36 protein-coding genes and 1 tRNA gene (1 of these 37 running past the window's edge) are annotated in these 41408 nt (G+C 41.2%); 14 read left to right on the top strand and 23 right to left on the bottom strand.

Annotation, left to right across the window (positions count from 1 at the left end):
• Positions 1-456: 456 nt before the first annotated feature.
• Positions 457-708 (top strand): recombinase family protein, encoded by a 252-nt coding sequence (locus tag ACK8HY_RS21625; RefSeq protein ID WP_416134778.1) that lies wholly within the window; start codon positions 457-459, stop codon positions 706-708.
• Between the two features lie 542 nt (positions 709-1250).
• On the opposite strand, the gene ACK8HY_RS21620 is transcribed toward ACK8HY_RS21625, so the two are convergent.
• Both ACK8HY_RS21620 and ACK8HY_RS21615 read right to left on the bottom strand, forming a co-directional pair.
• A tRNA-Lys gene (locus ACK8HY_RS21620) sits at positions 1251-1323 on the bottom strand.
• A 131-nt stretch (positions 1324-1454) separates the two neighbouring features.
• Positions 1455-3374: an ABC-F family ATP-binding cassette domain-containing protein gene (locus ACK8HY_RS21615; RefSeq protein ID WP_416134777.1), complete on the bottom strand. Its 1920-nt coding sequence runs from the start codon at positions 3372-3374 to the stop codon at positions 1455-1457.
• 60 nt (positions 3375-3434) lie between these two features.
• Here ACK8HY_RS21615 and ACK8HY_RS21610 point away from each other — a divergent pair, with 60 nt between their 5' ends.
• Complete coding sequence (locus tag ACK8HY_RS21610; RefSeq protein ID WP_416134776.1) at positions 3435-4469, top strand: quinone-dependent dihydroorotate dehydrogenase; 1035 nt, start codon at positions 3435-3437, stop codon at positions 4467-4469.
• Positions 4470-4476: 7 nt separating this feature from the next.
• A complete protein-coding gene (locus ACK8HY_RS21605; RefSeq protein WP_416134775.1) occupies positions 4477-5256 on the top strand; it encodes a TIGR02757 family protein in 780 nt (259 codons plus the stop codon).
• A 411-nt stretch (positions 5257-5667) separates the two neighbouring features.
• Here the strand turns inward: ACK8HY_RS21605 and gap are convergent, their stop codons facing one another.
• From gap to ACK8HY_RS21580, 5 genes are all read right to left on the bottom strand, one after another.
• Positions 5668-6675 carry a type I glyceraldehyde-3-phosphate dehydrogenase gene (gap, locus tag ACK8HY_RS21600; protein WP_416134774.1) on the bottom strand — a complete coding sequence of 336 codons (1008 nt, stop codon included), beginning with the start codon at positions 6673-6675 and terminating at the stop codon, positions 5668-5670.
• Positions 6676-6681: 6 nt separating this feature from the next.
• On the bottom strand, positions 6682-7302 hold the full coding sequence (locus ACK8HY_RS21595; protein WP_416134773.1) for a TlpA family protein disulfide reductase: 621 nt from the start codon (positions 7300-7302) through the stop codon (positions 6682-6684).
• Positions 7303-7531: 229 nt separating this feature from the next.
• A complete protein-coding gene (locus ACK8HY_RS21590; protein WP_416134772.1) occupies positions 7532-8626 on the bottom strand; it encodes an AI-2E family transporter in 1095 nt (364 codons plus the stop codon).
• Between the two features lie 500 nt (positions 8627-9126).
• Positions 9127-12165: an AAA family ATPase gene (locus ACK8HY_RS21585; protein WP_416134771.1), complete on the bottom strand. Its 3039-nt coding sequence runs from the start codon at positions 12163-12165 to the stop codon at positions 9127-9129.
• A gap of 4 nt (positions 12166-12169) precedes the next feature.
• The gene (locus ACK8HY_RS21580) at positions 12170-13375 is read right to left on the bottom strand and encodes a metallophosphoesterase family protein (protein ID WP_077434276.1); all 1206 of its coding nucleotides are present in this window, start codon (positions 13373-13375) and stop codon (positions 12170-12172) included.
• 221 nt (positions 13376-13596) lie between these two features.
• Between ACK8HY_RS21580 and ACK8HY_RS21575 the strand changes: the two genes are divergently transcribed.
• Positions 13597-14295, top strand: a complete 699-nt coding sequence (locus tag ACK8HY_RS21575; protein WP_077434274.1) for a prolyl oligopeptidase family serine peptidase — start codon at positions 13597-13599, stop codon at positions 14293-14295.
• 88 nt (positions 14296-14383) lie between these two features.
• On the opposite strand, the gene ACK8HY_RS21570 is transcribed toward ACK8HY_RS21575, so the two are convergent.
• Together ACK8HY_RS21570 and ACK8HY_RS21565 are read right to left on the bottom strand one after the other, a co-directional pair.
• Positions 14384-15145, bottom strand: coding sequence for a murein L,D-transpeptidase catalytic domain family protein (locus ACK8HY_RS21570; RefSeq protein ID WP_254846188.1), 762 nt, complete (start codon positions 15143-15145; stop codon positions 14384-14386).
• A gap of 82 nt (positions 15146-15227) precedes the next feature.
• Positions 15228-16247 carry a L,D-transpeptidase gene (locus ACK8HY_RS21565; RefSeq protein ID WP_077434272.1) on the bottom strand — a complete coding sequence of 340 codons (1020 nt, stop codon included), beginning with the start codon at positions 16245-16247 and terminating at the stop codon, positions 15228-15230.
• 102 nt (positions 16248-16349) lie between these two features.
• Here ACK8HY_RS21565 and ACK8HY_RS21560 point away from each other — a divergent pair, with 102 nt between their 5' ends.
• Together ACK8HY_RS21560 and ACK8HY_RS21555 are read left to right on the top strand one after the other, a co-directional pair.
• Positions 16350-16757: an NUDIX hydrolase gene (locus ACK8HY_RS21560; RefSeq protein WP_077434270.1), complete on the top strand. Its 408-nt coding sequence runs from the start codon at positions 16350-16352 to the stop codon at positions 16755-16757.
• A gap of 77 nt (positions 16758-16834) precedes the next feature.
• Positions 16835-18211: an OmpA family protein gene (locus ACK8HY_RS21555; RefSeq protein WP_077434268.1), complete on the top strand. Its 1377-nt coding sequence runs from the start codon at positions 16835-16837 to the stop codon at positions 18209-18211.
• Between the two features lie 205 nt (positions 18212-18416).
• On the opposite strand, the gene ACK8HY_RS21550 is transcribed toward ACK8HY_RS21555, so the two are convergent.
• Complete coding sequence (locus ACK8HY_RS21550; protein WP_077434266.1) at positions 18417-19469, bottom strand: outer membrane beta-barrel protein; 1053 nt, start codon at positions 19467-19469, stop codon at positions 18417-18419.
• Between the two features lie 249 nt (positions 19470-19718).
• Between ACK8HY_RS21550 and ACK8HY_RS21545 the strand changes: the two genes are divergently transcribed.
• Positions 19719-21023: an ammonium transporter gene (locus ACK8HY_RS21545; RefSeq protein ID WP_416134770.1), complete on the top strand. Its 1305-nt coding sequence runs from the start codon at positions 19719-19721 to the stop codon at positions 21021-21023.
• Between the two features lie 114 nt (positions 21024-21137).
• Complete coding sequence (locus ACK8HY_RS21540) at positions 21138-21443, top strand: hypothetical protein (RefSeq protein ID WP_077434262.1); 306 nt, start codon at positions 21138-21140, stop codon at positions 21441-21443.
• Here ACK8HY_RS21540 and ACK8HY_RS21535 read toward each other — a convergent pair.
• A complete protein-coding gene (locus ACK8HY_RS21535; RefSeq protein ID WP_175991976.1) occupies positions 21440-21976 on the bottom strand; it encodes a lipocalin family protein in 537 nt (178 codons plus the stop codon). The two genes, ACK8HY_RS21540 and ACK8HY_RS21535, sit on opposite strands and share 4 nt — an antisense overlap.
• A 100-nt stretch (positions 21977-22076) precedes the next feature.
• Between ACK8HY_RS21535 and ACK8HY_RS21530 the strand changes: the two genes are divergently transcribed.
• Together ACK8HY_RS21530 and ACK8HY_RS21525 are read left to right on the top strand one after the other, a co-directional pair.
• The gene (locus ACK8HY_RS21530; RefSeq protein ID WP_077434260.1) at positions 22077-22538 is read left to right on the top strand and encodes a DUF4268 domain-containing protein; all 462 of its coding nucleotides are present in this window, start codon (positions 22077-22079) and stop codon (positions 22536-22538) included.
• A gap of 22 nt (positions 22539-22560) precedes the next feature.
• Positions 22561-23355 (top strand): S1/P1 nuclease, encoded by a 795-nt coding sequence (locus ACK8HY_RS21525; protein ID WP_175991975.1) that lies wholly within the window; start codon positions 22561-22563, stop codon positions 23353-23355.
• A gap of 174 nt (positions 23356-23529) precedes the next feature.
• Here ACK8HY_RS21525 and ACK8HY_RS21520 read toward each other — a convergent pair whose 3' ends face one another.
• Positions 23530-24468, bottom strand: coding sequence for a multidrug resistance efflux transporter family protein (locus tag ACK8HY_RS21520; protein WP_077434258.1), 939 nt, complete (start codon positions 24466-24468; stop codon positions 23530-23532).
• A gap of 161 nt (positions 24469-24629) precedes the next feature.
• Here ACK8HY_RS21520 and fabV point away from each other — a divergent pair, with 161 nt between their 5' ends.
• Entirely contained in the window at positions 24630-25832 is a 1203-nt protein-coding gene (gene fabV, locus ACK8HY_RS21515) for an enoyl-ACP reductase FabV (protein WP_077434256.1), read from the top strand.
• A 130-nt stretch (positions 25833-25962) separates the two neighbouring features.
• Here the strand turns inward: fabV and ACK8HY_RS21510 are convergent, their stop codons facing one another.
• Positions 25963-27147 carry an MFS transporter gene (locus ACK8HY_RS21510; protein WP_077434254.1) on the bottom strand — a complete coding sequence of 395 codons (1185 nt, stop codon included), beginning with the start codon at positions 27145-27147 and terminating at the stop codon, positions 25963-25965.
• Between the two features lie 53 nt (positions 27148-27200).
• Complete coding sequence (locus tag ACK8HY_RS21505; RefSeq protein WP_077434252.1) at positions 27201-27449, bottom strand: hypothetical protein; 249 nt, start codon at positions 27447-27449, stop codon at positions 27201-27203.
• Positions 27450-27651: 202 nt separating this feature from the next.
• Here ACK8HY_RS21505 and ACK8HY_RS21500 point away from each other — a divergent pair, with 202 nt between their 5' ends.
• A complete protein-coding gene (locus tag ACK8HY_RS21500) occupies positions 27652-28062 on the top strand; it encodes an OsmC family protein (RefSeq protein ID WP_077434250.1) in 411 nt (136 codons plus the stop codon).
• 228 nt (positions 28063-28290) lie between these two features.
• Positions 28291-28725, top strand: a complete 435-nt coding sequence (locus ACK8HY_RS21495) for an FKBP-type peptidyl-prolyl cis-trans isomerase (RefSeq protein ID WP_416134769.1) — start codon at positions 28291-28293, stop codon at positions 28723-28725.
• Between the two features lie 838 nt (positions 28726-29563).
• On the opposite strand, the gene ACK8HY_RS21490 is transcribed toward ACK8HY_RS21495, so the two are convergent.
• From ACK8HY_RS21490 to ACK8HY_RS21475, 4 genes are all read right to left on the bottom strand, one after another.
• Positions 29564-30736, bottom strand: a complete 1173-nt coding sequence (locus tag ACK8HY_RS21490) for a tetratricopeptide repeat protein (protein ID WP_077434244.1) — start codon at positions 30734-30736, stop codon at positions 29564-29566.
• 2 nt (positions 30737-30738) lie between these two features.
• Positions 30739-31839: a tetratricopeptide repeat protein gene (locus ACK8HY_RS21485; RefSeq protein ID WP_416134768.1), complete on the bottom strand. Its 1101-nt coding sequence runs from the start codon at positions 31837-31839 to the stop codon at positions 30739-30741.
• Positions 31840-31844: 5 nt separating this feature from the next.
• Complete coding sequence (gene gyrA / locus ACK8HY_RS21480; RefSeq protein ID WP_416134767.1) at positions 31845-34415, bottom strand: DNA gyrase subunit A; 2571 nt, start codon at positions 34413-34415, stop codon at positions 31845-31847.
• Positions 34416-34578: 163 nt separating this feature from the next.
• Positions 34579-36678 carry a heavy metal translocating P-type ATPase gene (locus ACK8HY_RS21475; RefSeq protein ID WP_416134766.1) on the bottom strand — a complete coding sequence of 700 codons (2100 nt, stop codon included), beginning with the start codon at positions 36676-36678 and terminating at the stop codon, positions 34579-34581.
• Between the two features lie 177 nt (positions 36679-36855).
• Here ACK8HY_RS21475 and ACK8HY_RS21470 point away from each other — a divergent pair, with 177 nt between their 5' ends.
• Entirely contained in the window at positions 36856-37704 is an 849-nt protein-coding gene (locus ACK8HY_RS21470) for a mechanosensitive ion channel family protein (RefSeq protein WP_077435848.1), read from the top strand.
• Here the strand turns inward: ACK8HY_RS21470 and coaA are convergent.
• From coaA to ACK8HY_RS21445, 5 genes are all read right to left on the bottom strand, one after another.
• On the bottom strand, positions 37701-38660 hold the full coding sequence (gene coaA, locus ACK8HY_RS21465) for a type I pantothenate kinase (protein ID WP_077434236.1): 960 nt from the start codon (positions 38658-38660) through the stop codon (positions 37701-37703). The genes ACK8HY_RS21470 and coaA overlap by 4 nt on opposite strands.
• 194 nt (positions 38661-38854) lie before the next feature.
• Entirely contained in the window at positions 38855-39256 is a 402-nt protein-coding gene (locus ACK8HY_RS21460; protein WP_416134765.1) for an OsmC family protein, read from the bottom strand.
• A gap of 47 nt (positions 39257-39303) precedes the next feature.
• Entirely contained in the window at positions 39304-39684 is a 381-nt protein-coding gene (locus ACK8HY_RS21455) for a methylglyoxal synthase (RefSeq protein ID WP_416134764.1), read from the bottom strand.
• 172 nt (positions 39685-39856) lie between these two features.
• On the bottom strand, positions 39857-41089 hold the full coding sequence (locus ACK8HY_RS21450) for a nucleoside recognition domain-containing protein (protein ID WP_077434230.1): 1233 nt from the start codon (positions 41087-41089) through the stop codon (positions 39857-39859).
• A 31-nt stretch (positions 41090-41120) separates the two neighbouring features.
• Positions 41121-41408, bottom strand: the end of a protein-coding gene (locus tag ACK8HY_RS21445) for a patatin-like phospholipase family protein (RefSeq protein ID WP_077434228.1). 768 nt of this gene lie beyond the right edge of the window; only the last 288 of its 1056 coding nucleotides appear in the window; its start codon lies beyond the right edge, outside the window; it ends in the stop codon at positions 41121-41123.

Here is a 41408-nt window from a genome sequence, read left to right as displayed (position 1 = left end):
ATCAATTAGTAACGTAAATTAGAAAAGTCCAATCTCAGCTGTCGGAAAAATGGGCTACTTACATATTCTTATTATGTATCTTCTCTTTTTGAAGTTCTTCAAGAAAAGACCTGAATAATCATGTATGGAATATTAGTAGTAAAATAGTAATTATGGCTGTAGGCAATTGAACAATCCCTCGATCTAAGTATTCCAGAAAATAAAGTGCTACTTGCTATTTATCTGTCCACACCAGAGATGGAGAACTATAGAAGAGCCATAAATGTTACCAACGGTATGAGGCGTGCAATCTGCGAGGGTAGGATGATGGGAATTGCTCCATATGGTTACATCAATAAGTGTACAGAAGATGGACGAAAATATGTATCCGTCAAGGAACCTGAAACGTCAAACGTAATTTGGGCATTTAATTAGGTAGCTAAGGGACATCTGCCAACGGAAGTAGTCAGAAAGGAAATGAATAAACGTGAGGACAAAGATACTTCCAGTAATGCGTTTATAGTAGCCATGAGAAATGTTGTTTATTGTGGAAAAGTTCTGTTACGAGCCTTTAAACATGAGAAGGAGGAAATTGTCAAGGGAAAACATGTACCGTTGATCACAGAGGAACTTTTTATGAAAGTGCAACACGTATTAAAAAAGAAAGGTACAAAAGATCTTAGGTTGCCGGGCGGAAGAATAATTTTGAGGATGATCGGGCTGCTGTGATCAAAAGAAGGAATGAGCTTAATGAAAGATCACTAAAGCAAGAGATATGTGCCTTTCGGACTGGATTGATGAAGATGATTTCAGGGATATAAAGAAGAGCTGGACGATCAGGATTATAAACTTAGCGTTTTAACGGCTGTAGAAAAAAAGATGGTATAGAGCAGAAAATCTCTAAAGCTCTAAATGCAGTTAACAATATTTCAGAACGCTATAAAAATGCAAGTACCGTGGACAAAAGAACTCTAGTGAGTTTGATTTACCCTGAAAAGATAATATTCGATGGGGAAAATTTTCAAAAACCCAAAATTAACTCTTTTGTGGATAGTATATTATTGATTAGGAAGGGATTAGTAAGACAAAAAAGGGGGCAAAATTCAAAAAATTTTAATCCCCGTCGTGTGATTCCGCTGGTATTGGCTCAGCCTCACAGTTCCCGTTCATATCCTTGAGCCTCCATAGGATCGAACCCGGCCATCCCTTCGTTCGAATCCTGAATACCGTTAAAACAAAAAAAGCCAATCTTGCGATTAGCTTTTCTCTTGTGATCCCGCTGGGATTCGAACCCAGGACCCATACATTAAAAGTGTATTGCTCTACCAGCTGAGCTACGGAATCGTACTTCTTTTTTGAACTAGTGTTCCTTGTTTGAAGTGATGCAAAAGTAGGGCTTTAATCCTATTCCTGCAAATTTTTTTGGCTTAAAATAGCGGGTTCTTGCTTAAAAAGCTGATTTTAAGCGGAAAAAATTAACTGTTTTCCAATTCCATAATTTCCTCAGCCAATTGCTCCCATTGTTCTTGAAATTGGGTTAATTGAGCCTTTGCTGAATTGTAAGCACGCGTAGTTTCCTGTAACTTAGTCGCATCCGAATATACCGCTTCATCAGCCAGTTTCAGTTCAAGGTCCTTCACCAATATTTCCTGTTCTTCGATCTTCTTCTCCAATGTCGAAAGCTCTTTGTTCTTTTTGCTCAATAATCGTGTCCGATCTTCGGAAGGAACCTGTTTTTCTTTTTTGACCTTAGGCTCTTCTTTAACCTTTTTTTCAGGTTTGACCTCCGTTTTTACAAAACGTTTAGCAGCCCATTCTTCATATTCCTGATAAGTGCCCGGGTATTCTTTGATCTCCTTGTCTTCGATATACCAAATTTTGTTGGCGACGTGATCCAAGAAATAGCGGTCGTGGGAAACAACGATAAAAGTTCCTTCAAATTGTTGCAGCGCCTGGATCAGGATGTTGACCGATTGCATGTCCAAGTGGTTGGTGGGTTCATCGAGTGCCAGAAAGTTGGCATCTGCTGTCAATGCTTTGGCTAAGGCTACACGGGATTTCTCTCCACCGGATAACACCTTGATTTTTTTGAAGGCATCGTCGCCCGTAAATAGGAAACAACCCAATATCGAACGTAATTCAGTCTCTGTATGTTTTGGTGCAAAGGCCTGCAGTTCGGCTAATATGGAGTTTTCGAGATGGAGTGCCTCCAACTGATGCTGCGCAAAGAAGGTTTGGGACACATTGTGACCATGTTCCGATTTTCCTTCGAATTGATCATCTGAGCCGGCTACAATACGGAGTAGGGTGGACTTACCCTTTCCGTTCGCACCGATCAAAGCAATTTTATCACCTTTTTCAATAATCGCGGAGGTATTTTTTAATATCTCAAGGTTCGGGTAAGATTTAGAGATATTATCTAAGGTGACCACATGACGCCCGGAAGGTTTTGAAAACTTAAAGCTGAAGTTGACCGTGGGATTATCGTCATCCACGTCTTCAATTTTCTCCATGCGATCTAGGGCTTTAATCCGCGACTGCGCCATTTTCGCTTTGGAAGCTTTCGCACGGAAACGCTCGATAAGCCGTTCCTCCTGTTTGATCTTAGCCTGCTGATTTTTGAACTGGTTGGCCTGTAACTCGTTTCTTAATTCCTTTTCTTCCAGATAAAAGCTGTAGTTACCTGCATAAAGTGTTAATTTCCCCTTACGCGATTCCACGGTCTTTTTGATGATCCGGTCCAGAAAATATCTATCATGTGATACAATAACTATTGCTCCGTCAAATGCCTGCAAATAATTCTCAAGCCATTTGATAGAAGGTAAGTCCATATGGTTGGTTGGCTCATCCAGTAATAGAATATCTGGTGTCTGCAACAAGATTTTAGCAAGCATCACGCGCATACGCCAGCCCCCCGAGAATGTGGCCAATGGTCTTTTTTGTTCTTCTTCGGAAAAACCTAGACCAGCGAGGATCTCGTGTGCTTTGAATTCAAGATTATAACCATCCAGCGCTTCAAATTCCAATTGTTTATCGCTTAGTTTATTGAGAATATCGTCCGAATAATCTGTTTCTAATTTCGCAAGTAAGTCTTCGATTTCGGCATGTAGTTGATTTTGGCGTTCGAACGCTTCCATAGCGACGTATAGAATACTTTTGTCCGAATGGTAGGATAATAAGTCCTGGTTTAAGTAACCTATCTTAAGATCCTTTGCCATGGAAATTGTTCCCGAAGTTGGGGCATATTGACCAACGATCAAACGCAATAAGGTTGATTTTCCGGCTCCATTGGCGCCAATTAATCCTACTTTATCACCTGGTTTGATGTGCCAGTTTGCCTCATCGTACAACGCTCGGGATCCTATTTCAAATGTTAAATTATTTATTGATATCATTTCAAATGCAAAAGTACAAAAGTAATGAATATTTCTTCTTGTTTGACTAACTTTGCGATTATGTATAAATTAGTCAAACCTATATTCTTTACAATGAATCCGGAGATGGCTCACCATAAAGTGACCAGCGGATTGAATGTCTTCTCAAAAATCTGGGGTGCCAAGCAATTATTGAACGCTATTTTTACGGTAGAAGATCCTCGCTTGGAACGTGAGGTCTTTGGGCTTAAATTTAAAAACCCCGTAGGCCTGGCGGCAGGCTTCGATAAAAATGCCGAATATATAGCGGACATGACTAATTTAGGTTTCGGTTTTATTGAAATCGGAACAGTTACACCAAAGCCTCAGCCCGGAAATGATAAACCACGGATGTTTCGTCTGGTACCGGATGAAGCCCTGATCAACCGTATGGGGTTTAATAATCAGGGTGCCGATGTCGCTGCTAATCGCCTGAAGAACCTAAAAGACCGAAAAGGACTTCTAATCGGCGGTAATATTGGAAAGAACAAGCTTACTCCGAATGAAGAAGCGGTAAATGACTATATCTACTGTTTCAATGCCCTTTTTGAGTATGTGGATTACTTTGTTGTCAACGTCAGTTCGCCGAATACGCCAGGCTTAAGGGATCTGCAGGAAAAAGAACCGCTAAAAAAGATATTGAACACACTTCAGGAGCTGAATAAAACGAAGTCAGCCCCCAAACCTATCTTGCTTAAAATCGCACCTGATCTCACCGATAGCCAACTGGATGATATTGTAGAAATCGTGATGGAGACACAAATTGCTGGGGTCATCGCAACCAACACGACGATTTCGAGGGAAGGGTTAAAGAGTCAACTGGAATTGATCCAGGAAGCAGGAGGGGTGAGTGGACGACCATTGACCAAGCGTTCGACGGAGGTAATCCGTTACCTAAGCGAGAAATCAAACAAAGCATTTCCGATCATTGGTGTCGGCGGTATCCATTCCGCGAAAGATGCGATTGAGAAATTGGATGCTGGGGCTAGCCTTATTCAGGTCTATACCGGATTTATATACGAGGGACCAGGGTTGGTATCAAATATCTGTAAAGGGATATTACAGACAGGACGGTAGTAAAGCCATGGCGGTAGATTTTAATTTGAAAGATTTTTTGGATAAAAAGGTTGATGAATATAATCAACCTAATTTTATCCCCCATGATCCCATATCCATTCCACATCAATTTTCAAGTAAGAATGATATCGAGATTACGGGGTTCCTGGCGTCTATAATGGCTTGGGGACAACGTAAAACCATCATCAATAAGTGTAATGAACTGATCGAGAGAATGGACGGCGCGCCTTATGATTATATCATGAACCATACCGATCAGGACCTCAAGAGCCTGCTTGGTTTTAAGCACCGTACATTCAATGATACGGACATTCTTTATTTCGTTGCTTTTTTCCGGTACCACTATAGCCACTTTATGTCTTTAGAAGATGCATTTTTGGTAGGGCAGGAGACCGTAAAAGAAGTGGATTTGGAGCAGGCGCTGAATGCATTTAAAACTTATTTCTTTTCGCTGCCGGACTATCCGCACCGGACGCGTAAACATATCAGTAGCCCAGCCCAAAAATCTACTGTCAAACGTATCAATATGTTTTTACGCTGGATGGTCCGAAAGGATAAAAAAGGAGTAGATTTTGGAATTTGGAACCGCCTGTCACCAAAAAATCTGATCTGTCCATGTGATGTCCATGTCGAACGTGTAGCCCGAAAATTTGGACTGATTACCTTGGAAAAGGTCAACTGGAAAACCGCACAGGAGCTAACAGCCAATCTTAGATTGCTGGATTCCAATGATCCCGTAAAATATGATTTTGCGCTTTTTGGCTTGGGGGTAGAAGGGGAGCTCTAAAGTTCCTTCAACTACCTTAGCCCGGCACAGACCTCACACCGATAACGCACGCATTCGGTGATATTATCCCACCAACGGCGCACGGGGCTAAGGGGTATACCAGCTAGCTACAGCGCAGATACGACACTCATCTCGCAGGTATCTAGTGCGGCTGTCCCTCCAGCAGGGCATACACCCGACGGATACGATAGATAAGGGATTGAAGGTTTAAAGGTTTTGTTCAGCCGAAACGGACATCGGTAAGACCGTAATGATTGACTGATATAGCACAAAGCGAAAGGTGCTTTTGATATGCCTCATCTGTGCTTCGTGCCTGTTGGTATATTTTCACAACAATGACGGTCAAAAGAGCAATAAAAAAGCCTGTATGCTAAAATACAGGCTTTTTCAATATTTTTGTCTACTGTAGCATTAGACGAGCTTGTCAATCTTGATCAAAAGGTCCACCAAGCGATTCGAATAGCCAAATTCATTGTCATACCAGCCTACAACTTTCACTAATCCACCCACAACAGAAGTCAATTGCGCATCGAAAACACAAGAGTAAGGATTGTTTATTATATCAACAGACACAATAGGGTCTTCGGTATAAAACAATACCTCCTTCAATTCATTTTCGGCTGCAGCCTTAAAGGCTTGATTGATTTCTTCGACCGTTGTTTCTTTTTCCAAAGTACAGGTAAAATCTGTTAAGGAACCATTCAGCACGGGAACACGTATACCTGCTCCGCCCAATTTATTCTGTAAATGGGGGAAGACATTGGTAATCGCTTTGGCAGCACCTGTGGTCGTCGGTATGATTGCCGAGGAGGCCGCACGTGCCCGTCGCAGATCCTTGTGTGGCGCATCATGCAGGTTTTGATCACCTGTCATGGAATGTACCGTAGTGATATATCCGTCTTTTATTCCCCAATTGTCATCTAAAATTTTGACCAAAGGGGCGACATTGTTGGTCGTGCAGGAGGCATTGGACAAGATGGAAGCCGAGAGATCGACAGCACGATCGTTGATACCGAGCACAACAGTTGGAATATCTTTGTCTGTTGGCGGAGCGGAGATAATTACTTTTTTTGCACCTGCCGTCAGATGAAGGGTTGCTTTTTCACGGTTCGTAAAATGTCCCGTAGATTCAATGACAACATCGATATGTAAAGATTTCCAGGGCAGTAAAGACGGATCTTTTTCATTGCTCACCAAAATGGAATGGCCATTCACGATAACGTGATTCTCATCATGTGTAACAGTGCCAGGGAATGGCCCATGCACTGAATCGTATTTAAATAAATGGGCCAAAGTCTTGGTGTCTGCCAGGTCATTGATGGCGACGACCTGCAATTGATCAAAAGCATTACGAAGAAAAATATTACGCAATGTGTTTCTTCCGATACGTCCGAATCCGTTTATTGCTATATTGAGCATTTCAGCTTATTTATGAAATTGGGTAATGGCCTCATTGATGTTTTTCTCACCTTCCCAATGCGCTTTGAGTTTTCCGTCAGCACCATAGACATAATTTGCCGGGAACTGTGCTGGAACATGTATGTTTTGGATAAAGTTTTGATCCTTATCAATTAAGACTTCCACATTGGAAGATTTGGATAATTTTGGTGCAAAGCTATCAAAGAATCCTAATACCAGAGCCGGATCATTCATGGAAATATAGAAGATATTGACATCTTTTAGGCGATCAATATTTTTCTCAAGTTCGGTTGCTTCATGCTGACAATGGCTACATCCTGGATCAAATAAAATAAAAACGGTATTCCTATCTTTCGCAAGATTTTCATTGCTTACACGTATGCCTGATCGAAGCTGATAAAAAGTGAAATTAGGAAGAATTGCAGCAGGCCCAGAAGCTGGTGCAGGAGTAGTTTGTGCGTGATCATGGCCCGCGTGGTCGTGCCCGGCATGGTCATGATTTTCGGCCGTATTTTCCGTTGCGGTATTTTCTGTTTCAGCTGTCTTTTGATTGCCTTTGTTATTACATGAATAAAGCATGCCCGCTGTTAGCATTGCAGTTACTCCTAAAATTATTTTTTTGTTCATAGACTACCTTTGATTTTTAAACCAGTTTTAGTGATTTCTTATATTTTGGCCTATTTGCAGAATGGATTATAGCCTCTAACTTTAGCTGGACATATTCATTCTGCGGATTTGCCATTGAAGAACCAAAACTATAAAAAAAATGGAATTAAGCAGTGCCCAAACTCAAGTTATGACAGTTTGCTGGTTATCTTTTTGCCATTTATCCGCTTTTATTATTCCGGATTTTATACTATTCCGTTGTATCTGTGGTATTGCTTGGACTATTTGGTTCTATCAATGAGGTAGATTGTATAATTTCCGGCGTACTGCGACCAAACTCATTGCTATATACTTTGAGCAGGACTCCCACGCAGGATAGAATAAGCGGACCAAATATTAGTCCTAACATACCAAATAGATTTAAACCCAGCAAGACTCCAAAAACAGTGATTAAGGGGTGGACATCTCCGAGTTTTTTCAAAATTGTAAACCGAAGAATATTATCGATACTTCCGATGATAATGATGCCGTAGAGCGCTAGCCCGATCGCATTTCCGGACTGCCCATTCGCAAGTAGGAACACCGCGGCAGGGAGATAAACCACCATGGTACCTAAAATGGGTATTATGGTGGCCACAGCAGTCAGGATACCTAAAAAAATAGGGCTTTCCAGACCGAAAAACCAATAACCCAGCCCTGCAACAACACCTTGGCACATCGCAAGGATCGGAATGCCAATGGCATTGGATTTAACCATCATGTCGAATTCTTGCCATAACTCAGCCTTACTCGTTTTTGAGAACGGAATGGCATTATATAATGTTTTTTCTAATTCTTTGCTGCTGACCAGCATAAAGTAAAGTACAAATAACGCAACCAGTACATTGACACCAACCTCAGCCACAGAATTCAGAATATTGGGAATAAACTTGGCCGCTCGCTGGAGAGCACCCATCAATGCGCTATCCGATAGATCGATGTTGCTAAGATAGGGGCTGTCTTTGAAATAGGTTTTAATGGAATCGAATTTTTCCATAATCTCCTCTTTGTTATTAATCGCCTCAGTCACTTGTGGTACCATATAATTGATCAGTAAATAGAGGGGACCGACTAAAAACACAATCGTAACAAGGATCAATAAAAGACTGGCAATAGATTTCTTCCATCCTCTTTCTTCTGTCAGTTTAAAATTGATCTTGCGAAACAGGACGTAGAGCGTGATAGCCCCCAAAAAGCCGGGGAGATAATAGAATAAGTTTGTAAAGATCAAAATGCATATCAACAAAATAATGATGATAAGCATAATCTGGTTAATCGAATTGTTGTTTATTTGTTTGTATTTCATGTGTCTGGATTAAAACCTTTTTTTACATCTACGTATCGTATGACAATATTTTACCACAAATGTTTTACCTTGTTAAAATAAACTTCCTTTTTTAGAATTTCAATGTTTTTTTCAATTACTTTCCGCAGATGGCTATGCCACGGAGATAGGTTCCGGAATAGCAGTGATAGCGGGAGGGTAAGTTGACGGAAGCGGGGAGGTGAACTAATATCAAAAGTTAATTTTGATTCTGTGGCATTAAAATATCTTTGAGGATGGACATGATATCATATTGCTTGACAAATAGCATCGATTGTGTTGTTTGATTTGCTTTGGAGTGACTGTTATTTGTAGCCGCTAAATGTACGGTTGATTTAGCTGATTTATGAAAAAAAGGATGAGACCCTTTCCCTTTTTTGTTGTTTGAAAATAAGCCCATAATCTTTCGTTTTTGGTTATAGTACCAGTCTTTTGGATACCGGTACTATATCTAATCTACAAAATAACTTTGAAAACTGCAATTAATTGATGAAAATTTGGCTTCCATGTTCTTCATCCTTTTCTATAGAAAGTGATATCGGAATTCGCTCCTTTAACTCTTCCACGTGGGAGATTACACCGACTATACGATTTTCCTTTTGGAGGTCCAGTAATGTTTCGAATACAATATTAACGGAAGCAATATCTTGGGTACCAAAACCTTCATCAATAAAAAAGAAGTTTTTTGCAGCCTTGGTATTGGACTGTACGCTTTCGGCCAAGGCCAGCGCCAGACTTAATGATACCTGAAACGCCTGCCCCCCAGACAGCGTTTTAACACTTCTGCTTTTACCTTCATTCAGATAGTCTATAATTTCAAATTCGTTATTCTCATTAATCTGTAAGCTCAGCTGGTTGCGTGTCATCCTGTGAAAGCGGATATTGGCATGGTCACAGAGCTGCCGTAAATAGATGGATGAAACGTACTGGACAAATCCCGCGCCCTTAAACAGGTTAAAGAGCTGTTTAAGATCATCGTTACGCAGGTTTAGCTTCGCCTGTTGTTGAAGTAAAACTTCTTTTTTGGCATAGGCAGTCTCCAATTGGTTTAACTCCTGTTCATATTTAGCGACGTTCTCAGTCAGAGTTTTTAACTGATGGGAACTTTCCGCTAAAGCTGCTTCCTGTAGTAGAAAAGCTGCTTCATCGTAGACTTTATCTGCTAACTTTTTGTCGAGTTGTGTGATTTGTGCTTTCAACGTCTCAAACTGGATCTGAAATTGTTCCAGTTCCGCCCGGATTTTCTGAACGGGCAAATTCTCCGCCAAGGTATCCCTTACCTCATCTATTGTTTCAAAGGGGGAACTATGGAGCAGTTGTGCGATCGTTGTTTCAGTTTGTAGGATTTCAGCCTGTATGCTATTGATGCGGTTGTGGATAGATCGAACTAGACTTTCCTGGGCTGCAAACTGGCTGTTTAATCCATGGAGCTGTTCTGTCAACGTTGTATAGTTTTGTTCTATCCGTAGGTTCTCAGCTTTTAATGTCTTATACTCGATTTCAATAGCTGCCTGGTCCGAAGATTGATAATCTGCCCACTTCAAATGTTTTAAATGACCTATGTTCTGATTGATTTGCGTTTGTTTGCGTGCTTCCTCGAGCTCAAGTTCATTTAGCCTTCTGTTTGCTTTATCCAGCTTTTTCTCAATCTCAATCAATAGCAGCTGTTCATTGCTTAAAAGTTGTTCCAACGCTGTGATCTGGCCTTCGATACTGGAAAGGGCTAGTTTCTTCTGTGTATAGATTGATTCGTCGGTGCTGCTGTAATTAGCCCATGTAAATTGACTCAGGTGACTGGATTTGTGCGATTGGTTAAGCTGTATTTTCGCTGTCAGATCCTTTTTCTGCGTGTTCAGGGTCTGTAGTTGGAGCAAGAGTTTCTCGATCTCAAATTTTTGATCGGTCCTGAATTTAATACGTGAATGAATTGCCGCAATCGATTCTTGGTTGTCTGCGAGTTCCTGGCTAATATCCGTTCCTTCGGCAATAGCCGGATGTTCCAGTGATCCGCATAGGGGGCAGGGAGACCCCTCGTCCAAATTTGCGGCAAACTGCGTGAGCTTTTGCTGTAACAACAGATGTGCTTTCTCGTCATTTAATTTAGCAAGTTTGGTTTCAAGCTCCAGCAATTCGCTGGCATAATCGGCGTCAAATTCAGCCGCATCAAAGTTGTACTGTTTTAGATCAAGTTGTAAGGCGCTTATTGCGGAGTTTAATGCCAAAAGCTGTTGTTGGAGCTCATTCTCTTGTTGTTGTATAACTTGCTGTCTCGTGTACCATTGCCCTAGTTCCATCAGTTCATTTGCGGATGGTTTTGATTGCTTAAGCTGCTGCAGCGAGGCTTCTGTTTTTTGGATTCTGATTTTACCCTGTGCCTGTTGTTCCTTCGTTTCCTCCACAAAAAGCCGTCCTTTTTGTGCACTTTCATTAACACGCTTTATCTCTATCGTAAACGTGATCAGCTGCAAAATTAGCTCCAGATCCAATTCACTTGTTCGTCTTTCGGTTAAACGTTCGTATTGCGGTTTAATCTGCTGCAGCTGTAAGGACAACTGTTGTGTCATCTGCTGTATTTCGGTGGATTTTGCTTCTTCCCGTTGTAATCGTTCTTGTTCCTGCGAATTTTCCTGTTTCGACTTTTCCTGTGCCTGGAGGATATGATAGAAGTTTGCATACGCTTCTTCAAAGCGGATCAAACGTTGGCGTATATGCTCTTTCTCCTGCTGCTGTTTCGACAGATCCTGAAAAAGGGACTTCATTTTGTGCAATTCCAGAAAATCTTCTTTCAGATTTTTCAGTGCCTGAAATTTCTCCTGGAGCAGTTTGTTGGCATCCTGGGCCTTAAAGAAAAATTCACGTTCCGCCATCAGCTTTTCCCGTACTGTTTGAATACGCTCGCTGCTAATCTCTTCAAACCCCATTAATTGGCCATTGAGCTGATCCAGCTCGGACTGATTTTTTTTATAAAGCGCGGCAACCTTATCCTGTAGATCGAAACGATGGAGCTGAAAAATTTCCTTCATCATATCCGTACGCTCTTTCGCTCCCAGTTCAATGAACTCTTTAAATTGCCCCTGTGGGATAATAATTGTTCTTTTAAAGTTTTCGTAGCTTAAACCTATGATAGGCTGTGTGTTACTGCTTTCCTGTGGAAGCCATTGTTCATCGATTTTTTCATATAAGACAACCGTTGGTGATTTGACGTCCTCAAAATTTTTGGAGTTTCGTTTAAATTCCCGGGTGACCCTAAACGTTCGGTTTTCAAAATTGATGAAATCCAGTTCGATATACGAGCGGTTTGATTTCAGATTCATCATATTATAGGCACGTCTGTCCCGCGCATTTAACCGTTCGGTTTCCCCGTACAAGACATAGGTGATCGCTTCGAGGATAGATGATTTACCCGATCCTACTGTGCCAAAAATGCCAAAAAGTCCAGCATCTGTCAGTGCTGTAAAATCTATTGTCTGCCGTTCCTGATAGGAATATATGCCTTCTACAGTTAACTTTAAAGGGATCATGGATTTAAGAATTTAGTATTTCGCGAAAAAGGTTGAGGATATCATCATTGGGCGCCTGATTGGCATTTTTGGATTTAAAATAATCACTGAAAAGTGTAGAAATATCTTGGGTCAGATTAATTTCTTTTGTATCCATGATATCTTCATTTTCCTGCTGAACGACAGGGATTAAATAAACGATGCCAGAGTGAGTCTGATAAATCAATTTACGGTCTTCGGCTTTCAGGAATGTGTCGGACTTAAGGGTTAATTCCACCAACGTGTCGGGATTTTCAGTAAGCCAGGCAATACAGGGGTCAATAGCTGCAAAAGATTTTCGGACCAATGGCTTTCCCTGACGCAGTGGGACGCGTTCGAATGTGACATGTGCATCCGGTAGGGCATTGACAATATTGACATATTTGGTTTGACCGGCTTCAGCAAAACTATAGCAAAGGGGAGAGGAGGCATAGACCACAGGTTTTTCTGGGGAGCCAATGTTTTTGAAACCATGGATATGCCCCAAAGCGGTATATTGAATCTGAGCTGGGATGGATTCCGAATAGATGAGGTCAGCATTGCCGATTTTAATCGGCTTTTCACCATCCGGTTCCTTAATTAACGCTGAGCCAATCTTATTCATATACAGGTGTGCGGTCAAGATGTTGACACCTTTACTGTCGCAATAGGTCTCAGCTAATCTTCGCCAATTTTCTGCGAGCGCCTTGTTGAGTTGGACTTCTTTGTCCTCGCCGAGGTACTGCTTGAGCCGGATTTCATTGGCATAGGCTGTGTGGAGTATCCGGATCGGATAATCGTACCCTTGAAGGCTCAACTCAATAAACCCATTGTCGGAGCGCAGGACGGAGAAACCCTCGGTTGAAAATGGGGTAACAAGTGCATTGGGATGACCGATGAGAATTATGCCAGAAGCGCGGGCCAAAGGGTCCGGAGCATCGATTAAATTGGGTGAATCGTGGTTTCCAGCTATAGCGATAACTGGGCGCATGCCATTTTTTGCCAGTCGTTTGATGGTTTTGTAAAATAGTTCAATGGCCTCAACACCCGGATTGAATGAGTCAAAAAGATCACCAGCGATCAGCACCAGGTCAACCTCCTGTTGGTCGGCGACCTGAATAATCTCCTCCATGACCAATTGCTGTTCATCCATTCGGGAAAAGCTGTCCAATCGTTTCCCTAAATGCCAGTCAGCAGTATGCAGTATTTTCATGATGAGCCCTTCGTTTTTTGCTAATAGTACAAACTAAGACAAATTTGGTCTGATATGCAATTATAATTACATATCGGACCAAATTTGAGCTGTGGAAGTTTAGATAGCAGCTAAGCGTCCGTCTAAATGTTAAAAGTTGTTAAATGCGACATACGAAAATCATATAGTTGTATTTTTAGTCCTCCAAAATTAAGCTAAGTATATCGATATAATTTAAATTTATGCGTAAAGTATATCTCTGTCTGTGTGCTATCTTTCTGTTTTTGATGAAGATAAATGCACAGGAAATAAAAGCAATCAAAGGGGAAACGGCTTATCCTTTTTTATTGAAAGATGTTGATCATGAAACCACGGAATCTGAAAAGCAACCTGTTTTCGTGTTTTTGCATGGCCGCAGTTTATCGGGGACGAATCTGGACAGAGTAAAACGTTATGGTGTGTTGTATGCCATTAATAAAGGGCAGGAGGTACCCGGAATTATTGTTGCTCCTCAATCCCGTGGGGGCTGGGATCCCGACAAAGTGATCGAGATCGTGGACTATGTTATCGCGCATTATGATGCTGATCCTGACCGTGTATACGTATGTGGGATGAGTATGGGCGGTTACGGTACCATGGATGTTGCCGGCAAATATCCGGAACGGATTGCGGCAGCAGTAGCGATTTGTGGCGGTGGATCAAGTCAATATGCCTCCAACCTCACGCAGGTTCCAATTTGGCTGCATCATGGGACAAGAGATCGTGCAGTGCCCATTTCAGAGTCGAGAAAAATTATGAATGCCATAAAGAAGGCAGACCCTGATGCTGAGGTGCGTTTAAATGTCATAAAAGGTGGGACGCATGGTAGTGTAGAACGCCTATTTCATGACGATGCAATCTATGACTGGATGCTAAAATTTAAGAAGAAACAAAAATCATAAGGTTTAATAAAAGGTGTCGATAGATAGTCCGGTTTGGAATACCGAACATTATAAAAAATAAAAAGGCTGATACAATCAGCCTTTTTTGTTAACCTTCATTTGTACTTTCAAGTTGCTGTTTTCGGTTGAATTGTGCCATCAATACACTTGGCTGATGGATCAAATGCGTTTTCGCAAGATAATCCTGATTGTCCGCATAAATAAACAGCAGTGTTCCATCCTTAATGGTGTTGATTATCGGGGCAGCATATTCCCGGGGTACTGCGGGGCAGCCATAGCTTTTGCCGAGTCTTCCCAGGCTCGATATCGTTCCTGTGCTGCAATAATCGGCACCGTGCATGACTACATACCGTGCTTTGGCATTGTCGTTTATCCCTTCTTCAAGGCCATTCAATACCAAAGAGTAACCGTTCTCTCCATTATAGGTATTTTCGGTAACAAAAAATCCCAAAGAGCTCTTTAAAGACTCTTGCTGATTTGAGAAATGTGTTGCGTAGTTTTCACCACTATTTTTACCATGCGACACCAAAGTGTTAAATAGCACCTTTTTGTGTTCGAGGTCTAGCACAACAAGTCGTTTTTCCGTGGAAGCCAAGGAAAAGTCAATGATTGTCATAATGTCTTTGTTGTGCGAGGAAAGCTGTTTTCTGCCTTCCATTGCTTGTCTGAATGCCTCGTATTTCAATACTGGACTTAGATTCATTTCATCATATAAAGAATCAACTTCGGTACGTTGACGTTCTACATTTATATGATGGGTACTGGTTTGTTGATCTAATGTTTTTAAATCCTCTTTTGATGATAATGCCGTGTTGAGTGCCATCAAAAGAAACATAAAAGTATTTCCCATTCTCCTCCCTTTTCTGTGTAGATGTTTACAAAAATAATAATTAAAGTTAATACATATTTGATTTACAGAATGTTAAATATTGTTAATCAATAACGATCACCAATGAGGAGAGGTCTTTTGACCGTTTATAGACAAATTGGGCGTGAGATGACGCATTTCTGACACACATATGTGACTTTGGGGTTGTGCCTAAACTTTCGCTATATTCGATGATTTTGCCGTTTGGATTATTGACCGGTACGCCGTGAATATAGGCGCCGGCGGTAAATCGGGTGGCGTAAGGAGCAAAGCCACCATAGGTTCGTGTTCCGTCCTCAAAATAGAACATCTTTGATTTGTGTTCCTGGACGACAAAGAGACCGGTTGGTGTTTCCTGGGCATGTGGTGGTTTGTGCCGGCCGCTGGTGATGGGGTTCATGCTACGTATAAGCCATTCTTTTCCGACTTTTTCCAGTGTGCAGATGTTTTGGTTTCTGACGTCAACAACGTTAATAATGTTAAATCGCACACTATCGCTTATCAAGCGCAGATAGCGCTTGGGGACGGTATACTCCCCTTCAAATGAAACACCTGCAATAGGTACTCTGGCCAGGGTATCTGGTCCCTTTACACGGACCAGCCAACCATCCCGTCCATAGCGGACAGGCTTGTTTGTTGTGGTATCGTATAAAGGTGCGGCCTGATAGCGCGCAACATTAAAACTATCGGCTACACGTTTGTATGCATCCCGCTTGAAATCTTTAATGGTGGGCGCTTCACCTTTTTCATTTTGATAATTTTGAAGGACGGCGTATGGCGAAGGTGTCTGCTGAAAATTTTCAACATAAGCCAGACGTTCCTTTATTTTGTCCCATTGAAACTCACGGGTGGTATCCTTATAAGGGTAAGAATCTTCCAATGTGTATTTTTTGTAAAGCAGATCTTTTCGGATGATAATGTCATCAGCGGTAAATACTTTTGGTTTTTCTTCCTGTTTTTTAGGAGGAACAGCTTCCTGATGTTTAATTGGCTGTTCCTTTTGTGCTGTACTTTTTTTTCCCTGTTGGCATCCCAACGCCAGAAATAATAGGCTAAATAAGAGGCATGTCAATCTATTATTCATATATGGACTATATAAATTATTGTTTTATTTTCTAAATATAAGAATAAAACACATTTTTTAAATGATGAACAAAAGGTAGTTTTGTAATTTCAAGTAAAAAGTATGCATAAGATTGTAATTTGTTCAGCAGTAATGATCGCTCCTGGGGGAGCTTTATTAGTGGTTCGAAAAAAAGGATCTTCTTATTTTCAATTGCCAGGAGGTAAGATAGCCGCAGGAGAAAGCGATTTGGAAGCTTTGGTCCGGGAGCTGAGGGAAGAACTGCAGTTTGATGCAGATGATAAGTTTTTTGAATTTCTTGGCCGGCATGAGACGCTGGCCGTGAATGAGCCGGATACCATAGTGGAAGGACATATTTATTTGTTAAAACTCGGTGAGGATCGTTGTTTTTCAGCAGAAGCTGAATTGGAGGAAGTGCAGTGGATCACAAGAGATAACTGGCAAAATTATCAACTGGCACATCTTGCCGAAGAGTTTGTTATTCCAAAATGGCTTTCGGGGACGATTTGATCGCAGTGTGCTTGATGTGAACATTTTAAGCCTTTGTTTGTTAATGTTTTATATATAAACAAAAATAAACTAAGGTTATGGAAAATCAGCTTTTAAAATCAGCGAAAGACTTTTTTGATCAAGAATCGCTCACCCGGGTGGGAGAAGCCGTCAACCAGGATAGCGAACAGATAAAGCAGGGCTTAAATGTTGTTGTCCCTGCTATGTTTTTGGGCTTAAGTCAGCAGGCAGATACGAACGGTGGTATTGCTGCTATTTTGGAGCAGGCGAAGCAGCGTTTTTCGAATTTTGATCTTAGCCAATTGCTGGGCGGACAGACAGGGCCTGTGGATTCGGAAGCCCAGCCGGCATCGCCCGAAAGTCCTGGAGAGCGTCATATGCTAAGTTCAATATTTGGCGGTGGGCTGGAAACTGTACTCGGTACCGTTGCAGGTTATCTGGGCTTTAGTGCCGATTCGGTGCGTAAACTGATGGGGCTGTCCTTGCCAGCTATATTTTCCAGCTTAACGGATAAAGGTAAGCATTGGGATTTAAATGCCATCAGCCAAACATTAAAAGACAATAAAACTGCGTTTGCAGCTGCTATCCCTGCCGGTCTTGGTTTGGGAGCTTTTGGTAAGCTATTCGATGGAAGTCATTTTTCTGCGCCGGAGGAAGCTGCATCGCCGTTGGAAGAAGCTGCAGAAACCAAGGAAACGCATCAAAGTATTCCTGTCATTAACCCCGCTACTGAACTTGAGGCGCACAAGGAGCCTTTGGCATTACCCCGGATGGAACAGGCTAAAGCTGCCGTCGTGCCAGCAAATTCCTCGGGTGGTAGCTGGTGGAAGATTTTAATTGCGTTGATTGTTATTGCACTGCTTTGGTTTCTGTTTGGAAAAGGCTGTAGTGGCAGTAAAAATGGTGGCGCCACAGATACCAGTGTCAATCCGGTCGAGATTGATTCAGGAAATACAATGGGGGCTAATGGGACCGGTGCAACAGACCGCGAACGCTTGGATGTGCCACTGCCCAATGGAGGAAAGCTTGCGGCCTTTAAAAGCGGGATAGAAGATCAGTTGGTGCAATTTTTAAAATCTGACTATAAGTCTTTGGGTGAAGATTCGTTGAAAAATACCTGGTTTGATTTTGATAACCTGAATTTTGAAACCGGTACGGCGAAAGTTTTGCCCGAAAGCCAGGTCCAGCTTAGTAATCTAGCGGAAATTTTAAAGGCTTTTCCCGCAGCTAATGTAAAAATTGGCGGCTATACCGATAAAACTGGCAATGAGGATTTCAATAAAAAGCTTTCATTAGATCGGGCAAATGCAGTAAAAGATTATCTGGATAAAGCAGGATTGTCTAAACAGGTTGTAGGGGCAGAGGGCTATGGTTCCCAATTTGCGAAGTATCCGGCCGATGCGCCAGAAGCTGACCGTATTTTAGACCGTCACGTTGCCGTTAGTGTCCGATGATTGTGTTTTGAGAGGAGGGATAGGGATGCGGAAATGATGATTTGAGATTAAAAACTTTTCTCTGAGAAATTAGAAATAATAAAAAATAGAAAAGCGGATCCAAAGAATCCGCTTTTTGTTTAATGTTTATAGTTATTCTAGTGATTTTAGGCTGCTTTGAAATCATTTTGCAGTTTTTGCTGTAGAAACGATGCTGCATAGCGAGTTAGAAACTATATACACAGGCCAATAGGAATTGTCCTGCTGATTTTGTTGGAGAAAGATCATTCTTGATGAACTTTTCAGTATTGCTTTTATCAATCCTTATTTCGGGAATAAACTTGAAGCCGTGGTAATTATATTCGGCGGTTAATGTGGTTGCTAACATATTGGAGCTTGGGATGCCATTGGTTTCTTCCTTGTGGGTTTGGAAAAACTCTTCACGTAATCCTATTCCAAAATGTTCTGAGAGATGAACTCTTGGGTATAACGCTATCCCGGTGTAACCGCCTTCAGCTCTTCGCTTATAATGTGTAGCATTGACGCCGAGGAAAAATTTAGGCGTGAAGTCATAGTTTCCGACAAAGTCTACCAATGTTCCCGAGCTGTAGTTTGATTTGCCGCCAGCGGAAGAGCCTGTCAGAAAGTTGAGGTAAAAGCTGCCTTTTTCGTTAGGCCTGTAAGTCAATTGGGAGCCAACGTGTGAAACACCATTTATATCCTGATATACATTCCAGTCATTAAATATACCGACCATCAGCGCGAATTTATCGGAGAAACTATAGGTTGCTTTCAGCCCGGCATCCTGAAAGGGACCAGCGCCGAATAAATAGGAGGTGGAATAGTGAAAATTATAGGTAGGTGAGATGACTTCAAACCCGACAAATGTGCCCATAAATCCAGCAGTCAGATTCAGTTTGTCGGTCAGGTTGTAGCCTATGTACAAGTTTTGAATATGAAAGCTGTTCTTGTCATCACCAGGTTGGCCGTCTCCGTTTACGATAGATCGATATTGTCCGCGGGGGCCGAAAGATAATTCTCCAACAAAAGATGCTTTTTTAAAATTCTTCTTTAGCGCCAGATCAACCATACCGATGGAGACCGAGTTGTTGTCTTCGGTAAAATAAGTATTAATGTTTGGTTTGTTTTGGAAGTCATATTTCCAGTATGTGTCTACTGATCCTGATATTTCTACTGATTTTTCTTTGTTTTCTTCTTGAGATTTTGATTTATTGATAAAAATTGTTGAAAAAATTAGTATTGCTATGATTTTTTTCATGTTTTTAAGGTTTTAAGTTTGATTTGTTTGAGTTTTCAGTTGATTTTTAAATAGGTTTTTGTGGTTTTGCTTTTGTTTTATGTGAAATTATGTAAAAAAAATTATAAAAAATAATATTTGATAGTATTTTTTTAATAAAAACACTTTATATTTGTCAAAACAATAAGAATAAATAGGGTTTTGTTTTGTTTTTTATATTCTATTTAACAATTTATTGATGTATTAATAAACACTAATCAGTTTAAACAAATGAAAAAAATTATTCCACTCGTTGTTCTGGTACTTTTGGGCGTATTGGGACTAGTATTTCCATCTATAGATTTGTCAGCATTGGACAAAGCAGAATTTGATACAGGAGATACGGCCTGGTTGTTGACTTCTTCAGCGCTAGTGTTGATTATGACGCCCGGCCTGGCATTTTTTTATGGCGGGATGGTCAGTAAAAAGAATGTGATCTCGACGATGATGCAAAGTTTTATCTGTATGTGTTTAATGACAATCCTCTGGGTGATCGTCGGATTTAGCCTGGCCTTTGGTGATGATATCGGTGGGATTATAGGTGATCCCCGTACCTTCTTTATGATGAAAGGAACCTTGGGTAATATTGCCTGGGGAGCATTGCCAACCATTCCGTTGGTGTTATTCGCAATGTTTCAGTTGAAATTTGCGATCATTACACCGGCATTGATTACCGGCGCTTTTGCTGAACGTATCCGATTCAATTCATATATGTTGTTTATTATCCTGTTCGGTATCTTCATCTACATGCCATTGGCGCATGCGACCTGGCATCCGGAAGGGATTCTGGCAAAATTTGGCGTCCTTGATTTTGCTGGTGGTACAGTTGTACATATGTCAGCAGGTTGGGCAGCTTTAGCAGCAGCAATTTATTTGAAAGGCCGCAAGTCTCAGACACATAATCCGGCACGTATAAGTTATGTGATCTTGGGGACAGCTCTATTATGGTTTGGGTGGTTTGGATTTAATGCGGGTTCGGCCGGAGGTGCCAATACGCTGGCAGCGTATGCATTTGCGACGACAACGACCGCTTCGGCCATGGCGGCCATGGCCTGGATTTTTGTCGATATCATCCGTGGCAAAAAGCCATCGGCAATGGGTGCGTGTATCGGCGCGGTAGTGGGATTGGTTGCGATCACACCGGCAGCGGGCTTTGTAAGTATTCCGCACGCCATGATCATTGGTTTGGTTGCGGCACTGATCAGTAATCTTGTTGTGTACCTGAGAAGTAAAACAAGTATCGATGATACCTTGGATGTATTCCCTTGTCACGGTGTCGGCGGTATGGTCGGTATGGTACTGACCGGTGTATTTGCTCATCATAATGTTAATCCGCTAGTTGTTGACAATGGCTTGTTCTTTGGAGAAACTAAGTTATTTTTTGTCCATACGGTTGCCCTGTTTGCGGTATCTTTCTTTGCCTTTGTGGGCTCTTTGATACTGTTAAAAGTGACGGATCTGATTTCTCCATTACGTGTAGAGGAAACAGACGAGGAACTTGGTCTGGATGTTTCTCAACACGCAGAAGCTCTTTAATCCAAAATTACAGTAAATATCATCCCAAACAATGCTTTTCCTTACAGCATTGTTTGGGATTTTTTTTGCACCTTTGCCAAAGGTTAATTAGACTGGAATATTTGGGTTTATGCTATGAAAGATACTACAAAAGATACCTTACGTTCGGATTTTGAGAAAATGATGCGCTATTCCTTACAGAAAAATGGCGATTTTGGTTTTGGTATATTTGGCGATTATGCCACATCTGTCCTCAATTTCTATGTTGGAAGTTCTATCTTAACGCTGGCTGAAAAGCGTGATGCCGCATTATTTCTTGCGAATCTATACAATGCTGGGATCAAAAATGCCATTGATCAACAGGATCTTCAGGAGATTGCTGATGTTTTGGCGCAGGATCCCACCCTCAATTATCAAGTACTGGCACCTATTTTCGACTAATGTTTTGTCCAGACAAGGTTACCTGTTTCATACCCGCATTGCAATGCATAGGTTAAAAACTCATTTTTGATCTTTTCGGGAATAGCTGTATCCCTACCCAAAATCCACATATAATTGAGATTGTCTCCGAATATAAGGGCATATTTATAATCCGGGGTTATTTTCACAATATTATAACCGTTATAGAACGGACCGAAAAAGGAGACTTTCAACGCGCCTTCGTGCGGACCATTGACAAATTTGGCTTTTCCGATAGACTGTTTCCATTGTTCTTTCTCTTCTGAATAGCCTTGGTTATTCACACGGATTGTTCCATTTTTATTTTTACTGTATTCAGCTGAAACCTGACTGAGTCCTCTTTCCCAACGGAAGTCCAGCCGGGCGATTTCAAACCATTTTCCAAGGTATTTATCTAAATCAAAAGGGTCCACTACGTCAGGGCGCGATATCACCGGTTTTAATGCATTGTATGCTACAGTCCCCAAAGCCACAGCGGCCAGCAATAAGAGCGATTTTTTCTTGTCTATATTCATCTTTTGAATTTGTTTGTTGATAAAACAACAATTTTAATACCAATATGGTTTAGGCATACCGAGCTATTTTCTTAATTTTGTTGACTTAAAAATCGTATCTGTGTATTCTAGAGAAGAGGTAAAACAGTTAAAACAGCTATTCTGGACCAAGTTTGGACAATTCATGTCCCTGCATTCATCTGCTGATGGCGACAAGGTAAATTGGGTCAACTATAAAACAGGGATCAAACACCTGTATTTCAAAATGGATGCCGATAAGAAGTCTGCAAAAATTGCGATCATCTGGTCGCATACAGATGCAGGGATCCGTGCACTGATGGCAGAGCAATTTCTGCAGTATAAAGGTCTGCTTCATGATATTTTGGGGGAAGAATGGGAATGGGATATGGATGGGTACGACGAGTATGGCAAGCCGATCTGTCAGATCTACAAGACCCTGGTAGGCCACAGTATTTTTAAGGAAGCGGAGTGGGGGGAGCTAATCGCTTTCTTTAAGCCGCGAATGATTGCCCTCGACGAGTTTTGGTCTTCCGCAAAATATGCATTCGATATTTTTAAATAATTATAATTAAATAGATACAACAATGAAAAAAATGATTAAGGGTTTGCTGGCTGTGGCTTTGTGTTTTCAACTTTCATCAGTATTTGCCTGGGGTACCATTGGGCACCGTGTCGTCGCGGAGATAGCTGAACGTCATTTGAACAAGAAAGCGAAAAAGAATATTGGAAAAATCATTGGAAAGCAAAAGTTGGCATATTGGGCAAACTGGGGAGACTTTATCAAATCGGATCCTAATCCGGAATTTAAGAAGTTAGGTAATTCCCATTTTATAAATTTAAATTCAAATCTCCCTTGGGCTGAATTTCAACAGGGACTTGAAAATTCGGATGATGAAAATTTATACAAAACAGCAATCCGTATCGAGCAGTCTTTTGCAGATAAAAATATTTCACTGGATCAACAGAAACAGAATCTTTATTTCTTGATCCATATCTTGGGGGACGCGCATCAACCTATGCATGTCAGCCGTGCGGAAGATCAGGGTGGTAATAAAATAGAAGTGAGCTGGTTTGGGAAAAAATCGAATATTCACCGCGTATGGGACAGTGACCTGGTGGATAATGAGAAGTATAGTTATACAGAATATGCAACGGTCTTGGACGTTAATGGTAAGAAGGAAAACGAACAATTGGCAGCAGGTGAATTGTCTAACTGGTTGTATGAGTCGAATCAGCTTGCCGAAAAGATTTATGCCGATGTAGCTAATAACGCGAACCTATCTTATTCCTATGTTTATCAAAATAAAGATACTATGGAACAATGTCTGCTAAAAGGTGGTCTGCGTTTGGCAAAGGTGTTGAACCGTATCTTTGGATAAGCTATTTTTAGTATTATATAATAAAGTCGTATCATAACATATGGTACGACTTTTTTGCCTTAGGGTTTCAGTCTTGCTGTATAGGATTCGTATCATTTTTCCTGAATAAGCCTACCGCAAATCTAAGCAAACCTTCACAGGCTAATGAAAATTGATCTCTTATACTTCATGATCTTAATTTGCACGACTATGGAGTATCATACCAATAACGACGAGGGCAATTCCCATACAGGAGTAACTATTTGGAAGAGCAGCTTGTAATAGTATTATTTCACCCAAAAGTGTAAAGATTACCTCCATGGCCTGTGTTGCTTCCACCGCTGCGAGCCCTTTCTGGTCAGTGCGGACGAGATCTGTTGCTGTAAAGAATAGAAGTGTAGCGATTACCCCCGAAAAGATGGCTACCATGAAGGTCTGTAACAACTGGCTCTCCGTCGGAAATCCATTGTCCATATAACCGAAGATGCTGAGCAGAATCCAAAAAGGCATACTGCATAAGGTCATCCCCAAAGTTCGTTGGAAGGCATCCAGCTTATTTCCTGCTATTTGCATCATTTTACGGTTCCCCAAGGGGTAGGCAATTGCTCCGATCAGGACAGGGATGGTTCCCAACAACATGGATGTGAAGGAAGTTGCACGGGCTTCCGAAATCTGCATCAGTACAATTCCCAAAAAAATAATGATCGAGAACAGGAGTGAGGCTTTGGAAATTCCGCTTCGATTCTCTTTCTTTTCCAGCAAGGGCCCGATAAACATACCTGCGATGATGGTAAATTCAAAGGTGCTGGCAACGAGCCAGGAAGGGCCAAAACTAGCACCAAATGTAAGGCTTGCATAGAATATCCCAAAACCGATTGTACTCCATAATACCCATTGGAGTGGATTGGATTTGATGGCTTCAAAGAGTGGGGATAAATTACCTCTAACGCCTACGATAACAAACAGAATAGGAAGCATCCAGAGGAAACGTAGGGACGCTGTCCACTGCCAGCTTCCGCCCGAAACGGCCATAACCCGGTTTAGGACAAAGGTACTTGCGAAAAATAATGCAGCAATTATTCCTAAAAAAAGTGCCGTATTTTTATTGTTTTTTATTGTAAATTGACCTGGCATAAATAAAATAAATGTGCGGTTTATTTAATACGGTGAAAGTAAGCAAATGGCCGTTTAATCGGAAATGAAACAAAAAGTAATTGATTTTTATGGCGATTTTCTCATTTAAAATTCCTTATTTTGCCTAATCAATAAAACAAGTAGTAAGAAAATTCATCAAGATGATTATACAACCAAGAACTAGAGGTTTTATTTGTTTAACCTCGCATCCACAAGGGGCTGCGCAAAACATTAAAAATCAAATTGAATACGTGAAATCAAAAGGTGAGATCGCGAATGGTCCGAAGAAGGTATTGGTGATCGGTGCTTCAACAGGATTTGGTATCGCGTCCCGGATTTCTGCAGCGTTTGGTTCTGGAGCTGCTACAATCGGTGTATTTTTTGAAAAACCTGCGGCAGAGGGTAAACCGGGAACCGCTGGTTGGTACAATTCTGCAGCTTTTGAAAAAGAAGCCCATGAAGCCGGACTATATGCCAAAAGTATCAATGGTGATGCCTTTTCGGATGATATAAAGAAACAGACTATTGACTTGATCAAAAAGGATCTTGGACAGGTAGATTTAGTGGTTTACAGTTTGGCATCTCCACGCCGTACACATCCAAAGACAGGTGTTGCACATGCTTCTGTTTTAAAACCTATACAGGAGCCTTTCACCAATAAAACGGTAGATTTCCATACAGGTGTTGTTTCGGATATTACGATCCAACCTGTAGAAAATAATGAAGATATTGCTAACACGGTTGCTGTAATGGGTGGGGAAGACTGGAAATTTTGGATCGAAGATCTGAAAGCCGCCGGTGTTTTGGCTGATGGCGCGAAGACTGTAGCCTATTCCTATATTGGCCCAGAATTGACTTATCCAATCTACCGCAATGGAACGATTGGCCGTGCGAAAGACGATTTGGAAGGTACCGTACCGGCAATCAATGCGATTTTAAGTGATTTGCATGGTGTAGCTTACGTTTCAGTTAACAAAGCATTAGTAACACAATCCAGTTCAGCAATCCCAGTTGTGCCTTTGTATATTTCCTTATTATACAAGGTCATGAAAGAAAAAGGAATTCATGAAGGTACAATCGAACAGATGCAACGTTTGTTTGCGGAACGTCTCTATACTGCTGATGGCAAAGTATTGCTTGATGATAAGGGCAGAATCCGTGTTGACGACCTTGAGATGCGGGAAGATGTACAGGCAGAGGTCGCCGCATTGTGGGAAAAAGCAAATACAGAGAATTTAGCTGAAATCTCTGATATCGAAGGTTACCGTAATGAGTTTTTCAATTTATTTGGTTTTAACTTTGATGGTATAGATTACAACGCTGACACCAACGAGGTTGTTGCTGTACCGAGCATTGAAGGCTAATATAAGGTAATACACGTGATATAAAAAAGGCTAACTTTTCTAGTTAGCCTTTTTTCGTCTTCTATCATTCTTATTCACCTATCGCTATCTTTTTTGAAAATATAACATGTACAGCTGGGGGAGGCTCGGGTCAGGCAAGCTTCGGTCTCTGGTTATATATTAAATTGCCCACAATTGAGAAACCTATGCACACTATAATGGCACTGAAAGGATAGATACTCGTCATGCCGACATTGTTTGCTACAAAGCCGATAAGGGGACCTGTAATTCCGAGAGAAATATCAATAAACAAACCATACGCAGCTAATGCCGATCCTTGCTGACTTTGGTCGACCTTTTTGATCGCTTCCACACCCAGGGCAGGAAAAACGAGCGAAAATCCGAGACCAGTCAATGCTGCGCCAACAAGTGTCCAAAGGGGATGGAGGGCCATAGCGATAACCAATAAACCTAATGATTCTACAAAAAGACTGACCAGGGCGACTTTCAGACCTCCATATTGATCAATAACCTTATTGAATACAAGTCGTGTTAGGATAAAGAAAATACCAAAAATAGTTAAGCAGGCAGCACCATTCTGCCAGTTAAAATACTCATAATATAGCGTCATAAAAGTAGATATGCTCCCAAAACCAAGACCGCCCAGCGCTAGACAGGTCCCAAATGGAGCGACAGTCAAAAGCACACGCTTGAAACTCACGGCGCTTGTCTTCTTTGCGATGACCCGAAAGGGTGTTTTTGATCTGCTGTAAAGATAGCCCAGTATACCAATCGCACAGGTGAGCAGTCCTAATGATTCATAGTTGATGTGGTGGACCATCAATACCCCCAGTGGCGCTCCGAGGGCAAGTGCACCATAACTCGCAATGCCGTTAAAGGAGATCGCCTTGGCAGCGTGTTCATCGCCGAGTTCCAATAATGCCCAGTTGATCGGGCTGGCACCAACCAGACCCTCAGCAATTCCGGTAAATAATCTGGTGATCAGCAATAAACCCAGACTGATGAAAGGTTGTGATTTGAATAAAAAGACGAATAAGAGTAAGATTCCCGAAAGTGCAAAAAAGAGCATACTGCGCAGGACAGATACCTTGGGGCCTTTGGTATCCACGATTTTTCCGGCATAACCCCGAAGTAAAAAGGTCGCAATATATTGGACGCTGATGACCAATCCGGCGATAATTGTATTGAACCCTAAAATTTGATGAATAAAAATGGGTAAGGTCGCAAGTGATAAGCCTATCGTGAAATAACCAAGGAAAGTTAAAGAAACATAGCCTAAAATCTTTTTATTGACCTCCCGAAGAGAAACTGTCATTTTAAAAAATTTTAGGCAAAAGTAAGTGTTTAGGCTTGTTTTTAGAAATAAAATTAGTAGACGACTGTCTCCTTAATCTCACAATTTTTTTCAAGCCATTCCTGATCGAATTGTTTAGGTGATACTTTTTTGCCCTGATAGATATAGTAGATTTTCTCAGATTCTCCTTTTACGGGTGGTCCGGGGATCTTATTGACAATTTTTTCTTCGGGACAATCTTGAATTAAAGCCTGTTGCGTGTTCTGACGGGTTTTACAGGAAGTGAATGCTACTAAGACGAGGAGATACGCTAATTTATTCATGAGTTTAGTTTTATTGTATTAAATAACGAGACTTTCCTAGGAAGTGCGACATGATTTTATACAATTAAATACAACTTTTTATAGGCAGGTTTGTTGTATATATAGATCGTTCTTAAATGGATCTAGCGTATTATTTTCAACAAAATTTTGAGAATAAAGCTGGTATTGAAGTATAATAAAATATAACAACAAAGAAATAATCATGAGAAGAAAAGCAACAGCCCAATGGAATGGGAGTTTAAAAGAAGGTAAGGGAAATCTGACTACAGATAGTACGGTATTGGATCAGGCACAATATTCGTTTTCAACACGGTTTGAGAATGGTATTGGCACCAACCCGGAAGAGCTATTGGCCGCAGCCCATGCCGGATGTTTTACGATGCAGCTGAGTGCATTTTTAACCGAAGCTGGTTTTGTTCCCGATGAACTCAAAACGGTATCGACCATTGTATTTGAAAATGGTGCCATCGTGCGCTCTGAGCTGGAACTATCCGCGAAAGTACCTGCTATTGAGGAATCGGAATTTCAGGCGCTTGCTCAGAAAGCAAAAGAAAATTGTCCCGTCAGTAAAGCTTTTAGCTTTGAAAAAACGCTACACGCTACTTTGGTATAGCATTTTGGAATATAAAAATTGGCGAAGATCAGTGTCGATCTACGCGATGAATGCAGTGATGTTTTAGGCTTCCCTAAAAATCGCTGCATTTTTTCGTTAAAAAGATAAAAAGCCGTTACTTTGGTCCTTGGTCAGCAACTTGTGTTCCGACAATAAAACCTATCCCGGATACAGAGGCGGTATGGGCAGCACTGATCATCACTTTAGAGCATTTAAACGAAGATTACTTTGGTACAGAAAAAGAAGAATAAGCTAAGCGCGACAGCGTTATTGGAAAAGAATAAGGAGGAAGGGGTTACATTTCTAAAAGAGAATGCTACGCAGGAAGCTGTGACAGTCTGCCCATCGGGTTTACAATATAAAATATTGACAGAAGGGGCCGGCAAAACTCCGACGAAGACCTCCAAAATAATCTGCCATTATAAAGGGGAACTATTGGACGGAACGGTCTTTGATAGTTCTTATAAACGTAAGCGGCCAGAAACATTTTATATCAATGAACTTATCCGTGGTTGGCAGGAAGCCATGTGTATGATGTCCGTCGGATCAATATGGCAAGTTGTTCTCCCCCCGCATTTAGCTTATGGTAAGGAAGAACTGATGCCCCGAAAAGGAGGGGAGTGCACCTTGGTATTTCAGATTGAACTGATCGCGATTCTGTGATGAGTTGATCAATACGGGAGGAAGTGGATGAGGTCAACATCGAAAGTACGGCGACCGAATGCTTTTCATATAAAAAATATGGACAAAAAGGGGGTAAAATACTGCCAAAATGCAAAAAGCGGAAAAGTTTATTTGGCAGTATTTTACCCCTAAAACTTATTGAATTAGAATAATATTTTTCTAATAAACCTTGTTTAAAGCCATTCAGGACAGATTTTAGAAAGCTGTATTTTCTTAGCTGAATTTAAGGGAAATTTGCGTTCCCCTGAGGGAAGAGTAAATTCTCTTAAGAAGTTTTTGCGTACCCTTAAGGGAAACTTGTGTCGTCCTTGGAGTAAAGTAAATTCCCTTTGGAAAGTTTCGCGTACCCTTAAGGGAAATCTGCGTACCCTTAAGGGAAACTTGTGTTGTCCTTGGAGTAAAGTAAATTCCCTTTGGAAAGTTTCGCGTACCCTTAAGGGAAATCTGCGTACCCTTAAGGGAAACTTGTGTTGTCCTTGGAGTAAAGTAAATTCCCTTTGGAAAGTTTCGCGTACCCTTAAGGGAAATCTGCGTACCCTTAAGGGAAACTTGTGTTGTCCTTGGAGTAAAGTAAATTCCCTTTGGAAAGTTTCGCGTACCCTTAAGGGAAATCTGCATTCCCCTCAGGGGAAAGTAAATTCCCTTAAGAAGTTTTTGCGTACCCTTGAGGGAAACTTGTGTCGCTCTTGGAATAAAGTAAATTCCTTTTGGAAAGTTTTGCGTACCCTTAAGGGAAATCTGCATTTCCCTGAGGGAAAAACAAAAAATCCCCGGCGGTACCGAGGATTTTTGTTTATTCTAAAAGAATTAATTGTAATTATTCTAATTCTTTAATTTTAGCATTGACTTCAGTTGTTTTTGCCTCATCCTGCATAAAAACATAGTAGTTTTTCAGATTCGTTAACGCATCTATGTTTTTAGGTTGTAAAGCAACAGCTTTTTCTAAATAAGGTAAAACAGGTTTTAATTCTGCTTTAATCTTGTCTACCTCTGTGTTATATTGCGCTTGCGTCAATTTTCTGTTATTGTTTACAACATTTAGTTTTTCACGGACTTTATTCATCAGTGTGATCGCTAAATTCGTATTTGCTTCAAAGAAATTAGGATCGATTTCTAGCGCTTTTTTGTATGCAGCAATTGCAGCTTCATCATTTTTTGCAGATGCTTGTGCAATACCTAAATAATAGTTTAAGCTTTTGTTTGAAGGATCTTTAGCCAATTGTGAAGTGATCGCATCAATTGTTTCTTTCTCGTGTCCTGTGATCAGATTCAACTCGATGTTTTGTGTCATCGCTGCATTGTCATCAGGATAAGCTTCAGCGGCTTTTTTTGCATATTCAAGAGCCGAAGTTGTATCTTGCAACGACAAATACAATTTAGGTAAATCAACCATGATTGTTTTATGCGAAGAGAAGTCTTTTCTCGGGATCAATTCTTTGTAACGTTCGATCGCATTTTTATAATCTTTGTTGGACAATGCTGCGACACCGCTGTAGTAAGTCACTAGCGTATCTCCGGGAAGATAAGTCAATGCTTTGGTGAACGAATTATACGAATCGGCATATTTTTGTGCCTGGTATTCTTCCGCACCAATATTGAAGTTATATTGTCCAAGAATCTGCTCAGCTACAGTGATATTCGCTTTATTAGCGCCATCGGAATCCAGTTGTTTTGCCTTAGCAATACCATCTTCTGCAAGTTTTGCCAATTCAGCGGATTTATCTATAGTTGATAGGTTTGCGTTCACTAAAGCGTATACGGTCCAAGCTTCTGCATTATCTTTTGTCTTTTCATGAATGACAGCAGCATCAATAGCCTCCTTTGCTGATTTTAGATTTGGTAAGCCTAATTGTGCAGTACCGGCATCTTTTAATTCCTGAAACTTTGCAAGACCAGTTTTTGCCTTTTTTACGTTACCCGTTTGGGCGAAAGAAACTGATGTAGATACAGTACCTATTGCCGCTAATAATAATAGAGATTTTAAATTCATATCTATTTAACTGTTAATTGATTCAATAATAAATTCACCCTGTCCAATTGCAACGCATCATCTATAAGCGTATAATACTTTGCCAATGCTTTTAAGGCATTCACGTCATAAGGTTTTATCTCGTTTGCTTTTAATAGATATTCGATTGTCAAATCCTGTATATCTTGATTTGTCGGATCTTTTAATAGCGTTTCGAGATTAATTAAGCCTAATGCAAGATTAGATTGATAGTTATTCGGATCCAATCGTAAGACATTATTATAGTATTCTTTTGCTTTTTTTAGATCATTTGCATTTTCGTAGGAATAGCCAGCAATGTAATTCAATTCAACATTTTCAGGTTCAAGACGAATTGCATCAGCGATCACATTCAATATTGCATCGTACGAATTATTGGCTGAATACACATCTATTAATCTAAAAAGTATTTGCTTATTCTCAGGGAATATAGCACGTCCTTTCTCTAGAACGTTTAAAACATCCTGTTTAGTACCTCCTAAGCTATATATTTGTGCCAATTCCAAAAAGTAATTTGGCTTTGGATCTTCGGCTTTAATAAGCTGGTCATAGTAATTAATGGAATTCATATAATCTTTGTTTTTTCCGGCGAGTACGGCAAGATTATATTTCAGGTCACGATTTTTAAAACCTAGCGAGTCTATGCGAAGGTAAGCTTTATATGCTTTATCAAATTTCTCTTCTTTTAGAGCGGCACTGCCTTGATAGGAGATTGCACCGGCAAGATTCTGACGTACGTAGTCCATCTCTGCAGGAAAATTCCGTCGCGCTTTTTTGGCATCCAGTAATTTTAAGGATTTGATGGACATATCGATCGGATCTAGTTTATACTGTTGTTTTCGAGTTGAATCCGCAACTGCCAGGGAACTATATACCAAAGCCCTTAACAGGTTATTGTTGACAGAAGTTGTGTCTTTTTTTGTTTGAAACGCAGCGTCAGCAAATTTTCGGGCGTTTTCAAGATGTTTAAAATCACCAGTTTTGGTATATAAAGCAAAACTGTTGCTGCCCTCTTTCAGATTTGATTGGGCAACAACAGTTAAACTACTTGCAGATATTAACAATGATATCAGTAAGTTTTTCATGCAGTTTATTCTTCGTTTGAATCTATGTTTTCTTCAGAAGCTGATCCTTCGTTATCTGTTTCTGTTGAATTCTCGATATCGACGGTCTCTTCATCTGATTCTTCCTCACGATCTACTTTAGTGATGGAAGCAATCTCATCGTTATCTTTCAGATTAATGAGTCTCACGCCTTGTGTCGCACGGCCCATGACGCGTAATTCCTCTACGGCAATCCGGATAACAATACCTGATTTATTGATGATCATCAGATCTTCGGCATCGGTAACACCTTTTATAGCAACCAATTCACCGGTTTTATCGGTTACGTTGATTGTTTTGACCCCCTTGCCACCACGGTTTGTGACACGGTAGTCTTCGATATCGGTACGTTTTCCGTAACCTTTTTCCGAAACCACCAATACAGTTGTTTCTGAATCATTGACACTAATCATGCCAATCACCTCATCACTCTCGGAAGATAAAGTAATTCCACGGACACCTGTCGCAGTACGGCCCATTGGGCGAACTGTAGATTCATTAAAGCGAATTGCCCGACCTGAACGCAATGCCATGACAATCTCACTACTTCCTGTAGTCAAACATGCTTCGATTAATTGATCGCCATCGTTAATGTTGATCGCATTGATACCATTTGCCCGAGGACGGGAATAAGCTTCCAAAGACGTTTTCTTAATGGTACCTTTTTTAGTACACATAATAATGAAGTTGTTCTCCAAGTAATCCTGGTCTTTCAGGTTCTTCACTAAGATAAAGGCTTTGATTTTCTCTTCTTTCGGAACATTAATGATGTTCTGAAGCGCACGGCCACGGGAAGTCCGGCTACCTTCAGGGATCTCAAATGCACGTAACCAGAAACAACGACCCGCTTCGGTGAATAGAAGCATATAGTTGTGCGCCGAAGCAGTAATGATATGCTCAGTAAAATCCTCTTCGCGTGTATTTGTTCCGATTGATCCACGTCCACCACGACCCTGACGTTTATATTCAGATAATGGCGTACGTTTTACATAACTGTTGTGGGAGATGGTGATTACGATTTCTTCGTCATCAATAAAATCTTCCATACGCATATCTTCGGCAGAATGCACAATCTGCGAGCGGCGTTCGTCGCCATATTTTTCTTTGATCTCAATTAACTCATCCTTGATGATCTTCATTCGGAGATCTTCATCTGCCAGAACAGATTTCAAATAGTCGATTGTTTTCATCAATTCAGCATACTCTTCTTTGATCTTATCGCGTTCCAGTCCTGTGAGACGGCGCAAGGTCATATCAAGGATCGCACGAGCCTGAAGATCAGATAAACCGAATTTCTCCATCAATCCGATCCGCGCATCTTCTGGTGTATCGGAGTTACGGATCAATTTAATGACTTCATCCAAATGATCTAGCGCGATCAGGTAACCTTCTAGGATGTGGGCACGTTTTTCAGCTTCTGCCAATTCGTAACGTGTACGTCTGACAATAACATCATGTCTATGTTCCACAAACTCATGAATCATATCTTTCAGATTCAGAAGCATAGGTCTTCCTTTAACTAGAGCAATGTTATTGACTGAAAAAGAGGTTTGTAGTGCCGTGTATTTAAATAGGTTGTTTAATACGACGTTCGCATTTGCATCCCGTTTAATATCGTACACGATACGCATACCTGTACGGTCAGATTCATCACGAATAGCCGAAATACCTTCCAATTTCTTTTCATTGACCAAATCAGCAGTACGTTCAATCATATTGGCCTTGTTCACCTGATAGGGAATCTCGGTTACGATAATCTGTTCTTTTCCGGATTTGGTCGTTTCTATTTCTGCTTTAGCGCGCATGACAATACGGCCACGACCGGTATTACAAGCATCCTGAACGCCAGCATAGCCATAGATCAATGCCCCAGTTGGGAAGTCAGGCCCTTTAATATGCTGCATCAACTCCGGAACTTCAATATCACGGTTGTCGATGAAGGCTATAGTACCGTCAATGACCTCTGAGAGGTTGTGTGGTGCCATATTTGTTGCCATACCTACAGCGATACCAGAAGCACCATTAACCAAAAGATTCGGAATACGTGTTGGTAATACAGTCGGTTCCTGTAACGAGTCATCAAAGTTATTTTGGAAATCAACAGTGTCTTTGTTGATATCGGAAAGCATTTCCTCGGCAATCTTCTTTAATCTCGCCTCAGTATAACGCATTGCCGCAGGAGGGTCACCGTCAATGGAACCGTAGTTACCTTGACCGTCTACCAACGGGTAGCGTAAACTCCAATCTTGAGCCATACGAACCATCGTGTCGTAAACGGAGGAATCACCATGTGGGTGATATTTACCTAATACGTCACCAACGATACGGGCAGACTTTTTATAAGGTTTACCGCTGGTAACCCCTAAGTCCAACATACCATAAAGAACACGTCTGTGTACAGGCTTCATGCCGTCACGTGCATCAGGGAGAGCCCGGGATACAATGACCGACATGGAGTAGTCAATGTAAGCAGACTTCATCTGATCCTCGATATTGATTGGGATAATCCGGTCGTTTGCCGGAACAAGATTGTTGTCGTTTTCTGTTTCTTCAGCCATATGAATTTGGTTTCAATAAAACTAGTAAGCAAGCCTTTTTAATTGGCTTGCTACGCATGCGAAGTTACAAAAATTTAACCTCAAAAGCGAATGAATTGAACCCTAATATACACAAAAAAGACAATCTTTTATGGATTGTCTTGGTACTTACGCCGTATTGTTTTTATTTCAGTTTTTTAAAGCGCAGACGGATCGAGTTGCCGATGACAATGAGGTCGGAGAAGGCCATGCTTAAAGCGGCAAGCATAGGTCCCAAGAAGCCTACTGCGGCTAATGGGATTGCGATAATATTATACGCGAATGCCCAAAAGAGATTTTGTTTAATGGTCAGCAGCGTGTGATGTCCCACCTGAAGGAGCTTTTCAATTGATTTCAGATCATTGTTCAATAGAATGACTTTTGCGGACTGAATGGCGACATGGGTTGAATCACCTAGAGAAATGCCAACATCAGCCGCCGTAAGGGCAGGAGCATCGTTGATGCCGTCACCCACCATAGCTGTCGGAGCCGTCATTTTCAGGTCGGAGAGAATCGCTAGTTTTTCGCTGGGCGATTTTTCCCAGTACACATCCGCTATACCTAGTTTCTGTGCCGTACGTTCGCATTTGCTTTGTCGGTCACCGCTTAATAGAATTGGTCTGATACCTTTATCTTTTAAATATTGAATAAGCTCCTTTGCATAGGGCTTGATCTGGTCTTCAAGAACGATACCCGCAATGACGACTTCATTGATGGTCAATGTCAGATCGTATCGGTTCGAATAATCTTTTTTACCAATCTTAGCGTTACAAATTGAATAGCTGTTGCCATTGGTGTCCGTAGCAAATATTCCCTGTCCCTTTATTTCATTGACATCTTTGAAAATAATGCGGTACGACTTTATTTCCTTGAGCTGCCTGCGGATGGATTGGGCAATCGGGTGACTGGAATAACTTTCCAGTTGCGCGATAATAGACTCTACCTGGGATTGCTCAATACCAAAGGTCTGAATAGCCTTGATATTAAAATCGCCGGTTGTCAGCGTTCCGGTTTTGTCAAAGACCATTTGTTTGAGCTCGGACAACTCTTCAATTGTACTCCCGCCTTTGATAAGGATACCTTGCTTGGTAGCCCGGCCAAGTCCCACCATCACTGCTGTTGGAGTAGCCAGACCCATCGCACAAGGACATGATACAACAAGCGTTGCAATAGCATTCATCAAGGCCTGTTGCAAGGGCAGCTGGGCAATAAAATAAGCAATAAAAAAAGTGAAAAAGGCGATAGTAACAACAATAGGAACAAAATAAGCTGCTACTTTATCACCAAATTTCTGAATGGGTGGTTTTTTGTGTTGTGCATCTTTGATCAACTGAATGATCTGATACAAAACACTTTTAGATCCCACTTTGGTCGCTGTGATTCTGATATTGCCAGCAGTCAGCAGTGTGCCGCCAATAACAGCTTCATATTTTGTTTTTTCGATGGGCAAACTCTCGCCCGTGATCATTGATTCGTCGATCCAGCCGTGTCCATCGAGGATGTCGCCGTCCGCCGGAATCAGGCTGCCCGTATTTACTTTCAGGATATCTCCGGATTTGACCTCTTTAGCGGTGATTTCAATCTCCTGATCGTCTACGATTTTAATCGCCTTAATGTCTTGATATTTAACCAGATCCTTGATCGCAGATGTGGTTTTGGTAACAGCACGTCTTTCGAGCACATTCCCCATAAAAACCAGGGTAATGATGGTCGCACAGGTCTCGTAAAATTGATAATCATGTCCAAGTTTATAATATGTACCAATAGCACTATAAACAAATGCCGCAGTGGATCCCACAAAGATGAGCACATCCATATTGGGCATTTTATTCCATAGCGAGCGTAGGGCACTATGGCCAAAATAAAGACAGCCAATAAGATAGACCGGCGTGCAGAAAGCCAGTTGTATATAGGGATCATGCAACAGCGGGTGGCTCACAACCATATGACTCCACAATGGAATGGTAAAGAGCAGACAGATCAGGAATTTAAATTCGACTGACTTCCAGAAGCTGACTTTGCTGTCTTTGTCCTTGACCACTCTATAACCCAAAGATTCTATTCCTTTAACGAGCTGTGGAACCTGATCCGGGGGAATATCGGAGAATTTCACTTCATCTGAAGCAAAATCAACGTAGATCTCCTTAGCTCCATTGTCTTCCAGGTATTTATGGATTGAAATAGCACAATTTGTACAATGCATTCCGGTTACGTTGAGTTCAGTTTGCACGTTGGATTCCTTCATTTAATAGCATGTAATGTCTTTAAGCAAAGATAGGTATTTCCTGATAATGCTTTTTACCTAAACTAAAATTGTTTAGTTATGCAACATTTTAGTCACTCCATAGGGCAAAAAAAATCTTTGGCCCCCGTGGATAAAACGATAAATTTGTTTTTATTTGCACATCATCAATGTTTAAAAATGACGAAAGCGATTTCTATTTCCTTTATTGCCCGGATTATCCTGCTGATTGCGTTGACCGCTTCATTTGTGCAATTCGAGGCTTTTTATAAGCAGCGGGAGGTCATTCGGAATATGGCCTACGGACTGAACACGTTTCTGACAGCCAGTGTACTGATTTCGATCGGTCATTTTATCCTGGTTAAGCTTTACAATAGCAGAAATGAACACCAGATTGTCCGCGGCAACTTTGTGCTGGGAATTACGCGTGTAGCAACCGTGGGAAATGTATTTTTTATTATTGTCAGTGTGATGATTGCTGTCGGGATCAACCCGAAGGATTTTATAACCAGCATGACTATTGTGGCGATGGCGATTGCTGTTATTTTTAGAGAGTATATTACCAATATGATATCGGGACTGATTATTATGTTTTCGGATCAGTTTTCTGTAGGCGATCGCATTAAAATTGGAGAATATCAGGGCAAAATCGTCGATATTACATTGGCCAATCTGGTTGTCAGGGACGAGGATGATGATGCAGTAATGATTCCGAATAACCTGGTGTTTACCGCGACGTTGGTCAACAAGACCTCACAGAAGTCCAATAAAATTGTCGTAAAATTCGAACTGCCGGTTGACCATGCGGTCGCTGTGGAGGAGCTGGAGGAGTATTTTAAACCTTTATTTCAGGATAATCCAAATCTGGACCATGGGCAGGGATTTTTAGTGAAGATAGCCGACCTCGGCAAAGACTATGTAAAATATAAAGTTGAAGTCAGTACCATATCGTCAAGCAACCGGATTCATCAGCAGGTGCAGAGCAAAATTCTCAATGAAGTGCTACAGTTTAGGGGAAGTGTCAATTAAATTTTTCTGACCTTCACATTCTTAACAAAATGGTGACTCCCTTTTTCGAGGATGAGGTCAGCCCGATAACGCGTGGGTAATATATTCTTGATCAGGTTGGGTTTGTTGATCTCGTTCCAGATGTTCACAGCCATGGCATGACTTTCTTCGGGTGACATATCTGCATATTTATGAAAAAATGAAGCCGGATTCTGGAAGGCTGTTGCACGTAGGGATTCAAACCGATTGGTGTACCATTCGATAAGATTTTTCTCACTAGCGTGTACATAGATGGAGTAGTCGAAGAAATCCGAAACGAAGACACTATGTCCCTTGCGGGGGCGTTGTGAGTTAACCTGCAATACATTGATACCTTCTACAATGAGGATGTCCGGTTGTTCGATGATCTGCTGTTGGTCGTCAGGCAGGACATCATACACCAGGTGACTATAGACCGGAACAGTGATCTTAGGTGCTCCAGACTTAACCGCGGAGAGGAAGTGTATCAATCGTTTTGCGTCGTAGCTCTCCGGAAAACCTTTGCGGTTGAGAATACCCCTTTCGATCAATTGTTGGTTGGGGTAGAGGAAGCCATCTGTTGTGACCAGGTCAACTTTTGGTTTGGATGGTAACATACTCAATACACGTTGCAATACTCTCGCCGTTGTACTTTTTCCTACCGCTACAGATCCTGCGATGCCGATGATATAGGGTAATTTGCTCTCTTCTTTACTAAAAAAACGATTTGTTCGCTGATGCAGGCTCTGGAAACGGTCAATGTGAATTTCTAGCAGATGGCTCAAAGGAACGTAAACTTCTTCGATCTCCTGATTTGTCAATGGCTCATTCAGTGCATGTAGATTTTCAAGATCTTCAGAGCTGAAATTGTGCAATATCTTTCCATTTAGATTTTTCCAGTCTTCGCGTTTAATTGATCTAAAAGGAGAGTCTATTGCTATTTGTGGATCCAATTGCATCGCTTTGCTATTTTTATTGAACGTGTATGTATTCTTGATTCCTGCCTATTCTTTCATCCCTGAGTCCTTTCTGCTCTATTTTAAAAGTCGATAAGAACCTTCGGTATCCTTTTGCCGCAATAGCATGGATGCTGATATGAAGATTTTTTGTGCGGACAAATATAAATAGTGTTGTCCGTTATCCCAAGAAACAATTACAAATGATTTGAAGTTATTACAATGGGATTAGTCAAGATTTTATGCACGGGACACTTTTCAGCAATCTTAAATAGTCTCTTTTTTTGTTCGTCATCTAAATCACCTTTAAAGCTAATGTGGCATTGTATGTAGGTAGTCTGTTGTTGCTCACTGGTCTGAATTTCGTGTGAAAGACGGATTATAACTTCCTCCAGAGGCCAATTTTTTCGGTCTGCGTACATTTTTACCGTAATCGCTTTGCATGTCCCTAAGGAAGAAAGTAAAAGCGGAGTTGGGTTTATACCCCGATCTTGGCCTCCCAGATCCTCGGGTTCATCGGCAATAATCTTGTGTTTACCATATTGTACAGTTGTGGTATAAGGTGTTTCACCTATAGTGACAATAACTTCATTTTCCATCGCTTGAATAAAATAGTTTTTCTTGAGCTTGAATAAAATAGTTTTCTTTAGTCAACGAGGTCTTCCAATAAGCCTTCAATAATTAGGCTCCCGGTAGCCGGATTGGTTGCCAAAGGAACATTATAGAGATCACATACCCGCATTAACATCTGTATATCGGGTTCGTGTGCATGTTTGCCGAGTGGGTCGCGAAAAAAGATAATACCATCGACTTTACCCTCGGCGGCCAATGCGGCAATCTGTGCGTCGCCGCCCATAGGCCCGCTTAACTTTAACTCCACAGGTAATCCTGTTTGTCGTACATAAGAACCGGTTGTTCCTGTTGCGATAATATTAGCATGTTCCAACAGGTTTTGGTGGTCTTTGACGAAAGCAACCATTTCGGGTTTTTTACCATCGTGGGCGATCAATGCGATTGTTTTTTTCATCCGTATCTAATATTTGTTTGTACTTTTTTTCGATGTATTTGTTTTCAAAGACTTTAATCTCTTGTTCAACGAATGATAGGCAGTTGATCCTCATTTTGGCTCGTTAAAGAGCTGTTATTTTCATCCGTTTTATTGCTTACCATTGTTTGTGATCGAATGCTGATGATCGACCCTATTTGAAAAAGATATAAGAGATAATAATAGCCGCTACAACGCCTGCCAATTCAGCTAAAATTGCACAAGGTAGCGCATGTCTCGTCCGTTTTATACCTACAGCTCCAAAATAGACCGCGAGTACATAAAATGTTGTTTCGGTGGAACCTTGGATAACACAGGCAACCCGGGCGGCAAAGTCCATCGGACCTTTGGCATTCATGAGGTCAACCATTAGTCCCCGGGCCCCCGAACCACTTAATGGTTTCATAAATGCAACCGGAAGTGCGTCAACAAAAGATGTATCCAAACCGCATAGGGCTATACCTTTGGATATTCCAGCCACCATATAATCCATCGTCCCTGAAGCTCTAAAGACTGCAATGCCGACCAGCATAGCCACCAGATAGGGGATAATTTTGACTGAAACCTCAAAACCTTCTTTAGCCCCCTCAATAAAGGAATCATAGACGTTCACTTTGCGGAACAGGGCTAAACCTATAAATGAGGTGAACAGGCTAAATAGGATTACATTACCAAATACTTTACTAAAAACTTCAATTTCAGTCTGCTGTAGACCTGAGAAATAATACAACAGCCCTCCAATAAATACACACATGGCGCCTAAATAGCCTAAAACAACCCGGTTGAACAGGTTTATTTTCTGGTAAATAGCTACTAAAATCAGTGCGACCAAAGTAGAGAAGAAGGTCGCAATCAAGATCGGCAGAAAGACATCCGAAGGATCCGGCGCTCCGGCCTCCTTGCGGTAAGCCATAATAGAGATCGGCAGTAAGGTCAGACTCGAGGCGTTGAGCACAATAAACATAATCTGTGCATTGGTTGCTGTGTCCTTATTGGGATTCAGCTCCTGGAGTTCCTTCATGGCCTTAAGGCCCAGTGGGGTGGCGGCATTATCCAAACCAAGTGCATTCGCGGAGAAATTCATCAGGATAGAGCCCAGGGCGGGGTGGTTTTTCGGAATTTCGGGAAATAATTTATGGAAGAAAGGTCCTACAAGTTTTGCAAAGATATTGATCATGCCGCCCTTTTCACCAATTTTCATTATTCCTAAAGCGAAACTCATCATACCGATCAGTCCCAGGGAGATTTCCGCCCCGTTTTTAGCACTGTCAAAGATAGAGTTAACAATTTTTTGGAAGATTTCAGTGTCTCCGAAAAAGATTAGTTTTACCAGGGCTACGGCAAATGTGATCAAAAAAAATGCAACCCAAACGTAGTTTAATGCCATAATAGATTTAAATATGCGTAAAAGTAACCTTTTAGAACTTATCCATCAACTTGCTCCATGGATTTTTCTTCTTATTCTGGTTCTTTTCTTTAATGAGGTGCTCAATGATATAATCCAAAGTGTCTTCATGTTCACTGATCAGCTTGTCGGACAGGGATATGAGCTTCTGGATATTATTTGGTGAGGCAGCATCCAGGGAGGCATTGATACTGGACAGGTTTGCCGGTTCCATACGGACATAATTCTGTTCCTTGCCATTGTTCCTGAATAATTGTTTGATAAAAAATTCGGTGCTCTCAGAGGAAGCACTTGTCATGAT

This window comes from Sphingobacterium sp. NGMCC 1.201703, from assembly GCF_047784615.1.
Lineage (GTDB): Bacteria > Bacteroidota > Bacteroidia > Sphingobacteriales > Sphingobacteriaceae > Sphingobacterium.
This window is presented reverse-complemented; position numbering and strand designations above follow the sequence as displayed.

Bases quoted from the DNA above. Each gene is read 5' to 3' on its own strand.
- ACK8HY_RS21625 (WP_416134778.1), top strand. From the start codon at position 457: ATGAATAAACGTGAGGACAAAGATACTTCCAGTAATGCGTTTATAGTA.
- ACK8HY_RS21615 (WP_416134777.1), bottom strand. From the start codon at position 3,374: ATGATATCAATAAATAATTTAACATTTGAAATAGGATCCCGAGCGTTG.
- ACK8HY_RS21610 (WP_416134776.1), top strand. From the start codon at position 3,435: ATGTATAAATTAGTCAAACCTATATTCTTTACAATGAATCCGGAGATG.
- ACK8HY_RS21605 (WP_416134775.1), top strand. From the start codon at position 4,477: ATGGCGGTAGATTTTAATTTGAAAGATTTTTTGGATAAAAAGGTTGAT.
- gap (WP_416134774.1), bottom strand. From the start codon at position 6,675: ATGCTCAATATAGCAATAAACGGATTCGGACGTATCGGAAGAAACACA.
- ACK8HY_RS21595 (WP_416134773.1), bottom strand. From the start codon at position 7,302: ATGAACAAAAAAATAATTTTAGGAGTAACTGCAATGCTAACAGCGGGC.
- ACK8HY_RS21590 (WP_416134772.1), bottom strand. From the start codon at position 8,626: ATGAAATACAAACAAATAAACAACAATTCGATTAACCAGATTATGCTT.
- ACK8HY_RS21585 (WP_416134771.1), bottom strand. From the start codon at position 12,165: ATGATCCCTTTAAAGTTAACTGTAGAAGGCATATATTCCTATCAGGAA.
- ACK8HY_RS21580 (WP_077434276.1), bottom strand. From the start codon at position 13,375: ATGAAAATACTGCATACTGCTGACTGGCATTTAGGGAAACGATTGGAC.
- ACK8HY_RS21575 (WP_077434274.1), top strand. From the start codon at position 13,597: ATGCGTAAAGTATATCTCTGTCTGTGTGCTATCTTTCTGTTTTTGATG.
- ACK8HY_RS21570 (WP_254846188.1), bottom strand. From the start codon at position 15,145: ATGGGAAATACTTTTATGTTTCTTTTGATGGCACTCAACACGGCATTA.
- ACK8HY_RS21565 (WP_077434272.1), bottom strand. From the start codon at position 16,247: ATGAATAATAGATTGACATGCCTCTTATTTAGCCTATTATTTCTGGCG.
- ACK8HY_RS21560 (WP_077434270.1), top strand. From the start codon at position 16,350: ATGCATAAGATTGTAATTTGTTCAGCAGTAATGATCGCTCCTGGGGGA.
- ACK8HY_RS21555 (WP_077434268.1), top strand. From the start codon at position 16,835: ATGGAAAATCAGCTTTTAAAATCAGCGAAAGACTTTTTTGATCAAGAA.
- ACK8HY_RS21550 (WP_077434266.1), bottom strand. From the start codon at position 19,469: ATGAAAAAAATCATAGCAATACTAATTTTTTCAACAATTTTTATCAAT.
- ACK8HY_RS21545 (WP_416134770.1), top strand. From the start codon at position 19,719: ATGAAAAAAATTATTCCACTCGTTGTTCTGGTACTTTTGGGCGTATTG.
- ACK8HY_RS21540 (WP_077434262.1), top strand. From the start codon at position 21,138: ATGAAAGATACTACAAAAGATACCTTACGTTCGGATTTTGAGAAAATG.
- ACK8HY_RS21535 (WP_175991976.1), bottom strand. From the start codon at position 21,976: ATGAATATAGACAAGAAAAAATCGCTCTTATTGCTGGCCGCTGTGGCT.
- ACK8HY_RS21525 (WP_175991975.1), top strand. From the start codon at position 22,561: ATGAAAAAAATGATTAAGGGTTTGCTGGCTGTGGCTTTGTGTTTTCAA.
- ACK8HY_RS21520 (WP_077434258.1), bottom strand. From the start codon at position 24,468: ATGCCAGGTCAATTTACAATAAAAAACAATAAAAATACGGCACTTTTT.
- fabV (WP_077434256.1), top strand. From the start codon at position 24,630: ATGATTATACAACCAAGAACTAGAGGTTTTATTTGTTTAACCTCGCAT.
- ACK8HY_RS21510 (WP_077434254.1), bottom strand. From the start codon at position 27,147: ATGACAGTTTCTCTTCGGGAGGTCAATAAAAAGATTTTAGGCTATGTT.
- ACK8HY_RS21505 (WP_077434252.1), bottom strand. From the start codon at position 27,449: ATGAATAAATTAGCGTATCTCCTCGTCTTAGTAGCATTCACTTCCTGT.
- ACK8HY_RS21500 (WP_077434250.1), top strand. From the start codon at position 27,652: ATGAGAAGAAAAGCAACAGCCCAATGGAATGGGAGTTTAAAAGAAGGT.
- ACK8HY_RS21490 (WP_077434244.1), bottom strand. From the start codon at position 30,736: ATGAATTTAAAATCTCTATTATTATTAGCGGCAATAGGTACTGTATCT.
- ACK8HY_RS21485 (WP_416134768.1), bottom strand. From the start codon at position 31,839: ATGAAAAACTTACTGATATCATTGTTAATATCTGCAAGTAGTTTAACT.
- gyrA (WP_416134767.1), bottom strand. From the start codon at position 34,415: ATGGCTGAAGAAACAGAAAACGACAACAATCTTGTTCCGGCAAACGAC.
- ACK8HY_RS21475 (WP_416134766.1), bottom strand. From the start codon at position 36,678: ATGAAGGAATCCAACGTGCAAACTGAACTCAACGTAACCGGAATGCAT.
- ACK8HY_RS21470 (WP_077435848.1), top strand. From the start codon at position 36,856: ATGACGAAAGCGATTTCTATTTCCTTTATTGCCCGGATTATCCTGCTG.
- coaA (WP_077434236.1), bottom strand. From the start codon at position 38,660: ATGCAATTGGATCCACAAATAGCAATAGACTCTCCTTTTAGATCAATT.
- ACK8HY_RS21460 (WP_416134765.1), bottom strand. From the start codon at position 39,256: ATGGAAAATGAAGTTATTGTCACTATAGGTGAAACACCTTATACCACA.
- ACK8HY_RS21455 (WP_416134764.1), bottom strand. From the start codon at position 39,684: ATGAAAAAAACAATCGCATTGATCGCCCACGATGGTAAAAAACCCGAA.
- ACK8HY_RS21450 (WP_077434230.1), bottom strand. From the start codon at position 41,089: ATGGCATTAAACTACGTTTGGGTTGCATTTTTTTTGATCACATTTGCC.